The following is a 45,095-nucleotide window of genomic DNA, read 5'->3' as shown; positions in this document are numbered from 1 at the left end:
ACCGCACTCGACGGACACCCGCCCATCACCCGAGTCAACAACCCTGCGAGTCAATACACCTAGGGGGTGTCTTGTCGATCATGCCGGGCTCGCGGTGTCCGGCACGGCACCTCGCCGCGTTGCCGAAACGCCTGAATAGCTCCGCTATCAAGTCGCTCCGGCGCCTTGCGATGCACCGCACCGGACGCCGCTCCCTGATCCGGCCTGATCGACAAGACACCCCCAGGGCCCGGAACGCGCTGGTGCGTGCGGCCGCCGAGACGGGGTAGGCGCCCTCCGGAACGACGCGGAAGCGTACGTGCGCGGAAGGAGGCGCCATGTCCCTCGGGCGGGCGGTGCCGCGGCGGGCAGGAGCCGCGCTCACGAGGGGGGTGCGGAACGATGACCGGTGACGGCTCGTTCGAGCGCGACCGCGCGTACATCACGACCCGGATCACGGCCGACGGACGGGACGGTTACCCGGTGGAGCCCGGGCGATACCGCCTGGTCATCGCCCGCGCCTGCCCCTGGGCGAACCGGAGCGCGATCGTCCGGCGTCTGATGGGACTGGAGGACGTGCTCCCGATGGGAATCGCCGGCCCTCTGCACGACGAGCGGAGCTGGTGCTTCCACCTCGACCCCGGAGGCCGGGATCCGGTCCTCGGGATCGAGTGGCTGAGAGAGGCGTACGAGGCGCGTGAACCCGGCTACCCGAAGGGCATCACCGTGCCCGCGATCGTCGACGTCCCCACCGGCCGGGTGGTGACCAACGACTTCGAGCGGATCACGCTCGACCTGGGCGGCGAGTGGACGGCCCATCAGCGGGACGGGGCACCGGAGCTGTACCCGGAGAGACGGCGCGACGAGATCGACGACGTGGCCGACAAGGTGTACCGGGACGTCAACAACGGCGTCTACCAGTGCGGCTTCGCCGGTGACCAGGCGGCGTACGACCGGGCGTACCGAAGTCTGTGGGAACGGCTGGACTGGCTGGAGGAGCGGCTCAGGCACCGGCGCTATCTGGTCGGCGACACCCTCACCGAGGCCGATGTCCGCCTGTTCCCGACCCTTGTGCGCTTCGACGCCGTCTACCACGGCCACTTCAAGTGCAACCGGCACAAGCTGACCGAACTGCCGGCCCTCTGGGCCTACGCGCGGGACCTGTTCCAGACGCCCGGCTTCGGGGACACGATCGACTTCGCGCAGATCAAGGCGCATTACTACGTCGTCCACCACGACATCAATCCGACCGGGATCGTCCCCCGGGGCCCGGACGTCCGCGGCTGGCTCGCGCCGCACCACCGGGAGGAACTCGGCGGCCGGCCCTTCGGCGACGGCACCCCGCCCGGGCCACCGCCCCCGGCCGAGCGCGTGCCGCCGCCCGGCCCGGAATCCGCCACGGGCCGAGGTCCGTGGTGAGCTCTTGGCCCTCGCCCCCCTCTTCGCCCTCGCCCCCCGTGCCTCGGCCTCACCCCCGCTCTCGTATCCGCTCGCTTCCGCATGCCGTCCCGGACCGCCCCGGATGCCCGGTTTGCCTTACTGGATGAGGGGCACGCGGAACTCCATGAGTCCCGGGCCCCCGAGGGCCGGGACGGAGGAGCACGACTCGGAGAGAGAACGCGAAGGGGTGAGAGCCGATGTCGATCGGAATCGTCCTGGTCGTCGTCGCGGCCGTCGTCGTGGTCGGGCTCACCGCCGGTGCGGCGGTGGACCGCCGGCGGCGATCGCGACTGCGCGACCGCTTCGGGCCCGAGTACGAACGGGCCGTCGAGGCGACCGGCAGCAGACGCGCCGCGGAGCAGGAACTGGACGCCCGCGAGCGCCGTTTGGCCGACCTGGAGATCAAGCCGGTGCCCGGTGAGGCACGGGAGCAGTACGCGCGGCGGTGGATGCGGATCCAGGAGGAGTTCGTGGACCGGCCCGAGGCCGCCGTCCAGGAAGCCGGCGAACTGGTGGCGGCCCTGATGCGCGACCGGGGTTACCCCGACGAGGGCTACGAGCAGCGGCTGCGTGACCTGTCGGTGCGGCACGGTCGCGCCCTCGAGTACTACCGCGAGGCCCTGGAGGTCCACGCGATGAGCACCCACAACGCCGCCACCACCGAACAGCTGAGGGGCGCGATGATGCACTACCGCACCCTCTTCGACGACCTGCTCGCCGACGGCGAGCCGACCGGCACCCGCCGGTCCTGACGCGGAGGCAGGAGAGATGCGACACCACGAGACGTCCGAGCGCACGACCCGGGCGCCGGGTCGACGACACCACAAGAACCCGACGGGCGAGTATCCCGGGCGGCCGGAGGGCCGCCCCGAGTCGGCGGATCCGCCCGAGTCGGCAGATCGCCCCGAGTCGGCAGATCGCCCCCAGGCGGCTGACGGCCCCGAGTCGCGGACGGGACAGGGGCGGTCCGGCCCCGGTCGTCCCGGGCCCGCGACGACCGGAGGCGACACGGTGCGCCCGCCGGAGCACAGCCCGACGGTCCCACTGACCCAGCCGCGGCAGCCCGGCGTGGAGGAGGCGGACGGGCGTGGCGGGCCGCAGCATGATCAGCCGCAGGTCGGCCGGCCCGGGCATGATCGGCCCGGGCCCGGCGGCCCGCCGTCCCCGCCCGCGGCGTCCCCGCAGGTACCGGCTCAGCGGACGCCCTCCGCGTACCCGCCGGCCCTGCCCCAGACCCCGCCCCCGCCCTCCGCATTCCCGGGCCCGGCACCCCAGGCCCACGGCGGTCACGCCCGGCACGCCGCCCCTGCCCCGCAGGAGAGGTCGCAGGGCCCGGACGACGGACGCGCCGCGCGACCCGGCGCCGCCGGAGCGGACGCGGAGGGGATTCCCGATCTCCTCGGCCCGGCCGAGGAAGGGGAGTTCCTCCGCCGCTGGCACGAGGTCCAGGGCCGGTTCGTCGACGACCCCCGCCAGGCGGTCCACGCGGCCGACGTCCTGGTCGGGGACGTGATGAGGACCCTGGCGGACACCTTCGCCCGGCACCGGCACACCCTGGAGGGCCAGTGGAGCCAGGGGCTTGAGGCCGACACCGAGAGCCTGCGCCTCGCGCTCTGCCAGTACCGCGCCCTGTTCCAGCGTCTGTTGTCCACCTGACGCCCGGGGGGCCACCCGTTCCCGTGCCCGGCGGTGCGATCGGCCTCGCGGCCCGCACCGCCGGGCCGGCGGCATGTCCGGCATGGCTTCCCCGCAGGCGCTCCTCCTCTTCGGCGATCAGGCGATCCGGTGATCAAGCGATCCTGGTCGTACGGCGGGGATCAGGCGATCCTGGCCTTACAGCGGCTTCGCGGGCGCGTTCTGCGTGCACGTGCCGCGCACACGCAGAACGCACCCGCCGCACGCACACCGACGCCCCGCGCGGTACCTCGCGCGGGGCGTCGGCGGTCCGGCCGTCAGGGCCGGGCGAGCAGGCGTCAGCGGTGGCGCAGCCTGCCGAGCAGACGGCGTGCCTGGGCGCGCCTGCGCGGGTCGTTCGCGGCGCGGCGAAGGGACGCCGCCGCGCCACGGCCCTGGGGGCTGCGGGCGAATCGCTTGATGCGGGCCAGCAGTGCGGTCATGGGACTCTCCTCCGATGTCGAACGCGCGGGACGGTTTCCGAGAGGGCGTGCCTACCCGAAGGTCGCGGGGAGGAGGCGGCGAACCGCCTCCGGTCCCGACCTCCGACAACGCCCCCGCCTTCCTTCCGTGTCCTGACGTTCCGTGTTGCCCCAAGTGGCCGTCTCACACCCGAAAAGACCTGAAGGACAGTCAGGTGAGGCGTCGCAGGAGGTCGTTCGGGTGGGGGACTGGCGACGCCGGTGCGCTCGTCCGGGTCGCGTCCGCCGCCCCGTCCCGGGGCGGCGGCGCCGCCTCGCCGGCGGGCGCGCTGCCCAGTGAGCCGGTCAGCGTGAGGCCGAGCGTGACGAGGGTCGCCGCCATGGCCCGCCCGGCGGCGGGCCGCCCCTGCCGGGCGGCAAAGGACCGGCGTGGCCGGGGCGAACGGTGTGATCGGGGCGAACGGTGTATCCCTGCCCCCCGGGAGCCTGCGGGGGCGGAGGGCGTCGGGGTGCGTCCCGCGGTCCGGGGATCGGCGAGGATGCGGGCGCAGGCGGCGGCGTCCGGGCGGGCCTCGGGGGAGCGGTCGGTCATCGCCGTGAGCAGGCGGGCGAGTTCCGCCGGGAGGCCGGGCGGCAGCACCGGAGGGCGGTGCAGGTGCGCCAGCGCCGCCTCCAGCGGTGCTCCGCCGTACTCCGCCTCGCCCTTGAGGGTTTCGAGCAGCACCAGGCCGAGGCTGTACACGTCGGCCGCGGGCCCCGTTCTCCGGCCCAGGGCCTGCTCGGGCGCCATGTAGGAGGCGGTGCCGACGAGGGTCCCCGCGCCCTCGGGGGCGTCGTCCGCGGCCTCGACGCGGCGGGAGATGCCGAAGTCCGTGAGGTGCGGTGCGCCCGACCGGTCCAGCAGGATGTTCGACGGCTTGACATCGCGGTGGACGATGCCGTGGGCGTGCACATGGGCGAGGGCCGAGGCCAGGGCGGCCCCCGTCCGGCAGGTCTCGGCGGGCGTGAGGACCCCGCGGGCGATCCGCCGTCGCAGGGTCGTCCCCCGGACGAGCTGTATCACCAGGAACGGCCGGCTCTCGTCGCGGCCCGTGTCGTAGAGGGTCACCAGGCCGGGATGGTGCATCCGGGCAAGCAACCGGGCCTCCTCGCCGCACTGGGCGTCGGTCCGGCGGGCGCCGGCGGGCCGGAACACCTTCACCGCCACGGGGCGCCGCAGCCGCAGGTCCAGTGCCTCGTACACGTCCGCCGCGCCGCCCCGGCCCAGGAGACGGTCGAGCCGGTAGCGCCCGGCGACGGTGCGGGCCGTCCATGTGGCGTCCGGATGTACGGGCCTCGCTCGGACCTGCATCGGGGGCTCCCTGGGGTGTGGCCGGCCCTCTGCGCGCGGGCCGGGACTCGGGTGCGTCGCCCACCGGTGCGTGCGCGGGCCCGCGGCTGAACGCGTGCCCCGTCCGTCCATGAACATCCCCTGGAAATCGGCGGATCGACGGTTCCGGCGCTTATGCGGCCCGCTCGAACATCACCCGAAGGACGGCGGAATGATCTCCGGAGACCCGGGTACGCGGACGCTGTCCGACCCGCAGGGGAGGAGCAGCCGGCCGCGGCCGGTGGCGCCCACGGTCGCCGACGACGACCCTCGTGACCTGCTCCGAGGCGGCCCCGCACGTCCGGTGCCGCGCCCTGCACGAACACAGCGACAGAGGAGTGACAGCGATGACCGACCATCTGTGGTCCTTCAGCACCGAGTCCGGCCACCTGGCGGGTACCGACCTCACCGGGTGGCGCGTCGAGGCCTCCGACGGGCACATCGGCAAGGTGGACAAGCACTCCGACGAGGTGCACGACTCCTACCTGGTCGTCGACACGGGCGTCTGGATCTTCGGCAAGGAGGTGCTCGTCCCGGCGCGGGCGGTGACCCGCGTCGACCTGGAGGAGCAGACCGTCCACCTCGCCCTGTCGAAGGAACAGGTGAAGGACTCGCCCGAGTTCGTCTCCGACAAGCACCTCGCGGACCGCCAGTACCGCGAGGAGATCGGCCAGTACTACAGCACGTCCTGGCCCTTCCCGGGAAGCATGGGCGGCCTCTGACGGCCCGCCGGTCCGCCCCGCTCCGAGGTGGAGGAGCCGGCCGAGGCCGAGCTCCGGTGCACGCCCCCAGGAACTGAGGGTCGGGCACCGGTGCGCCCTTGGCAGGGGTGACAGGAGTCGAACCTGCGACATCCGGTTTTGGAGACCGGCGCTCTGGCCATCTGAGCTACACCCCTTCGGTGTGCGAGAAGCGTGCCACGCCGTCCGGAGGCGGCGCCAACGAATATCGCGGCGGGGAACGGACGACACCGCATGCCAGGTACCTGCGGGCTGACCCGGCAGGTACCTGCCGGGCTGACCCGCCCACCCCCCCGCCCCGCGTCACGCGCCGACGGTCTCGCGACCGCCCCGCTCGGGCCCCCTCCCGATGCGGGGCGGTCGCATGTCCGGGGCCGTCCTTCGGCGGGCCGGTTCGACTCGACGACCGTCGAAACCGAAACGGGTGGCATGGATCCCGGTCGGCGGGGCATGCGGGTGTCGAGCGATGGGACACGCTCACGCCGGACGATCCACGGTTCCCCCCCCTTGCCGTGGGTCGGCGGCACCCGCGAGCGGCCCGCACCCCGTGGAGGTGTGCGGGCCGCTCGCATGCCACCCCGAGCCCGAGCCCGAGCCCGAGCCCACGCCCGAGCCCACGCCCACGCCCGAGCCCACGCCCGAGCCCGGCCGCCTCGAACCCGACCCCGAGCCCACGCCCGAGCCCGGCCGCCTCGAACCCGACCCCGGGCCCGCGCCCCGGGACGACGTACCCCAGCGGGCCGGACCGCCGAGCGGTCTCGCCGCATCCTCGGGGTTTGGCCCCGGGAAGAACGGCAAGGCGAACTGGTAGGCAGCGGAATCAAGGTGACGGACAGTCGGCCCACGGAGCCCGCCCAGGAGGTGCTCATGTCGAACACGACCCGAGCCCTCGTCCGCGTGGCGCCGTGCGCTGCGCCGGTCCGCCCGCCCCGTTGCTCGCCCCGCCCTCCGGTGACGCCGCCGTCGCGGCCGCCGGACGCCGCAGTCCCGTCCGAGGACCCCAGTGCCTCGGGCCGGAGTGGGGAGAACTGTACGTTCGCTCCCGCCGTGACCCCCGACGCACCGTGCGGACGGGATGGGCAGGAGGGGCTGAACGGGCGGGCCGACGGTCCCGCCGCCGGTGACCGTGGACGGCCGCCCGGCGACGGCGGGAACGCCCGTCGCGGACCGTGGCGGCACCACGCGCCCCCGCGAACGGCCGGCACACCGCGGGCCTGACTCCGCACCGTGCCGCGCCGGACGGAAGCCCCCACGCTCGACGGGGGCTTCCGCCGTGCCGTCCCCGCTCCAGTGCGCCGCACGTCCGCGCCGTGCCCCCGAGACCCGGCGCGCGCTTCCGAGGAGGATCTTCATGAACGAACGAAACGGCGGGATGCCGGAGGACGAGCCGAGGAAGGCGCGGCACGGTGGGAGGACGCAAGAGCCGGACACCGGCACCGGCACCGGCACCGGCACCGGCAGGGAGGACGGGCGCGGCGAGACGGAGGAGGAGCGCGCGGACCGGCGCTGGCAGGAGCTCCTCCAGGAGATCCGGGTCGCCCAGACCGGCGTCCAGATCCTCCTCGGCTTCCTCCTGACCGTGGTGTTCACTCCGCTCTTCCACGACCTGGAGCAGACCGACAAGACGATCTACCTGGTCACGGTCGTCCTCGGGTCGCTGGCGACGGGCGCGCTGATCGGCCCCGTCTCCTTCCACCGGATAGTGTCGGGGCGGCGGGTCAAGCCCCATGCCGTCGTCTGGGCCTCCCGGCTCACCTTCACCGGCATCCTGCTGCTGCTCGCGACGCTGACGTCCGCCCTGTTCCTCATCCTGCGAGTGGCGACGCACGACCCGTACGTGCCCTGGCTGGTCTCCGGCGTCCTCGCCTGGTACCTGATCTGCTGGTTCGCCCTGCCCCTGTGGGTCCGCACCCACTACGCCGACAGAAGCTGACCGGAGCACGACCCGGAACGCCCCCGGCCACGACGGAAGGGGCGGCCCGCCGTCGAGCGGGCCGCCCCTCTCCGTCGTGGCCGGGGGCGTCACCGCTCAGCGCGCACCGGAGGGGAGGTTCTCCTTGATCTTGGCGATGGCGAAGCCCCACCCCTGCGACACCGTCGGTTTCCCCGGCACGGCCACCTCGTCCGGGTTGGTCAGCACGTCGAGGAGGACCGGGCCGGGGACGGCGAGCGCCTTGCGCACGGCCTCGTCCAGCTCGCCCGGCGCGGTGACGCGGATGCCGGTCAGCCCGAGCGCCTCGGCCACCGCGGCGAAGTCGGGGTTGTCCAGTACCGTCCCGAACTCGGGAAGTCCCGCCTGCTCCTGCTCCAGCTTGACCATGCCGAGGCGGCGGTTGTCGAAGACGACGAGCTTCACCGGCAGCCGTTCGGAGCGGATGGTCATCAGGTCGCCGAGCAGCATGCCGAGGCCGCCGTCGCCGCAGAAGGCCACGACCTGCCGGCCCGGTGCCCACAACTGCGCCCCGATGGCCTGGGGCATGGCGTTGGCCATGGAGCCGAGGTTGTAGGAGCCGATCAGCCGGCGGGTGCCGCGCATCCGCACGAGCCGCGAGAGCCACACGGTGGCCATGCCGGTGTCCGAGGTGAAGATCGCGTCGTCGGCGGCGTGGCGGTCGACGGCCGCCGCGAGGGCCTCGGGACGGACGTCCGAATCACGGTTGTCGAACATGGCCCGCACCCGGCCAAGGAGACGCCTGTCGTGGGCGGGGTCGGCGAGGTCGGCCTGGCCCTTCTGCCAGTCCGCGTACCGCTCGCGGGCCTTGTCGAGGTGGGAGCGCGACGGGACGGGCGTCAGCAGCGGCAGCAGGGCCCGCAGCGTCGCGCCCACGTCCCCGGCGAGCCCGACGTCGACCGGAACGCGGCGCCCGAGGTGCTCCTCACGGGTGTCGATCTGCACGACCCGGCAGTCCTCGGGATACCAGTCCCGGTAGGGGAAGTCCGTCCCGAGCATGATCAGCGTGTCGCAGGAGTCCATGGCGTGCGCCGCGGCCGGATTGCCGATGAGGCCGGTCTGGCCGACCTCGTACGGGTTGCCGTCCTCGAAGCCCTCCTTGCCCTTCAGGGTCAGCACCATCGGCGCCGCGAGCAGCTCGGCGGCGCGCAGCACCTCCTCGCGCGCCTCCCGGGCGCCGCGCCCGACCAGAAGGGTGACCCGCGAGCCCCGGGCGATCGCCTCGGCCGCCTCGGCGAGCGCCGGGTCGTCGGGACGCGTGACGGCCGGGCGCGGCAGCGCGAACCGCGTCGGCCGGTCCTCCTCGACCTCCCGGTCGCCGAGGTCGCCGGGGACGGTCAGCACCGCCACGCCCCGCCCGGTCACGGCCGCCCGCACCGCGGACTCCAGCAGCCGCGGCATCTGGGAGGGAGAGGTCACGGTGGCCCGGTAGACGGCCACGTCGCGGAAGAGGAGGTCGTTGTCGACCTCCTGGAAGTAGTCCCCGCCCACCTCCGACAGCGGCACCTGGCCGCAGATCGCCAGGACCGGCGCCCCGCTCTTGGCCGCGTCGTACAGTCCGTTCAGCAGGTGCACCGAACCCGGTCCCACCGTGCCCATGCAGACGGCCAGTTCTCCGGAGAGCTGGGCGCGCGCTCCGGCGGCGAAGGCCGCCGCCTCCTCGTGGCGGAAGCCGGTCCAGTCGATGCCCTCGGTGGTCCTGATGGCGTCGGTGAGCGGGTTGAGCGCGTCGCCGACCACGCCGAAGACACGGCCGACACCGAGGTCCGCGAGCCCGTCGACGATCACCTGCGCGACAGTACGGGTCATGGGGTCTCCCTTCACTGTGGACGTCGACCGGTTCACCGGAGGGTGAACCGGTCCGGATGAGCTGCCTTCCAGTCGCCTGCCCACGTGTGCGGAACCGATGCGGGCGACAGGAGCGCACCGGCTTCGAGCGGTTCGTACAGCTCGGCGTGGGACCGCACGGCGTCCGGCCCGACCCGGCGCAGCAGCATGCCGGGCCACAGGTCCCGGGGGCCGTCGGAGCCCATGGCGGCCATGAGGGCGAGGGCGCTCCGGACGGTCGCCTCCTGGAAGCGCCGGACCCGCTCCGCCTTGTCCTGGACGTCGAGGGCGCGAGCGCGCCGGCGGTCCTGGGTGGCGACCCCGACGGGACAGGTGTTGGTGTGGCAGCGCTGGGCCTGGACGCACCCGAGGGCGAACATCATGGCCCGGGCGGAGTTGGTGTAGTCGGCGCCCTGGACCAGCCGTTTGACGATGTCGCTCCCGGTGGCGATCTTGCCGGAGGCGCCGATCCGGATGCGGTCGCGCAGACCCGTGCCGACGAGGGCCCGGTGCACGGTGGTCAGGCCCTCGGTGAGGGGTAGCCCGACGGTGTCGGCGAATTCCAGCGGGGCGGCGCCCGTGCCGCCCTCCGCTCCGTCGACGACGATGAAGTCGGGTGTGAGGTCCTCCTCCAGCATCGCCTTGCAGACGGCGAGGAAGTCGCGGCGCGCGCCCACGCACAGTTTGAAGCCGACCGGCTTGCCGCCGGAGAGCTCCCGCATCCGGCCGAGGAAGCGCACCAGCTCCCGGGGGGTCCGGTAGGCACGGTGGTACGGCGGGGAGATCACCGTGCGGCCCTCGGGGACGCCGCGGACGGCGGCGATCTCCCGGCCGACCTTCGAGCCGGGCAGTACGCCCCCGATGCCGGGCTTCGCGCCCTGGCTGACCTTCAGCAGGACGCAGGCGACCTGGTCGAGCGCGGCCTTCTCGGCGAACCGCCGCGGGTCGAAGCCGCCGTCCTCGGCACGGCAGCCGAAGTAGCCGGTCCCGATCTCCCAGACGAGGTCACCGCCGGGGGCGAGGTGGTGCTCCGATATCCCGCCCTCACCGGTGTCGTGGGCGAAGCCACCGCGCCGCGCGCCCTCGTTCAGGGCGCGGATCGCCCGGTCCGACAGGGAGCCGAAGCTCATCGCCGACACGTTGAGCAGGGCCATCTCGTAGGGCCGGGCGCAGTCGGGGCCGCCGATCCGGACCCGGGGCGGCTCGTCCGGCACCGGGCGCGGCGCCATGGAGGGGACCAGGTACTCGGTGCCGGTCCGGTCCAGCTCCAGCTCGGTGCCGAAGGGGTCCTCGGCGTCCGTCCCCTTCGCCCGCTCGTACACGATGGACCGGGTGTCCCGGTCGAAGGGCACGCCGTCGACGTTCCCCTCGACGAAGTACTGCTGCACCTCGGGCCGGATCGCCTCCATCGCGAACCGCAGGTGCCCGAGGAGCGGGTAGTTGCGCAGGATCGAGTGGCGCCGCTGGACGACGTCGTACGACGCGACCGCGGCGAGCAGCAGGGCGGGTCCGGCCGCGCACCACCACCACGGGGACACCAGGACGGCCGCGAGGCCGGTGGCGAGCGCGGTGAGGACGGGGCAGACCACGAGCAGTGACGTCACCATGGACGGTCGTCTGTCCCGGACACGCGCGGTCAAGCGCGCGCGAGGGGAACGCGCGGGGTGCGACCGGCGCGGGCAGGCGCGCGCGAGGGCGACGGGGGCGTGGCCCACGGGCCCGGGTCCACCAGGTTTAGCGTGCGGGACTCCGGCGAGACGATGCCCATGAGTGCTTCGGAGAACAGCGAACGGAACGAGATCCCCTGGACCGGCCCCTACGCCGTCCCCGACTACCCCGAGCTGACGCTGGTGGACGACCCCGACGTGGACGAGGGGCTGGAGCCGGACGCTCTCGGAGAGCTGCACGTTCTGCCCGCGCCGTTCGCCGAGAAGGCCCGCGCGGCCGCGCACGTGGTCCGCGGCGCCGGGAGCGGTCTGTGGTCCGCCGCGCGTGCGCACCCGACCGTGGCGGCCGGTGCCGCCGCCGGCACGGCGGCCGCGCTCGCCCTCGCGTACGGGTGGGGGCGCAGGGCCGGGCGCAGGGCCGCGCGGCGCGAGCTCGGCCCGGTGGCGCTGTTCCTCGAACGCCGCGGCTGAGCGGGCGGCGCTTCCCGCCCCTGGAGGAGGCCGGTGCGCGTGTGTACGCCGCCCGGCCGCCCCCTTCCCCTTCCCCTTCCCCTTCCGTCCCCGTCCTCACGGAGGTCGATCCTCATGGTCCCCCTGCTTCTCGTACTGCTGCTCGTCCTGCTCCTCTTCGGTGCCGGCTTCGCCGTCAAGGCGCTCTGGTGGATAGCCGTCATCGTGCTCGTCCTGTGGCTGCTGGGCTTCGTGGCCCGGCCGAAGGGCGGCACGGGCCGCTGGTACCGCTGGTAGGCGACCCCGCGGCACACGCCCGTGGTGTGACCGAGCCCGGCACCTCCGTCGGAGTGTGCCGGGCTCGGTCGTGTGCTCAGGCGCTCAGCACCGAGTCGTCCTCGGGGCGCGCGCCCGGCAGGCGATGGCGGGCCGCGATCAGCGCCGCGTCCACGTCACGCGTACCGGTGGAGACACACAGCGTGTACGCGACGTCGTCCATGCGCCGCCGTACTTCTGCGCCGCCGTTCTCGGCCTGGAGCACCTTGAGCGTCTCGTACTGCTCGATGAGATCGCGCAGGACCGCGGGGTGGGCCATCAGCACGTACTGCTCCCCTCTTCGTCGGGACGGGGGGACCGCCCGGATCGACCCGCGTGTACCCCGGTCGTGGCGTCGTATGCGCCCCGCCGGAGGCTGGAGAGGGCGGGTTCCGGCCGGATGACCCGGCACCGCCCTCCTCTTGTCGATCACGGAGGGGTAGTGTCGTCATGATTGCCGTACGGCAACGATCGCGGCAGCCGGATCCGTCCCGGGGGAGCGGACGTCCGGCGCGCGGCGTGGGCCGGACGGTCCGTGTGCGCAAGCTTGGTGGGGAACGAGGATGGGGCGGCATGTCTGAGACGACGACCAGGGGCTCCTCCGGCCGGGAGCACCACGGACCGGCCGTGGACGAGCCTGAACTCCGTCAGCTGCTGGCCGGGCTCACGGCCGTGCGGGACGGCGACTTCGGCACCCGTCTGCCGGACGAGGCGGACGGGCTGATGGGCGAGATCTCCCGGGTGTTCAACGGGATGGTCGACCAGCTGTCCCTGTTCACCTCCGAGGTGACGCGGGTGGCGCGCGAGGTCGGCACGGAAGGGACGCTCGGCGGGCAGGCCGCCGTGCCCGGTGTCTCCGGCACCTGGGCCGACCTGACCGACTCGGTGAACGCGATGGCCGGCAACCTCACCACCCAGGTCCGTGACATCGCCCATGTGGCGACGGCCGTCGCCAAGGGCGACCTCTCCCAGAAGATCGACGTGGACGCGCGCGGCGAGATCCTGGAGCTGAAGAACACCATCAACACGATGGTCGACCAGCTCTCGGCCTTCGCCGACGAGGTCACGCGCATGGCCCGTGACGTGGGCACCGAGGGAATCCTCGGGGGACAGGCCGACGTGAAGGGCGTCTCCGGCACCTGGCGTGACCTGACCGACTCCGTCAACTCGATGGCGGGGAACCTCACCGCGCAGGTGCGGGCTATCGCCCACGTCGCCACCGCCGTCGCGGGCGGCGACCTGTCGAAGAAGGTCGACGTGGACGCCCGGGGCGAGATCCTGGAGCTGAAGACGACCATCAACACGATGGTCGACCAGCTCTCGGCCTTCGCCGACGAGGTGACCCGCGTGGCCCGCGAGGTCGGTACCGAGGGCAACCTCGGCGGCCAGGCCACCGTCCGGGGCGCCTCGGGCACCTGGAAGGACCTGACCGACAACGTCAACGTGATGGCCTCCAACCTCACCGGGCAGGTGCGCTCGATCGCCCAGGTCGCCACCGCCGTGGCCCGCGGTGACCTCTCCCGCCGGATCACCGTGGAGGCCAAGGGCGAGGTCGCCGCCCTCGCCGACACCATCAACACCATGGTGGACACCCTGTCCGCCTTCGCCGACGAGGTGACCCGCGTGGCCCGCGAGGTCGGTACCGAGGGCCGGCTCGGCGGCCAGGCCAGGGTGCCGAACGTGGCCGGCACCTGGAAGGACCTCACCGACAACGTCAACTCCATGGCGAACAACCTGACCGGACAGGTCCGGAACATCGCCCAGGTCACGACAGCCGTCGCCAACGGCGACCTGTCGAAGAAGATCGACGTGGATGCCCGGGGCGAGATCCTGGAGCTGAAGACGACCATCAACACGATGGTCGACCAGCTGTCCTCGTTCGCGGCCGAGGTGACCCGCGTGGCCCGCGAGGTCGGCAGCGAGGGCCGGCTCGGCGGCCAGGCCGAGGTCGAGGGGGTTTCCGGTACCTGGAAGCGGCTGACCGAGAACGTCAACGAGCTGGCGGGCAACCTCACCCGCCAGGTTCGCGCCATCGCCGAGGTCGCGAGCGCCGTCGCCGAGGGCGACCTCACCCGCTCGATCACCGTCGAGGCGTCGGGCGAGGTCGCCGAGCTCAAGGACAACATCAACGCCATGGTCGGCTCGCTGCGCGAGACGACGCGGGCCAACCAGGAGCAGGACTGGCTCAAGTCCAGTCTCGCCCGGATGTCCGCGCTGATGCAGGGCCACCGCGACCTGGCCGTAGTCGCCGAACTCGTCATGGACGAGCTGACCCCGCTCGTGGCCGCCCAGTACGGCGCGTTCTACCTCGCCGAGGAAGGCTCCGACGGCGTCGAGCTGGGCCTCGTCGGCTCCTACGGACGCCCCGCCGGCGACCGGGACCGGGTCCGCTTCCGGCTGGGCGAGTCGCTCGTCGGCCAGGCCGCCCGCAGCCGCCGCACCATCGCCGCCGAGAACGTCCCCGCGGACTACGTCACGATCTCCTCGGGTCTCGGCAGCACGTCCCGGGGCAGCCTCGTGGTGCTGCCGGTCGTCATGGAGGAGCAGGTGCTCGGCGTCATCGAGCTGATGTCCTTCAGCCCCTTCACCTCCGTGCACCGGGACTTCCTGGAACAGCTCCTGGAGACCGTCGGCGTCAACCTGAGCACCATCGTCGCCAACGCCCGCACCGACGAACTCCTGGACGAGTCCCAGCGCCTGGCCGGCGAACTCCGCTCGCGCACCGAGGAACTCCAGGTGCGGCAGGAGGAACTCCAGCGCTCCAACGCCGAGCTGGAGGAGAAGGCGGCCCTGCTCGCCACGCAGAACCGCGACATCGAGGCCAAGAACCTCCAGATCGAGCAGGCCCGGCAGGAGCTGGAGGACCGCGCCCAGCAGCTCGCCCTGGCCTCCACGTACAAGTCGGAGTTCCTGGCCAACATGAGCCACGAACTGCGCACCCCGCTCAACAGCCTGCTGATCCTGGCCCAACTGCTGGCCCAGAACCCCACCCGCAACCTCACGGCCAAGCAGGTCGAGTACGCCGGCATCATCCACTCGGCCGGATCCGACCTGCTCCAGCTGATCAACGACATCCTCGACCTCTCCAAGGTGGAGGCCGGGAAGATGGACCTCAACCCGGAGCGCGTGCCCCTGCGCAGGCTCCTCGACTACGTCGAGGCCACCTTCCGCCCCCTCACCTCGCAGAAGAGCCTCGCCTTCGCGGTCGCCACGGCCGCCGGCGTCCCCGTCGACCTCGTCACCGACGACACGCGGCTCCGGCAGGTGCTGCGCAACCTGCTGTCGAACGCCGTCAAGTTCACCGAGCACGGCAGCGTCGAGCTGCGCATCGAACCGGCCTCGGACGGCGAGCTGCCCGTGTCCGTGCACCGCGGCGGCCCCGTCGTCGCCTTCCGTGTCGCCGACACCGGCATCGGCATCGCCCCCGAGAACCTGGAGGCCATCTTCGGCGCCTTCCAGCAGGCCGACGGGACGACCAACCGCAAGTACGGCGGCACCGGCCTCGGCCTCTCCATCAGCCGCGAGATCGCGCATCTCCTCGGCGGCGCCCTCACCGTCACGAGCGTGGCCGGCGAGGGCAGCACCTTCACCCTCTACCTCCCCGTCACCCGCACCGACTTCACCGAGCAGCCCGACCCCGCCGTCCCGCCGGCGGACGCCTCGGCGGTACTCGCCGTCCCGGCCCGGGGCGGCGCGCTCGCGCTGCCCGGCGCCCCGGCCGCCCGGGCGCCCCGGCGCCTCCTCGTGATCGAGGAGCGTCCGCGCGGGCTCCTCGCCGTCGTCGCAGAGAACGCGGTCACCCAACTCGCCGCCGACGGCGGGCACACGGGCCGGGCGGACATCGAGCTGATCGCGGTCGTCGGCCCCCAGGAGGCCGCCTCCGCGCTCGCCACCCAGCCGTTCCACTGCGTCGTGCTCGACGTCGACATGGCGGACGGCGACGCCCTGCGCTTCCTGAGCGCCATGGACGGCGACGAGGCGCTGCGCACCGTGCCCGTCCTCGCTCACAACAACCGCCGGCTCCCCGCCGACGAGGAGGGCGCCCTCCAGGACCTCGCCCGCCGCCGCCCGCTGGAACTCCTCTCCAGCCTCGACGAGCTGCGCGAGCGGATCGCCCTCCACCTGTCCGCGGAGCAGCCCGGCGACGTCGTGCCCCTGGTGCGCGGCGACCACTGGGCGCCGGCCCCCCAGGCCATCGACACCACCCTGCGCGGCCGGACCGTCCTCGCCGTCGACGACGACGCCCGCAACCTGTACGCCCTCAGCGGCATCCTGGAGCTGCACGGCATCACCGTGCTGCACGCCGAGAACGGGCTGAAGGGCATCGAGACGCTTCTGGCGAACCCGGCCGTCACCCTCGTCCTGATGGACGTGATGATGCCGGAGATGGACGGTTACACGGCGACCGCGCGGATCAGGGAGCTGCCGCAGTACGCGGACCTGCCCGTGATCGCCGTCACCGCGAAGGCCATGCCCGGCGACCGGGAGAAGAGCCTCGCGTCCGGGGCCAGCGACTACGTCACCAAGCCCGTGGACGCAGACGAACTCATCGCCTGCGTCAGCCGTTGGCTCGACGGCGGGGCGGCCTCGTGACCGTCCCCGCGGGACCGACCCGCGCTTCCCGCCCGGCCCCGGAGCACCGGACCGGCACACCCCGGCCCCGTCCGCACGGCGGCCCCGGGGCCGCCCCGACCGAGGAGTCGCCGACGTGAGTGGCCCCCGCTACCCGGGCGGAGACCCGTCCGCCGGCCTCCCCGAGGCAGGCACCGCCGCGCCCCAGGCCCCCGACACCGCCGCGCCCCCGGCCCCTGGCACCGCCGTCCCGTACCCCGCCGACGGCGAGCCGGCCGCCGCGCCCGCCGACGGCCGGCTGGCCGCCACGGTGGAACGGCTGCGCGGCGAGGTGCGCGCCGCGCACGCGGCAGCCGAGGGCCGCGCCCTGATCGAACTCGCCAAGGGGGTCATCGTCGAGCGCCTGGGCTGCGGCCCCGCCCAGGCGGCCCGCCAGCTCGCGGAGCTCGCCGACCGGGCCGGACTGTCCCGGCTGGAGCTGGCCGCGGACATCATCAACCAGGCGGCCAGGGACCGGATGGCCGCTGCGGCGGACGAGTTCGTGAGGACGGCCGTCGGCGAGCCCGCCGACACCGCCCCCGCCGCCTCGGTCGCCGTACGGCTGCGCACGGCGGAGAGCGCGGCGCTCAGCGCCGGCGACACCCAGGCCGTCGCCGAGTCGCTGCTCCGGCACGCCCTCGAACCCCTGGGCGCCGTCGCCGTGGCGATCTGGACCACCGGCCCGGACACCTCGCTGAGCCTGCGCGGCCACGCCGGCTTCGGCCCCGACGAGGCGGCCCGCTGGCACTACGTGCCGCCGGGGGTGACCACCGCGGCCCGCCAGGCGCTCATAGGACGCCGCACCGTCCGGTACGCCTCCCTGGCGGCCGCGGGCATCCCCTCGATCGGCCGCGCGCGTCATCCCGACGGCGGCCGGGTCGTCGTCCCCGCCGGCACCGGCGGCCGCATCCACGGCGTCCTGGAGATCTGCTGGGCCCGGCCTCTGGCCCCCCTGCCGCAGGCCGTGGAGCGCCAGGTCGAGGCCCTCGCCGAGCTCTGTGCCCACACCCTGGAGGCGCTGCCCGAGGCGTCCCCCGGGGGGTTCCCGGTCCCCGGAGGCTTCCCGGTCCCCGGCGGGGACGGGACGCCCGCGCTGGCCGAACTCTCGGACGGGCTGTACGACCCCGCACTCGTCCTCACCCCCCACCTGGACGAGGCGGGGAAGGTCGTCGACTTCCGCATCCGGCACGCCAACGCCCACTTCCGGGATCCGGCCGGACGGCCCCGCGGATCCGTCGACGGGGCCATGCTCCTGGAGGCGTACCCGGCGACGGCGGGCGGCAGCGAACTCTTCGAACGGATCGAGCGGGTCTACGCCACGGGGGAGCCGTTCCGCGCCCGCCGGGCCCGGCTCACGGCCCTGGTGGACCAGGTGCCGCTCGCGTCGCTCGCCGACATCAGCATCAGCCGGTACGGCGCGAGCGTCCTGCTCATCTGGCGTGTCGAGGACGAGTCGGCACGCCTCGCCAGCCTCCTCCAGCACGCCCAGCGCCTCGGCCGGGTCGGCGCCTTCGAGGAGGATCTGGTCGCCGGGGACATCACCTGGCACGGCCAGCTGTACGAGCTCTTCGGCCGCAGGCCGACGGAGCCGCCGGTCGCCCTGCGCGACCTCGCCGCCCACGCCCACCCCGACGACGCCGCCACCATCCGCCGCTTCCTCCAGAAGGTTCTGTACCAGCGGCGGGTGGGCTCCACCGCCTTCCGCATGCTCCGCCACGACGGCGTCACGCGGCACATCCGGGTGACCGCCGAGCCCGCCCTGGGCACCGACGGCGGTCTCCAGGCCGTCCGGGGCGCCTACCAGGACATCTCGGCGCAGCACTGGACCGAGGTCGCCCTCACCGCCACCCGCGACCGGCTGGTGGCGACGGAGGAGGCGGCCGAGGAACGCAACCGGCTCACCCTCCAGCTCCAGCACGCCATCATGCCGCCGGCCAAGCCGCCGCTCGACGCGCCGGGACTCGACGTCGCCGTGCGCTACCGTCCCGCCGAGTCCGAGTCCCTGGTCGGCGGCGACTGGTACGACGCGGTCGTGCTGCCGTCCAAGAAGGTGCTCCTGTGCGTCGGGGACGTCGCCGGCCACGGCGTGGAGGCCGCCACCGGCATGGTGGTGCTGCGCAACGCCCTCCGCGGCCTCGCCGTCACCGGCGCGGGCCCGGGGCAGCTGCTGTCCTGGCTCAACAGCGTCGCCTACCACCTCACCGCCCAGGTGACGGCCACCGCCGTCTGCGGCATCTACGACCCCGGGAGCCGCACCTTGCGCTGGGCCCGCGCGGGACACCTCCCGCCGGTTCTGATCCGGGGGGACGAGGCGCTCGACCTGCCGCTCCTGCGCGGGCTGTTGCTGGGGGCCCTCGCGGAGGCCGAGTACGAGGAGACGGAGCTGCGGCTCGAACCCGGCGACACGGTGCTGATGTACACCGACGGGCTCGTCGAGCGACGGGACACCGCCGTCCACGATTCCGTCGCCCAGCTGCTCACCGTCGCCCGGCAGCCGTCCGACAGCCTCGCCCGTCTGCTGGACGAGCTGCTGGCGCGCAGCAAGTCGGACACGGACGACGACACGTGCGTCGTCGGTGTCCAGGTGTCCTGACCCCGTCCGTCCGCTCCAAGACCGGCCCCGACCCCCCATGGAAAGCAGGGAACATGTCCGAGCGAGAACCGAACCTGGACGTCGACGTCGAGATCCGCGACGACCTCACGGCGGTGCTGGCCGTGGAGGGTGAGCTGGACATGGAGACGGCCGGCCGGCTGGAGAGCCTCCTGACGGAACAGTTCGGCCAGGGGCGGCGCCGTCTCGTGCTCGACCTGTCCGCCCTCGGCTTCATGGACTCCTCGGGGCTGAACGTCCTGATCAGGGCGGTCAACAGGGCCCGGGAGACCGGCGGCGACCTGTATCTCGCCGCGCCGACCCCGGCCGTGCGCCGCATCCTGGAGATCACCGGGGTGACGACGATGACCCCGCCGCACGCCGGCGTGACGGACGCGCTGGCCGCTGCCGGGGCCGCGAGATAGCGACGGATGGCCCGGTCCCCGTGCACGGGGACCGGGCTCAGGGAAGAGGAGGAAGAGGAGGACCGTGCACGAGATCGCCGAGATCGAGCAGGCGCTCCGCCGGGCGGCTCCGCACCGGCTCGTGGGGGTCGTCGAGGATGCCCTGAGGGAGCACGGCGGGGTGCTGCGGGTGGAACTGCGCCTGGCCGACTACGGTTTGCGGACGCTCCAGCTCGTCGGGCACGTCCCCGGTGCCGATCTGTCGGTGCCGATCCACGACAGTCCCCAGGGACGCGCCTTCGGTGCCCAGGAGCCGCACGTGGTCCGGGAGGCGGGGGCGCTCCGGCTCCACCTGCCCGTCACCGTCCGCGGGGACCGGCTGGGGGTGCTGACGGTCGAGCTGCCCCTGGAGGCCGACCTCAGGCCGCTGCTGCCGGGGCTCGCCCAGGTCTGCGAGGCGCTCGGCCACGAGATCCTGGTGGCGGAGCGCGACACGGACCTGTACGTCCTGGCGCGGCGCGCGACGCGGCTCACGCTCGCGGCGGAGATGCAGTGGCAGCTGCTCCCCGGCCGTTCCTGTGCTCGTCCCGAGTTCGCCCTCGCCGCCCATCTGGAGCCCGCCTACGCCATCTTCGGCGACAACTACGACTGGTCGGTCTCGGACGGTCGGCTGACCCTGACGGTCACCAACGGCATGGGGGAGGGCATCGAGGCCGCGCTGCTGACGAACCTCGCGATCAACGCGCTCCGCAACGCCCGCCGGGCCGGTCTCCCGCTGGCGGACCAGGCCGCGCTGGCGGACCAGGCCGTGTACGCCCAGTACCGCGGCGAGGCCTTCGTGTCGGTGCTGCTGCTCTGCTTCGACCTGGCCACGGGCGAGGTGGAGGCCGTGGACGCCGGATCGCCCCGTCTGTGGCGACAGAGGGGGCAGGCGGTGGAGCCCCTCGGCTTCGAGGCGCAGCTGCCCCTCGGCATGTTCGAGGACACCGTGTACGTGCCCGAGCGGTTCGCGGTGCGGCCGGGCGACCGGCTGCTGTTCGGCAGCGACGGCGTGTACGCGGCCGTCTCGCCCGCGGGGGAGAGCTACGGGGACCGGGCGCTGGCCCGCGCGCTGCGGGGGACGCGGCTGCTGCCGCCCACGCACGTGCCGCAGGCGGTGCTGCGGGAGCTCGCCGTCCACCACGGCGGCAGCCCGCTGGAGGACGACGCCCTGGTCGTCTGCCTCGACTGGCACGGCACCGTGGCGACAGTTGCCGTATGACAACTGTATCCTTGGGGCAACACTCGGCAAGTGCCCGGAAGAACGCCGTCAAGGACGACCAGAGGTGGCCATGAGGACATGGGGTGCGCGCCCGGCCGGAGCCGGCGTCGCGCGGGGATCAGGCCGAACTGACGTCCTTCAGCGGCGTGCGGGCCGGTGACGAGGCGGCCGCTCCGCCCCCTTCCACGGCCTCGTGGAACCCGGTGAGCCCCCGCAGCAGCGCCTTGCGGCTCGTCGGCGACATGTCCGCGATGACCGCGAGCAGGGCCTCCTCGCGCTGGGCCCGGAGGTCCCGCAGGTACGCCTTGCCGTGCACGGTCAGGTGCAGCTCCAGCTGCCGACGGCTCACGGGGCTGGGCAGCCGCTGCACGAAGCCCAGCGCCTCCAGCCGGTCGCACATGCGGCTCACCGAGGGCGGTGCGGAGCCGAGCAGCTCGCCCAGGGTGCGCAGGCTGATGCCCTCCGCGCGGTCCAGGCTGTACAGCACGCGCAGCTGACTCGCCGAGACGGGTGTCGACGACACCATGTCCCGGCCGCGCTCCCACAGCACTTCCAGCAGCTCGATGAGCTCCCGGGCGGACTCGGCCGTCCGCTGCGGTTCCCGCGGCGGCGGAGCGGGGTTGCCGTTCATGCCTGCCGACCCTCCTCGGACGTCCCTGGCCGGGGACAGCGGCCTTGCGACGGACCGGTCATCTCCACATCTCTCCAGAAGGCGGTACGGATCCGGTGGATCGACACGTGACAGTGGAAGGCGCACTGCGCGGGGCGGCACCACACCTCCTCCTGGACTCCCTCCGTACCAGTCTCGCGCACCTGTACGCCGCGACCTCCGCCGACCTGCTGCTCGTCGACTACGGATTCACGACCCTGTGCCCCGTGGAGCCCGTCCAGGCACCTGCCGGGATGCCGCACGCGCCCGTGCACGCGGGCCCCGCCGGCCGCGTCTTCCGCACCCAGCAACCATATCTTTTCCGTGATGTCGGGCCCACGGCGACCGTTTACCTGCCCGTCACGGTCCGCGGCGACCGGTTCGGCGTCCTGGTCGTCGCCCTGCCCGCGGACCGGTCCACCCCGGAGACCACCGCGAGCCTCGCCCGGGTCGCCGAGACCCTCGGACACGCCCTGCGCGTCGCCGACCGCCACACCGATCTGTACCGCCGCACCCGCAGGAAGCGCGCCCTCAGCGTCGCGGGGGAGATGCAGTGGGACACACTGCCGGGCCGGGCCTGCGCCGGACCGGCCTTCGACCTCCACGCCCACTGGGAGCCCGCCTACACCTCCGGCGGACACCTCCTGGACTGGAGCGCCACCGAGCGGGACCTGGCGATCGTCGTCGCCGACGGCGCCGGCCCCGGCACCCCGGCCGCCCTGGCGAGCACCCTCGCCCTGACGGCCACCCGCAACGCCCGGCGGGCCGGGCTCGACCTGGTGACCCAGGCCAGCCTCACCGACCAGGCGCTCTACGGGCAGTACCGCGGCGAGCACCCGCTCTCCGCCCTGCTGCTGCGGCTCGACCTGACCACCGGCGAGGCCGAGGTGGTGGACGCCGGGTCGCCGACGCTCTGGCGCGTCCGCCCCACCGGGGCCGAGCGCATCGAACTGGACCGCCAACTGCCCCTGGGCATGTTCGAGGACACCGTCTACGCCCCCCAGCGCCTGCGCCTCCTGCGCGGCGACCGGCTGGTCTTCGTCGCCCACGGAACCGGAGAGCCGGCGGCCGGCGACGGGCACGAGGCGCCGGACGGTCCCGTCGCCCGCGCCCTCACCGACGCCCGCCGCCGGAAGGGCGCGGACGTCCCCAGGGCCGTCGTACGGGCGCTGCGCGGGACGCCCCGTGGCGCGCCGGACGCCGTCCTCGTACTCTGTCTCGACTGGCGCGGCCACGAGGCCGGGAGCCCGGGTGAGGGACGGCGCGGGGGGCCACGCCGACCGCGCCGGAATCCCCTTGACGGGCTGTCGGCGGGGGTGTGATCCGCGTTGCGAGCGGTGTGGGAACCATGAAGAGGGGAAAGGCGGGTACGAGGAGCCCAGCCGCCGACCCAGAACGAGGGGAGTGCCAGCGCCATGACGGACGCGATCACCGCGGAGCGCGCGGTCCCTGAGCCCCTGCTCTCCGCAGGTGCCGTGTACGGCGACGCCTCCCGCGGCGGGGCGATCGCCGCCGCCCGCGCCTTCACGGCCGAGTTCCTCGCGGCCGCCCCGACCGTGCTGCCCGGACCGGTCGGTGAGGAGCGCGTCGAGCTCGCGCAGCTGGTGGTCAGCGAACTCGTCACCAACGCGATCCGGCACACGGCCGGCCCCTGCCGGCTCCTCCTCGAACTGGGCCGCGACGTCCTGGAGATCTCGGTCTTCGACCAGGAGTCCACCGCCCCCGTGCCCCGCGGACACGACCCCCGCCGCATCGGTCAGCACGGTGTCGAGATCGTCATCGCCGTCTGCGAGAGCCTGACCGTGGAGCCGGCCCCGGACGGGAAGCGGGTCCGCGCCCGCCTCTCCCTCCTGCCGGAGTACGCCGCCACGGCGCGCCCACGGGACAGGCGACCGCGCTGACGCCACGCCCCACGCACCGGCACCTGACCGGCCTCCCGGGCACAAGGCCGCCCCCGGAACGCCGGAGGCCGCCGGATCACCGCCCCCTGTGGACGCCGGCGGCCATGATCCGACGACCGGTCACCGACGGTCGTCCGCCCGGCGGCGGGCCCGGCGTCGCGATGCATGCCGCTCGGCCTCGGTCAGGCCGCCCCACACGCCCGACGGCGGGTGCGGCTGCGCCAGGGCCGAGCGCAGGCACAGCTCGCGTACCGGGCAGCGCCGGCAGACTCTCTTGGCCTCCTCCGCCTGAGCGAGGGCGGGGGCGCCGGCCCCCACGGGGAAGAACAGATCGGGGTCGACCTCCTGGCAGGCCGCAGCCGCACGCCAGCCGTCCATGTGAGTCTCCTGGCACATGAGTAGGGATTCGTTTCCCTTTTCGCCTGACCGCTCGTCCGCCCGTGAAACCCGTGCGGGACCGCTCCGGGCATCACCGGGGCCCTCGTCGGGGAGCGAGGGGGACCGGCGCGACGCTCCACCACGCCATCGCCACACCGACGCCGAACACCAGGATCAGGACCAGGAACAGGATGACCGGCACGACGGAATCCTTCCGGGAGCGGAGCGCGTTCGAGGACCGACTGACCGCGAACACCCCGCCGAAACGCCCTCCTCGGCCATGAATCCGGTCGACGTCGAGGAGCGCCTCGCCGGGACCCCGCTCCGCCCCTCGGACCAGCAGGTCGTCGGCGTCCTCCCTGCCACCTGAGTCCGGTGAACGACCTGGGCCGGAGCCGTGGGGATGCTGGACGCGGCCTACCGGAGGAGAGGGGTTCACTTGATGTGCGGCGCCCACTGCGCAAGGGTGGACGGACGAGCTGTCGTCGAGCGGGGAAGGTGGCGGGCCACTTCGCGCGGGCCACGCTTATGACTGTTTTCGAAGACGAGTCCGGCCGCTCCCGGAAGACCGGGGGAGCGGAGAGCACCACCTGGCGCGGGTCGCCGCATCCGGCGGTGGTGGCCGACCGCGATGGCGGCGTCGTGGAGTTCAACGCCGCCGCGGCCGACCTCTTCCCGCGGATAAGGATCGGGAAGTGGCTGGACGAGGTCGTCCCGCGATGGCTCGCCGACGCCCACCGGCAGGTGGCCCACTCCGCACGCACCCCCACCGCCGCGGCTCCGGCACGGGCGGTACCCGCCCCGCTGCGCGGCAGCCACGACGGCCGGCTCCTGAGGGCCCACCCCACCGAGTCCGGCCACGGCGACGTGGCCTGGTGGCTGATCGACGACTCCGACCTGACGGCCGCACAGGACGCCCTGCGCACCGAACGGGAGCGCACCGCGCTCCTCGCCGAGGCGTCCACCCAGCTGCTGGCCTCGCTCAACCCCGACCGCTGCCTGGAGAAGACGGCCCTGCTCGCCGCCGACCACCTCGGCGACGCGGCCCTCGTGATCTCCCCGCCCGTGCGGAACCGCTACACCGTGGTCACCGCCATGGGCGGAGGGTTCGAGCAGACCCAACTCACCCTGGACCCGGCCCTCGTGCCCGGCCTCGCCGAGGCACTGCAGGGCTTCCCGCCGGTGCCCGCCCGCTGGATCGACCCGGCCGAACTGCCGCCCTGGGCCGTGCCCGAGGGCTTCGGAGGACCCCCCGGCTCCGTCGCCATCACCCCGCTGCCCGGCCACGGCGTGCCCGCGGGCGCCCTGATCCTGCTGCGGCGCGGCGGACAGCGGGCCTTCGACGCCGCGGAGGAGCTCTTCGCCCGGCTGTTCGCCGCCCGCGCCGGCGCCGCCTTGTCGGCCGCCCGCCTCTACGCGGAACAGGCCCGCATCACACGCGCCCTGATCGCCGAACTCCTCCCGCCCCAGCTCCACCACGTCCGAGGGGTCGACTTCGCCGGCGGCTACCGCACCTCCCAGGACACCGAGCGGATCGGCGGCGACTTCTACGACGTGCACCCGGGCACCGACGACGGCCAGGACACGCTCGCCGTCCTCGGCGACGTGTGCGGCAAGGGGCTGGACGCCGCCGTGCTCACGGGCCGGATCCGTAGCACCGTGCAGGCGTTGCTGCCCCTCGCCGGCGACCACCAGGACGTCCTGCGGCTGCTCAACGGCGCCCTGCTGACCGCCCGGCACACCCGTTTCGCCACCCTGGTACTCGCCTCGGTGCGGCGCACGGGCGGCCGGGTGCGGCTCCGGCTCACCAGCGCCGGCCACCCCCGCCCGCTCGTCCTGCGCGCCACGGGAGAGGTGGAGGAGGCGGACACCGGCGGGACCCTGGTAGGGGCCCTCCCCGTCGTCACCAGCCGGTCGGCGACCGTGGACCTGTCGCCCGGCGAGACCTGCCTGCTCTACACGGACGGGATCACGGAGGCCCGCGGCGGGCCGCTCGGCTCCGCCATGTTCGGCGAGGTCCGGCTGCGCTCCGTGCTCGCCGAGTGCGTGGGACTCCCGGCCGAGGCCGTCGTCGAGCGCGTGCAGATGGTCGCCGGGGACTGGGTGGGCCGCGGTGCTCACGACGACATGGCCGTCGTCGCCATCACCGCGCCGCACACCACTCATCTCTCCGCGGTGAACGGCCACACCCGGGGCAGGTACACCGCATGAGCACGCAGACCACCACCTCGACCGCCGAACTCGCCGCCGCCCGCCGACAGCTGTGGGCGGCCCTGGAGGCGAGGGACGAACCGGCGGCCACCGCCGCCGTCCTCGGTGCCCACGACGCCGGGGTCCCGGCCGAGGACCTCCTCCTCGGCGTGATCGGCCACACCCGGACCGAGACCGCCGAGCCCGACGGCGACACCCCGAGCGGCGCGGCGGAGGGCCCTCGTCCCGGCGCTCCCTGACGGGCCTTCCCATCTTCACGCAATCGTCACACCATCAGCACATCCGCCACGGCGTCGCGAGGTGTAGCAGGGACGGGACGGGTCAAGCGGACACCGCACCCGCTCGCTGACAGCCCCTCAGCCGGAGGACCCCATGCCCCAGCACCCCGTCGCGCCGCTCCCCGCACCGCGCGTCCTCACCCGGCCCATCGCCATGGAACTGCTCACCGCGGACACGGCGGTCCGGATCGACGCCACCGTCGGCTACGACTCCCGCGACCCCCACGCCCTGAGCATCGCCTTCCACCTCCTCGGCGAGGACCCGGTGGTGTGGCGCGTCGACCGCCAGATGATCCTCACCGGATCGCTCCAGCCGACCGGTGACGGCGATGTCCGGCTCCGTCCCGCCTCCGACGGAGGACTCATCCTGCGGCTCGGGCCAGTGGGACAGCACGCCGCCGTCAGGTGCGATCAGGGGGCGATCGGCCGCTTCGTGCGCGACACCTTCGCCCTCGTGCCGCAGGGCACGGAGGAACGCCACCTCGACTGGGGGCCGCTGCTCGCGTCCCTGAGGCGCTGAAGTGCCGTGCGCCGGACCGCCGTACGGGGACGACTCCCGCCCGCGTACGGCGGTCCGTGGTCCGGTTCCCTCAGCCGGGACGGCCCGGGGCGTCCGGGCGGAAGCACGCCGTGACGTCCTTGCCCCGCGGACAGCGGCGGGTCCGCACGTCGTCGGCGAGCGCGTCGACGAGGAGCAGTCCGCGCCCGCCCAGCGCGCCGTCGTCCGGGCTGCGTTGCTCGGGAACCAACGGCGAGGCGTCGTGCACGGTGACGTGCAGGCACTCCTCGTCCCAGGTGAGGATCAGCTGCGCGTCGCTGTGGGCGTGCACATGGGCGTTGGTGACGAGTTCGGAGACCGTCAGCACGACGGAGTCCGCCACGCCGGGGGCGGTACGGTCCCAGCCGAGCGCCGCGAGATGCTCGCGCGTCCAGTCCCGGGCCGTCTTCACGCTGCTGCCTATCGGCAGGGACCGTGCCCAGCCGACGGCCCTCATCGAGGGATCCCGTGTCATGACTCTCCTTCGGACGACCGGTTTGACGTTCCGTCTGCCCATCGGCAGGGAGAAGGGAACCGACCGAAAACACGTGAGGAGTCGGTGGGTGTGGATGTGCGAAGTCCGGGTATGCGAGCAGCCTCAGGGCCATGCATCCCGATGAGGAACACACGTGAAAGGGGAAAGGTGTGACGGTCACGACGATGTCGACCGCAGGAGTCGAGTACGGAGCGGGGACGCTGCCGCAGATCCCGGACACGTCGGCGGTCGCGCCCAAGGACGCGAGGGCCCTGTCGAAGGTCTTCTTCCGGGAGCTCGCGACGCTGGAGGAGGGGACGCACGAGTACCAGTACGCGCGCAACACCCTCATCGAGATGAACATGAGCCTGGTCCGCTACGCCGCCGGGCGGTTCCGCCACCGCGCCGACGAGATGGAGGACATCGTCCAGGTCGGCATGATCGGCCTGATCAAGGCGATCGACCGCTTCGAGCTGTCGCGGGAGGTCGAGTTCACCACCTTCGCCGTCCCCTACATCGTCGGCGAGATCAAGCGGTTCTTCCGGGACACCTCCTGGGCGGTGCACGTACCCCGCCGGCTCCAGGAGGCACGGGTGGAGCTGGCCAAGGCGACCGAGGAACTCGGCACCCGCCTGGGCCGGGCGCCGACGGTCAAGGAGCTGGCCGACCTGATGAGCCTCACCGAGGAGGAGGTCACCGAGGCGCGGCTGGCCTCCAACGGCTACAACTCCTCGTCGCTGGACGCCGCCCTGAGCGGCGAGGACGAGGACGGCGACGCCTCCCTGGCCGACTTCATCGGCAGCGAGGACCCCGCCATGGCGCTGGTGGAGGACTTCCACTCGCTGGCCCCGCTCATCGCGGACCTCGACGAGCGCGACCGCATGATCATCCACCTGAGGTTCGTCGAGGAACTGACCCAGGCCCAGATCGGTGAGCAGCTGGGCTGCTCGCAGATGCACGTCTCGCGGCTGCTGGCGCGCACCGTCAAGCGCCTGCGTGAGGGCCTGCTGGGCACCGGCGCCGGCTGATCCGGCCGGCCCGCAAGGCTCCGGGGTTCCCGCACCCGACGCCCGCACGGCTCCGGGGTTCCCGCACCCGACACTCGTCGGCTGCGGGAACCCCGGGGCCGTTCTCATGCGGGCGGGTGCTGGCCCCGGCCCACCGGAGGGCCGGCCAGCGGCGTGGGGGAGAGTGCCGACGGCTCCTCTCCCGGTTCCAGGAGGGTGTCGGCGGCGCCCACGATCAGGGGGTCGGGCCGGCCCACGGCCTCGGCGTCCTTGCTGGCGTAGTCGATCCGCCACAGCAGATAGCGCATCGCCTCCAGCCGTGCCCGGCGCTTGTCGTTGCTCTTGACGACCGTCCACGGCGCGTCGGCGGTGTCGGTCGCGCGGAACATCTCGATCTTCGCGGCGGTGTACGCGTCCCACAGGTCCAGCGAGGCCAGATCCGTCGGCGACAGCTTCCACTGGCGGACGGGGTCGACCTGCCGGATCGCGAACCGGGTGCGCTGCTCCGCGCGGGAGACCGAGAACCAGAACTTGACCAGGATGATGCCGTCATCGACCAGCATCGACTCGAAGGCCGGGCACTGCCGGAGGAAGAGCGCGTGCTGCTCCTGCGTGCAGAAGCCCATGACCTTCTCGACACCCGCGCGGTTGTGCCAGGACCGGTCGAAGAACACGATCTCGCCGCGTGCCGGCAGGTGCGGGACGTACCGCTGGAAGTACCACTGTCCCGCCTCCCGCTCGGTCGGCTTGTCCAGGGCGACGATCCGCGCCCCGCGGGGGTTGAGCCGCTCCGTGAAGCGCTGGATCGTGCCGCCCTTGCCCGCGGCGTCCCGCCCCTCGCAGATCACGACCAGCCGGGCCCCCGTCTCCTTGACCCCAGCGCTGCAGCTTCAGCAGCTCGATCTGCAGGACCCGCTTGGTCCGTTCGTACTCTCGACGGCGGACCTTCCGGTCGTAGGGGTAGTTCTCGCGCCAGGTCCGGATGGGTCCCCCCTGCGCGTCCAGCAGGACGGGCTGTTCCGGCTGGCTGGTGTCCACCCTCAGCCCGGCCAGCAGGTCGTCGGCGGGGCCGTCGGCGTCGCTCATGCGTCGGCTCCGTCGGCGGGGGCGTGGTCGGGGTGACCGGGAGTGCGGCGCTCCCTCTGGAGCCGGGCCTCGAAGCGGTGCTCGTGGCCGCCGGCCAGGGCCGAGACCGCGCTGCGCTCCAGATCCCGGAACGGCTCGTAGTAGGTGGCGTTGTAGGCGTCGACGATCTGGTACGTCCAGTGGCCCGGCATGACGTTGCGCCCCAGGATCTCGGTCTCCACCCGGTCCGCCCAGGCGTGGTGCCCCGCCTTCCGCAGGAGTCCGACCGCCCGGTCGAGCTCGAAGTCCGCGGTGCCGGTCAGCTGGTGGAACCCGTACAGATGGCCCCGGGCGCGCTCCGCCGTCTCCAGGGCCTTGGACAGAGAGCCGAGGGCCTCGACCGTGATGGCGTCCGGGGCGGCGGGTCCGGGGCCGTACCGGTCGTCGTCGTGAGTGCTCATAGGGGCCCCTTGCCCCGTCGGCGGACCGGCACGAGCGCGACGGCCGACAGATCACCCGGACGGCGCCGTCGGGTCGGAGGGCGCCCCCGCCCCGCGGAACGCCCTCCGGCCCTGCGGATCCCCTCAGCCGAACGTCACGGTCACCCGCTCGAAGCCCAGGCCCCGCAGCAGTTCCCGCAGCATCGCGGCCGTGTTCCGCTCCGCGCGGGACGTCAGGTCGGACTCGCGGGCCGCGTCGCCGATGCGCCGGGCGGCGAGGACATGGACGGCCTGCTCGCTCGCGGGGTTGTCCGAGAAGAGGTCGCCGATCCGGTCGAGCAGACCGCGCTGCTTCGACACGGCGTACGACCGCTCCGGATCGAGCGCCGGTTCGGCCAGCCGGGCGTGCGGCAGCCGGAGGGTGGCCTCGGTCCGGTCGGCGTCGACGGTCACGGCGCCGTCCCCGAGGCCGCCGAACTCGACGTAGGAGGCGACGCTGCCGCTCGCCACGTACAGGGTGCGGGTGCCGCGGATCGTGTCCGGCAGGAACCGCGCGTCGTGCTCCAGGTCGACCACCACCTGGTAGGTCCCCGCCGCGCCCTCGTACCGGCTCAGGTCCTGAACGGACTTCAGGACGGCGGGTCCGGAACGGTCCTTCACGTCCGTCCCGAGGACGTCCAGGCCGGGGATCCGCAGGACCTGGCCGATCAGCATGAGGGCGACGGCGAGCACGAGCAGCACGGCGGCGGCGAGGCGCCACCTCCCTCCGGGGCGCTTCCATGAACGGCGGGCCGGCGCGGGGCTGTTCTCGGTCTCTTCTCCCATGCGGGCCGGATGCCCGAGTCCGCCGCTCCCACACCCAACTCCACCCGAAACGCGCTCTGTTGGGGCGGGAGGGGAGGGTGTTTCGGAGGTGAGTGCCCCGGGGGCCGCAGGGCATGCGGTTCCCCGGCGGGGGTACGCGGGACCCGTTCGCACGAGGACACCAAGGGGAGGAGACGGCTCGTGTTCGGTCGGAGAACGTCGAAGGGGCGGGGCGGTGCGGCCGCCGGAGGGGACGGGGCCGACGCGGGGGGTGCGGGCGGCGCGGCGCCGGCCGGCGGGAGCCCGGAGCGGAAGGAGCCGGACACCGCGGTGCCCCGGGCCGCGGTCCCGGTCCGGCGCCGCCCGGGCCGGTTCGTGCGGGCGCTCGTCGCCCTCACGGCCCTCGCGGGCATGGTGGCGTTCGCCGTGGTCCTGGCCCGGCTGACACTGGAGGCCTCGCCGGCCTCTGTGCCCCTCACCCACAGCAACCTGACGCCCGGGCGCTCGATCGAGGCCTACCTCGGCCGGCCCGCGTTCGTGGACACCGTCAAGCAGCTCGGGGGCAACATCCTCCTCGGAGTCCCCTTCGGGATCCTGCTGCCGCTGCTGTCCCGCAAGGCCCGCGGCTTCCTCCGCGTCGCGCTCCTCACCGCGGCCACCATGCTGCTCGTGGAGCTGGTGCAGGGGGCGCTCGTCACGGGCCGCGCCTTCGACATCGACGACGTCCTCCTCAACACGACGGGAGCGCTGCTCGGCTACGTGACCGTCGGCCGGCGGCTGGGCCGGGCCGTGCACCCCCGCACCCGCCCCCGCTGGTGGCAGCGCCGGCGCCCGGCCCGTCCCTCGGTATGACAGCCGGGACGGCGGGCTCCGGCGTGGGACCGGCCGAGGGGGCGGCCGCGAGGGGGGCGGCCCTTCAGACCGCGCCCGCCCGTAGGTCGTCCAGAACCGCGCGGGCCGCCCGCGCGCCCGAGGCCAGCGCGCCCTGGACCGAACCGGTCGCCCGGTGGTCCCCGCACACGTACCGGCCGGGTGCCATCCGCACGGACCGCGAGAGCGGCATCGGGCCCGGCATCGCCGGCAGCGCGTCCGGGACCGTGACGCGGTGGACGAGCTCCCAGCCGCCCGTCTCCGCGCCGTACACCTCGCCCAGGGCCGCGAGCACCGCCGCCGTGTCCGACGGTCCGGGAGAGCCGAGCACCGACGTGGACACCAGCGCCCGGCCGTCGGCGGCGAACCCCGGCTGGACCGCGGTGAGGACGCAGGTGTTCAGGAACCGGCGCGCGGAGTCGACGACCAGCACGGGCTCGTCCATGGGAGGCCGGTCGGCCGCGTGGTACAGCGTGGTCACGGTCCGGCCGTCCGGTGCGGGAAGTCCCGGCAGCAGCTCCGCCGCGACCCGCTGCCCGGTGGCGACGACGACCGCGCGGGACCGCACCTCAGGCCCGTCCGCGAGCACCACGCCGTCCGGCCCCAGCGCGGACACCAGCGTTCCGGTGCGCGCCACGCCGGCCGGCAGCCGCGCGGCGAGCTGGGCGGGCACGGCGCCGATCCCCTCGGCCGGGAGGCACAGGGTTCCGCGCAGCATGCTCCGCCACACCAGATGGAAGAAGCGCGCCGAGGTCTCCAGCCGGTCCTCCAGGAACACGCCGGAGAGGAACGGCCGGAAGAACGTCTCCACGAGCCGCGGCGACACGCCCGCCGCGGCCAGCGCCTCACGCGTCGTCCCGTCGGCGCCGCGCCGCAGCACGGACGCCGGCGCCAGCGCGTCCCGCGCCGACAGGACGGAGAGCGCGAGCAGGTCGCGGCCCGACGCGAGCCGCCCCGGCAGCAGGTCCCGGGCCTCGCCCGGGCGGCGGCTCGGATCCGTGAACCGGCGCGGCCCGCGCTCGGTGTGCACGAGCACCCCCGGCGTGAACGGCCGCAGCCTCAGGGGCCTCAGCTGCACCCGCCGCTTCACCTGCGGATACGAGGTGTTGAAGACCTGGAAGCCGCGGTCCACGGTGAAGCCCGCGACCCGGTCGGTGCGCATCCGGCCGCCCACCGCGTCGCCCGCCTCCAGGAGCAGCACCCGCAGGCCCGCCGCGCACAGGTCGGCGGCGCAGGCGAGGCCGGCGGCCCCCGCTCCGACGACCACCGCGTCGTACCGTGTGCCGTCCGTCGTCCTCTTCATGCCGTCCCCTTTCCATGTCCGCACTCCACGTCCGCATTCAAGTCCGCACTCCGTGTCCGCTCTCCGTGTCCGCTCTCCGTGTCCGCGAGGTCGCCCCGCCTCGTGTTGTGGCCCGGCCGGGCACCCCTGGCGGGGCCGGGTGCGCGGCACGGGATCGTCAGGGCGGCTCGGCGCCCCGCTTCCGCTCCTGTTCCAGGAGGGCGGGCAGGTCCCGCAGCCGGTCCAGCCCCGCCACCGGCCGGGAGGTACGGGAATTCCGGCCGAGCCGGTCGCGGTGCCGGTGGAGGAAGGCCCAGTATCCGGCCGTGAACGGGCAGGCGTCCTCGCCGACCCGCCGGTCGGGACGGTAGGGGCACGGCCCGCACAGGTCGCTCATGCGGTCGATGTAGGCGCCGCCGGACGTGTATGGCTTGCTCGTCATCCGGCCGCCGTCGGCGTACTGGGACATTCCGACGACGTTCGGCAGCATCACCCAGTCGTAGCCGTCGGCGAAGCTGCGGTGGAACCAGTCGGTCACGGCGGCCGGGTCCCAGCCGCGCTGGAGCGCGTAGCTGCCGAGGACCATCAGGCGCGGGATGTGATGGGTCCAGCCCGTGTCCCTGACCTCGCGCAGGGCCGTCGCCACGCATCGGGCCGACACGGCGTCCGCGTCCAGCTCCTCCCACCAGCCGGGGACGGCCCCGGTGTGCCCGAGGACGTTGCTCGTCCGGTACTCCTCGCCGAAGTGCCAGTACAGGTGCCGGACGTACTCGCGCCAGCCGGCGATCTGCCGGACGAAGCCCTCCACGGACCGGAGCGGCACTCCGCCCGCCCGCCAGACGGCCTCCGCCCCCTCCACGCACTCCACCGGGTCGAGGAGTCCCAGGTTCAGGGACGTCGACAGCAGACTGTGGCTCATCACGCCGTCGCCGGCCAGCATCGCGTCCTCGTACGCGCCGAACCCGGCGAGCCGGTGGTCCAGGAAGCGCCGCAGCGCGGCGAGCGCCTGCCGTCGGTCCGCCGGGAACGTCCGGGGACCGTCCCGGCCGACGAAGGAGACGTCCCCGTCCCGTTCCCAGCGGTCCAGGTCGTGCCGGACCTCCTCGTCGATGCCGTCCTCCCGGGGCCGGTACGGCGCCGGGGCGCCCAGCGAGCCGGCTCCCCGAGGTGGGGGCTCGCGGTTCTCGCGGTCGAGGTTCCACCCGCCTCCGGCCGGGCCGTCCCCCTCCATCAGGAGGTCGTGGTCGCGGCGGACCCGCCGGTAGAAGTCCTCCATGCGGAGCGTGCGCCGCTCCTTCGCCCACGCCGCGAACTCGTCCGGACCGACGAGGAACCCGCGTGGCGGCAGCACCGTGACGTCGTCGAGCGAGCGGACCAGGCGCAGCGCCGCCCGGGACGTGGGGTGGTGCACCGTCACCCGGCCGCGGCCCACGGCACGCCGCAGGCCCTCCCGGTAGGTGTCCGCCCGCACGTACGTCACCCGGCCGCCGAGCTCGGCGGCGCGGTGCCGCATGGCCGACAGGACGAGGTGGGCCTTCGCCCTGTGGAAGCGACGGCGGCGGAAGACGGAGCGGGCTTCGATGATCACCACGGGGGCGTCACGGGCGGGCCCCTCCGCACCCGGCGACAGGAAGGCAGGCCCCAGCTGGTCCCCGAAGAGCCAGTGCGTGTCCGTCATGCCTCCTCTTCGCCCCGGGCGGGCCCGCCGGATGCACAGGTGCCCGGTTCGGACCGCCCCGCCGCATCCGCCGCCCGCCCGGCGACGGAAGGGGTCACGAGCAGTCCCTCGATCCGCCGAAGAACCGGAGGCCCCCATGGCCCGCTCCTGGGAACTCGAAGGACGTACCGCCGTCGTCACGGGCGCGGCCCGCGGGCTGGGCGCCGGACTGGCCCGCCGGCTCGCCGGGCGCGGGATGCGCGTGGCGCTGCTCGGGCGGGAGCACGACACGCTCGCCGCCGTGGCCGAGACGCTCGGCACGGAGAGCCACGCCGTCGAGGTCGACGTGACCGACGACGAGGCGATGGAACGGGCCGCCGGGGAGGTGACCCGGGTCCTCGGCGCCCCGTCCGTCGTCGTCGCCAACGCGGGCGTCGCCGAGGGCGGGCCGTTCGAGACCTCCGACCCCGGGACGTGGCGCCGCGTCGTGGAGGTCAACCTCGTGGGCAGCGCGATCACCGCGCGCGCCTTCCTGCCCGGACTGCGCGCCGGCGGCGGCTACTTCCTCCAGGTCGCCTCCACCGCCGCCTTCGGCGCGGCCCCGATGATGAGCGCGTACTGCGCCTCCAAGGCGGGCGCCGAGGCATTCGCCCGCTCCCTGCGGGCCGAAGTGGCCCACCAGGGCGTCGGCGTGGGCGTGGCGTACCTGCACTGGACCGACACCGACATGGTCCGCGACGTCGACCGACACCCGGTGCTGCGCGAACTGCGCGGGCACATGCCCGGACCCGCCCGCCGCGTGTATCCGGTGGACCGGGTGGCGTCCTGGCTCGCCCGGGGAGTGGACCGGCGCGCCGCCTCCGTGTACGCCCCGCCCTGGCTGAGGCTCGCCCAGGCGGGCCGGCCGTTCTTCCCCCTCGCGGTGGACCTGCTCTCCCGACGCGAACTGCCCCGTCTCATGGGGGCGCACCCGTTCGAGCAGACCGGTCTGCTCGGCGCGGGCGGCGACATCGAGGAGAGACTGATCGACCGGACGCCGGCCGGCCCACCGAGGCGACGGTGATCAGCGAGGCCCAGGGGCGGGCCTCGCGGTCCGCTGCCGGAGTGGACCTTCTGGTTGATGCACAGGACCCGGTGGTCGACCTGGTACTTGGCGGCCGCCGACAACGTCGAGAAGGACGGCGACGACACCCCGGTCGTCTCCGGCCGCTTCACAACTCCACTGGACGAGCGCCGGCTGGGCGGAAGCGCAGGACGGCTTCGGTCAGGGGATGGTGACGTTATTGAGGGCGTCGTGGGTGGGCAGGGCGTCGGCGGCCATGTCCTGCTGGTCGCCGTTTCCGAAAGTCTGGGACAGGAGTCCGAGCCCGGGGAGATTGTTGCCGACGCTGTCGGCCGTCGCCGCCCCGGCCGAGGCGAGGACGGCGGTGGCGGCGACAGCGGCAGCGGCGAGGACGCGGCGGTTGAAGATCGTCATGCCGGTCTCAACGAGGCGGGCCGCCACAGGGCACGGGGCCTACGCCGCCCGCCACCACCGGCAGCAACGCCGGGAACCGGTCGGACGCCGACCAGCGAGACGATCTGGGCAGAACCGTCCTTGAATCCGCGCGAGCGCGCGCCGTCGGCGCTCCGGGTGTGCCCGGCTGGTCGACGCCCTGACCTTCCTGAGCCAGTGAGGACGAGCACAGCACCGGCATCCGCCAGACGGGGCACTTCGTCAGCGTCTTGATCGCCGCCGCGGTTCGGCCCTTCCGGGACAGGTTCCCGGCGACAGAGGTGGCGGAGGTGGCGGCTCCGGGAAGGGCAGCCGAGCATCTCATCGACGCCGCGGCGGACGCGCCCCTGCTGGTCGTCGGACGACGCAGGGCGGCCCGGGGCTCCCACATCGGCTCCACCACCCATGCCGTCATCCACCACGCCCCCTGTCCTGTGGCCGTCGTGCCGCACACCTGACGGCCTGGGACCCCGGGCGTCCAGGGGGCGGGACAACGTCCACGTTTCGCTCGCCCTCGGACGGCGGCGCCGGAACTAGGCTCGCGACGTGGAACCGCCCCAGCACCGTGCCGAAGGCGCGGGACCGTTCACCACCCGGCTCACCTACCACCGCCCCGAAGGGGGGACGGTGGTCTGGGAGTCGAGACTCGCGCGCAAGCGGGGCGCCCTGTCCGTCCGCGACCCCGGGGGCACGGTCGCCACGTCCCCGACCGCCGACACGCAGGCCCTGGAACGACTTCGCAGGCTCAATTCCGTCGCATCGGTAGCGTTCTTCCTCGGCGGGATCCTCTTCGCCCTCGGCGCCGCGGTCGCCCAGTTCGGTTCCGGCGATCCGGCCGAGAGCGCCTCGATCTACTTCGTGGGCGGGCTGTTCTTCAACACCGGCGGCTACACCTCGCTCTTGCAGGTCCTGAACGCGCCCCGGCACGTCCCGGGCAGCGGCGCACTGGCCACGGCCGACTGGCGGTGGTGGGGATACGAGCCGATGCGCCTGGACTGGCTCAGCACGTTCGTGCTCTTCGCCGGGACGCTCGTGTTCGGAGTCAACCTGCTCGACTCCTTCCTGCAGGGGCTCTCCGTCCAGCAGACCAACCGCCTGATCTGGGCTCCCGACGTGATCGGATGCGTGCTCTTCCTGATCTCGGGCCATCTCGCGTTCGTCGAGATCTGCCATCGCTCCCGGCTCTGCCTCCGCTCGCGCAGCCTCGGCTGGTGGGTGGTCGCGGTGAACCAGATCGGGTCGGTCCTCTTCATGGTCTCCGCCCTGGCCGCCTTCACCCGACCCGCCACCCAGAGCCTGGTCAACGCCGACATCGCCAACTGGGGAACGCTGTGCGGTGCTCTGTGCTTCTCGCTCGGTGCTGCCCTGCAGGCCTTCGAACGCCCATAGGGCCTGCTGTCACTCTGTTCAGCTCGGGGATCGTGCCAGGTGAGCGGTCAGGACGGGGTGATACTGCTGTCGGTCGCCATGCGCTGACGCTGGTAGTGGCGCGCTGCTCGGGCACGGTTTCCGCATGACGGCTTGCACCATTCCTGCCGCCCATGGCTTTTGACGAAGTAGCGCACGCAGCGAGGTGCGGTGCAGGCGCGCAGCTGCTCGCGCTGTGGGCCGCTCAGGAAGTCGATGGCGGCGCGCGCCAGGGCCGCCAGGAGGCGTACGTTCGGATCGTTCTCCGCCGACAGCAGACGGGCCGCGGGGGCACTTTCCGGCAGCCAGCGCATCTGTGGGACGACCGGTTCACGGGCGGCTACCGCGTTGAGGTGGGCCAACGCCTGATCGGCCGGCATCAGTCGTTGAGCGTCCGCGGAGCTGGGGGGAGCGGGACTGACCGCGCGGGCGAACAGTGCCCGGACCGAGCGCCGCAGCTCGGTGATCTCCGACCTGAGGCGCTCGTCTGCCGTGAGCTCGCCGGCCGGAAGATGGTCGGCCAGAAGATCGGCCTGCGCCTGGATCCAACGTGTTGTTCCGTGTGCCGTGGCGAGGTCGTCGGTGACGCCGCCTTCTCCGTCGTGGCGGATCGTGCTTGCCAGTTCCAGTGCCGGCCAGTGCTCCATAAGCGCCTCCTTCCCTTGCCCCTGCCTGGTCGTCGACCACTTGATCACATTCCCGCGCACACCCTAGAGTCTCTAACGGCAAAACGAGAACTTCCGTTAGATGTCGAGGTGGGGTGACGCGCCACGCCTCGCGGTGAACCGGCGGCCAGAGCCGCCGCCATGGGAGGGGACGGACAATGACGCTGCTGCTTGCCCAGATCAGCGACCTGCACCTGGACGGCAGTGAGAGGGCCACCGCGCGCGCAAACCGCGTCATGGACTACCTGCGGGCCCTGCCTCACCCGGTCGATGCGGTCCTGGTCACCGGAGACATCGCCGATCACGGCGAGGAAGCCGAATACGAGGAAGCGGCACGCATCCTGGCGGCCCCTTTCCCGGTACTCACCTGCCCTGGTAACCACGATGCGCGTCCGGCCTACCGCAAGACCCTGCTCGGCGAGACACCCGATCACCGGCCCGTCAACCGGATCCACCACATCGGCGAGACCGCCATCCTGATGTGCGACTCCACCATCCCCGGCCGCGACGAGGGACGCCTCGACGCCGAGACGCTGGACTGGATCGACACCCAACTCACCGCACTGCCGCGGGACATCCCGGCACTGATCGCCTTCCACCAGCCACCGGTCGCACTCCATCACCCACTGCCCGACTCCGGCATGCTTGAACAGCCCGAACAACTGGCCGCGCTGCTGGACGCGCACCCCCAGGTCGTTGCCGTCCTCACCGGACACGCCCACACCGCGGCCGCCTCGACCTTCGCCGCCCGCCCGCTGATCGTCGGGCCGGCGGTCACCTGGACCCTGCGCATGCCCTGGGAAGGCGAGCGCCCTGCAGACCGCGACCAGCCGCCCGGTCTCGCCTTCCACATCCTGGGCGACGACCGCCGCCTGACCACCCACTACCGCGTCGTGCTCTGATCCCGCTTGCCCGACCCGGAGAGAACATGCTCCACCCGTACGCCGCTCTCGGGTTCCGGCGGCACTCCTGCCCCTCGCCGCCACCCCGGAGCCGGCCTGACCCTTCTGATGCGGCCTGTCGTCGACAAGGGCCGCCGCCAGGCTCCTCCTGCCTGGTGACCCTCGGCGCCGACCTGCGCGAGCGCGGGATCGGCCTGCACGTCATCGAGCAGCCTGGCGAGTGCTTTCATAGGGGAGTACTGCGCCTCCCACCCCACCCGTCCGCCGGCGCCCGAAACCAGGACGTCGGTGACGATCCGGCCGTCCGGTGACCGAGCCTCGACCTGGACGTCGAGTCCGTGACGTAAGGCGGAGCGGGCTATGCGCTCCTTCATGGCCTTGTGCCTGTCGCATTCCTCGGGCGTCGCGGAATGCGTCAGCGGAAGGTGTGCGGCCACCCACACGACACGGCCGGCGCGGCGCTGCCGACGTACGAACATCCACGGCGTCTTGTCGGCGAGTGCGCACCGGCAATCGCCGCCCCGGTAGTCGGTCAGGCACTGCAGAAGATCACGGTCCCGCTCCCCGACGGGCTGGGTGATTTCTTCCAGCAGTCCAGGGCGGTCGGGGTGGCCACAATGATCGGCCGGAACTTTCACTCCCGCAGACCACACCACACCCTAGACTGCGACCGCTCCAAGACCTGGAGATCATCGGGAGGGCGTGCAAGATGAGACGAGCACTGATCAGCGCATTCGCGGCCGTGGCGTTAGTCGTGTCCGGGGGGAGTGTCGCCACCGCTTCCGACAGCGCTCCGCCACGCACCACGCACGGCCCTTGCCAGTACGCGCAGACCCCGGACGAGCCGCCGGCGCGCCCCGTTCCGCTGCCGCCCGACCCGCGGCGCACCCCCAGTCGTGGCACGGTGGACATGGCAGTTCCGACCAGCCAGGGCTCGGTCCCGCTGCAGTTGGACCGGGCCAAGGCGCCTTGCACGGTGCAGAGTTTCCTGCACCTGGCACGGCACGGGTTCTACGACCGTACGGTGTGCCACCGCCTGACGGCGTATCCGACGCTGAAGGTCCTGCAGTGCGGCGACCCGACCGGTACCGGCGAGGGCGGCCCCGGGTACAAGTACAAGGACGAGCTGCCGGTGGACCTGCCGCCCGCACCCACCGATCCCACCGGCACGCGCCGCCTCTACGAGCGCGGCCTGCTGGCGATGGCCAACGCCGGTCCGAACACGAACGGCTCACAGTTCTTCGTCGTCTACGGCGACTCCGCACTGCGACCGAACTACACGGTGTTCGGCACGGTCGGCCCCGACGGCCTCACGACACTCGACAAGATCGCCGCCGCAGGCATCGAGCCGACCGCGGAGAACCCGGCACCGGTCGACGGCACACCCGTCCTGCGGACCGAGCTGCTCCGCGTCCGGCCGTCCTGCCGGCATTGACGCACGGCGACGTGGCCACGTCCTCGGCCGCTCCCGCGGGGCGGCCGGGCCCTGGTCAGATCGTGACCGGGCCGTGGGCGGTGGCGAACTCGACCGAGACCAGGCCCGGTTCCTCGTCCTCGACCCAGGTGACGTCAATCTGGTCGAGGGGGTGGTCGGCCGGTTCGCCGAGGAATTCGGCGATGGAGGCGGCGTCGCCGGCGATGGAGACTCCGTGGATGGTGGTGGAGGTGCGCGGGTCGGCGCTCGGGCACTCCTCGCCGGGGACCAACCACTGAAGGAAATACGGTAGTTGCGGGTCCTCCAGTAGCTCCAGCAGGCCGATCTGCTTCCACCTCAGGTCGAACCCGTCGGGTCGGACACGGTGGCCCTCGGTCGAGGTGCGGCCGAGGCGGGCCTCGACTGGGGCGATGTCGTCGACGGAGACCACCCAACCGAGCCAGCCGCCGCCCTCGGCGGCGCGGCGCGCGACCGCCTGGCCGAAGGGTGCGCGGTCGGCGGCGGGGTGGTCGAGTGTGGTGACGACCTCGACGTAGGTGCCGCCGCTCAGCGGGAGAATGAAATTACGGGTGCCGAATCGCGGGTGCACGCCCCCGTCGACGAACCCGGCGCCGAGGGCCGATCCCATCCGCTGGACGGTCGAGACGAAGCTGTCGCGGGCCACCGCATAGGACACGTGATCAAGTCGCACTTCGGCATCATCACCCGACAACCCGCCCAAATCCCGACGCCACGCCCGCCGCCCCGGCCGCGTCCGCCGTGGAATCAGCCGTGGAGCGGATCGATCATCGTCATCCTGCCGGGGAGGCCCGGTTGAAGCCGGGCAGCAGCACCGCAGCATCGACGAGGCCCACGACCCGCTCGGTCAGCCGCTGCCACACGATCTCGAGCCGGCATGCAGCACCGTGCGCACGGTAATTCCAAGAGGCGGGCTCTACGCCCTGGCGGATTGCCATCCGGAGGGCGAGGCCTTGTGTGGAGCTACCGTGACGGCCGACTGAAGAACGTGACCGGTCGTTCCCGCCGTACTCCGTCGACGACGACATCGACGGACTCGTCGTAGAAGGCCACCCGGTCTTTGATGATCCCTACGGAGGGCAGGGGGTCGGGATAGCTCCACGCGATGTCGGGCCGTACGTCGGCGTCGCCGGCCCAGGACCAGTACTCGCTCGCCACACCCTTGTACGGACAGCGGGTACGCCCGTCGGTACGGTTGAAGAGGTCGAGGCGGACGTCCTCCCGCGGGAAGTAGAAGCGCACTGGCAGGCCCGTCTCGAAGAGCAGAACCGGCGTGTGCGTGTCCGCGACGACCGTGCCCTCGATCTCGACCTGGACGTGTCGACTGCTGGGCAGGGCGTCCACCCGCTTGTGCGGGTCGCGCGGGTGCACGAAGATCTCTTCGTCCTCCTCGTACCAGTGGTCGAGAACCTCGCGCCCGAACCATTCGAAGCTGATGTGGTCGGCCAGCTCCTCTCCGGGGTAGGTCCAGGCCGCCGCCCCGACGGTCCGGTCGGGGAGCACGAGGTCGTAGAAGACCGTCGCTCCCGCGTGACGCCGTCGGCCGGCGGGCCGCTCCGTCCGCCGCAGCAGGTCCGTGCGGACGTCCCCGGTCGGGAAGGCGTAGAGGGGGACGGGGCGACCGGGCTCCCACACGAGAACCGGTCTACGGCTGTCCACGATCGTGAGCTCCCCTGCCGTCGCACGCACCCAGCGTTCTGCCGGCTCCCAGAAGACGCTGTCGGACTCGTCCCGGCGGCGTACGACGGGCACGGCTTCCGGGCTGGACTTCGGTGCGGTCATCGGTCTCTCCTCTCGCTCCGGTTCCTGCCTCCGGTTGTCCGGACCCGCGTCGCGGGACGAGTGGCAGCCGGTGTGGTCCACGCTGCTCCGGATCCTGGCTGATGGCAAACGGCCCGCCGTCGCTCCTGCCGGCACTTCGAAAGCATCCCTCGGATCGGTGCGGGGCCATCGCGGTGCGTGCTGCGAGCACACGGCGAAGTCGAGGCCGGAGTGGACGTACGGCGAAGGTGACATCCGGCGCGTCGACCGTGCTGGGGTGCCGGCTCGTCGTGGTTCCCGCCCTTCACACGGCACACACCCGGACGGCGCTGCGCTCCGGTCTCCCGCTACCCCCGTCCCGGCTCCGGCCGCAGCTCATCGCCCGACCCCTTGACCTGCAGAAAGCAGGCAGGGAGCCGTCTCAGAGGAGTCCCAAGTGCTGCGTACTCTGTTCAAGTCCAAGATCTGACTATTTGGCGTCGCCGCAGGTCAGGGGCATCATGTGCCCCACTCAGGTCAGCAAACGGTCAGCATGCGTCCGCATGGTGTCCGCGCTTGCTGACCATCGACCTACAGTGCGGCGCCTGAGCATGATTCTTGGGCTGGATCGGATGGTTCGCGACATGGCCCGACAGCTCGCCCGCGGCATGGGTTCCTTCTACAAGGACTGCGGCTGCACCAAGCCCACCCGCTGCCCCCACCCGTACTCGATCCGTTTCCGGGACGCGCTCGGCAGGCAGCGCGAGGAGTCCGGCTAAGCCACGCAGGACGACGCGATCGAGCGCCTCACGCAGCTGTCTGGACCAGCCCTTCGAGCTCGTCATCACGTACGGGGTGATCGGCGCGCTCTTCATGCCGCTCCTGGCCGTGACGCTGCTGTGGCTGCTCAACTGCATGCGCACTCCGGCCGGCTGGCGTAACGGGGTGCTGAGCAATCTGATGCTGGGGGCGGCCGGGCTGCTGTTCGTGGTGCTGTGCGTGCAGCAGCTGCGTCAGCTGCCCTGGTAACCGGCCCGGCCGCGGCACGGACAAGGGGGAAGGCCCCGACCGCGCTCGCGGTCGGGGCCTTCCTGTTGTGCGCTTCCTCCGGGGCCGATCAGCCCCAGAGGCCGAGCTCGAGCTTGCCCAGGGTCTTGGGATTCGACTTACCCGTCACATCGAACTCCTGGGCCAGACCCGCATCGTGCAGGTCGCCGAACTGCCCGAGGTCGAGCCCCATGACACTCTCTCCCTCGTCGAAGTTCCAGTTCTTGTAGACCTCGACCTTGTACGTGATCTTGCCGTCCTCCACGGCGCCCGTCGCCCGGTACTGGAAGCTGCGGATACCGAGGAACCAGTCAGGACTGCGCTTCCCGGCGGTCGCGTTGCGCCATCCGGAGTCGAACTGCACGGCTTCGTCCGCCCCCGACTTGTCGACGGAGGTCAAGACCCCGATGAGGTAGTTGTCTAGATTCTCCGAGGCGCCGTCGGACGCCAGGAGGCTTTCCACATCCTCGGGTGCGAGAACGTACTCTTCGCCGGAACCGTCCAGGTAGTGCTTGTTCAACTGGGTGAACTTCACCATGGCGAGCATGGCGCTGCTTGCCATGATGCCCTGGAGTTTGACCCTCGCGCGGTACTGCGCCCGCGTCGGGATCACGCTGTTCCACACACGTTCCTTCCCGTACTTCTGCTTCTTCCGCGACACGTCCTCGCCGGTCACCGTGCTGTAGTCCGGGTTGCCGTACTCGTCGTAGCAGGTGTCCACGGTGCAGCCCGGTCCGTGGTTCGCATCCCACGCCGAGTTGTCATTGTTCGCGCTGCACCCGTCGCAGAACAGACCGCTCTCGTCGGTCGCGTTCACCGGGTTGCTGCCGCTGTACGCGTAGCCGTTCCACTGCTGCGGATCGTCCGCGTCGATGACCGGGTCCGCGTTCAGGAAGCGTCCGGCGGCCGGGTCGTACTGGCGGGCGCCGAGGTAGGTCAGGCCCGTCGTGTCGTCCTTCGTACCGCCGACGAAGCCCTTCTGGCCGCCCCAGGCACCAGCCGCCGGCTGGGTACCGCGCGCGTTGCCGAAGGGATCCATCGCACGCCGCGTGACGGCGAGCGTGCCCGCGTCGATGGTCAGGATGCCCGAGCCGTGGTGGTCGGCCTGCTGGATCGTCAGGCCGCCGGTGCCCACCCGGACCATGGTCATGCCGCCCGGGATCGGGTAGTAGCGCGTTCCGGTCAGGGTCCTGGTGACCGTGTCGAACGTCAGCTCGTCCTCGCCGAGGGTGACCGTGGTCTTCCCCGGGCTGCGCCGGACGATGGGCTCACCGTCCGCGTCGTACACGAACGAGGTGGTGCGGTCCGTGGCGGTCCACTTCTGGCCCGCCGGGACCGTGGCGCCGCAGTCCGCGAGGAGCACGTCGACGCTGTTGGTGGCGACGTCACCCGGAACCGCCATGCAGCGCGTGGAAGCCGGGTTGTAGAGGGTGCCGTCGGCCCGGTTGGTCCAGGTCTGCGCGGGGGTGCCGTCGCAGGGCTGGAGCTGGATGACCGAACCCGCCGCGGTGCCCATGGCGGTCACGCACTTGTTGTAGACCTTGAGCACGTCGCCAGTGAGGGCGAACTTCTGGGCGCCGTTCGTGTTACAGGTGTAGATCTGCGCCGGGGTCCCGTTCGCCGAGCTGGCGCTCTGCATGTCCAGGCACTTGCCGCCGATGCCGACGACGGCGATGGCCGGCGTGAGCGTCTCCATCCGGTTGTCCGGGGTCCACGTCATACCAGTGGTGCCGGTCTTGTTCACGTACTGGTCGACCGGGTTGCCGGAACCGTCGTAGCGGGTGCTCCCCGACTTGTTGGTCGTGCTGCCGGTCTTGGTGAGGGTGGTGGCCAGCGCGTGCGGACCACCGCCGCCCGTACCGTTGTTGACGGTGCCGGGAGCCGGGAAGCCCTGGGTCGTGGTGACGTCCTTGGTGGTGTCACCGGTCAGGTCGCGGCTGACGAACGACTTGCGGTTGCCCGTCACGTCGTACGAGAACTCGTGCCAGTACGGGTTGCCACCGCCGACCGTGGCCGCTGACGGGTTGGTGTTGGCGCAGGCGCCCTGGTCCGAGGTCTGGCCTGCACCGGGAGCCGTGAGCCCGCCCTTGTCGGTCCACGCCGTGGTCATCCGGCCGAGGTAGTCCAGAGT

At 72.8% G+C, this 45,095-nt stretch carries 42 protein-coding genes, 1 tRNA gene and 2 pseudogenes (1 of these 45 cut by a window edge); 26 read left to right on the top strand and 19 right to left on the bottom strand.

Features of this window, described 5'->3' with window-relative positions; translation table 11 throughout:
* The first annotated feature begins 381 nt into the window (after positions 1 to 381).
* The 3 genes from IE124_RS28020 to IE124_RS28010 all read left to right on the top strand — a co-directional run bounded on the left by IE124_RS28020 (position 382) and on the right by IE124_RS28010 (position 3,075).
* Positions 382 to 1,398 carry a glutathione S-transferase family protein gene (locus IE124_RS28020; RefSeq protein ID WP_189511680.1) on the top strand — a complete coding sequence of 339 codons (1,017 nt, stop codon included), beginning with the start codon at positions 382 to 384 and terminating at the stop codon, positions 1,396 to 1,398.
* Between the two features lie 218 nt (positions 1,399 to 1,616).
* Positions 1,617 to 2,171, top strand: coding sequence for a hypothetical protein (locus IE124_RS28015; protein WP_189511678.1), 555 nt, complete (start codon positions 1,617 to 1,619; stop codon positions 2,169 to 2,171).
* Between the two features lie 259 nt (positions 2,172 to 2,430).
* Complete coding sequence (locus tag IE124_RS28010) at positions 2,431 to 3,075, top strand: hypothetical protein (protein WP_189511676.1); 645 nt, start codon at positions 2,431 to 2,433, stop codon at positions 3,073 to 3,075.
* A 317-nt stretch (positions 3,076 to 3,392) separates the two neighbouring features.
* Here IE124_RS28010 and IE124_RS28005 read toward each other — a convergent pair whose 3' ends face one another.
* On the bottom strand, positions 3,393 to 3,536 hold the full coding sequence (locus IE124_RS28005) for a hypothetical protein (RefSeq protein WP_189511673.1): 144 nt from the start codon (positions 3,534 to 3,536) through the stop codon (positions 3,393 to 3,395).
* 190 nt (positions 3,537 to 3,726) lie between these two features.
* Complete coding sequence (locus IE124_RS28000) at positions 3,727 to 4,866, bottom strand: serine/threonine-protein kinase (protein ID WP_189511671.1); 1,140 nt, start codon at positions 4,864 to 4,866, stop codon at positions 3,727 to 3,729.
* Between the two features lie 365 nt (positions 4,867 to 5,231).
* On the opposite strand from IE124_RS28000, the gene IE124_RS27995 reads away from it, so the two are divergent.
* Complete coding sequence (locus IE124_RS27995) at positions 5,232 to 5,606, top strand: ribosome maturation factor RimM (RefSeq protein ID WP_189511669.1); 375 nt, start codon at positions 5,232 to 5,234, stop codon at positions 5,604 to 5,606.
* A 99-nt stretch (positions 5,607 to 5,705) separates the two neighbouring features.
* On the opposite strand, the gene IE124_RS27990 is transcribed toward IE124_RS27995, so the two are convergent.
* Positions 5,706 to 5,782, bottom strand: a tRNA-Trp gene (locus IE124_RS27990).
* Between the two features lie 395 nt (positions 5,783 to 6,177).
* On the opposite strand from IE124_RS27990, the gene IE124_RS27985 reads away from it, so the two are divergent.
* Together IE124_RS27985 and IE124_RS27980 are read left to right on the top strand one after the other, a co-directional pair.
* A complete protein-coding gene (locus tag IE124_RS27985; RefSeq protein ID WP_189511667.1) occupies positions 6,178 to 6,435 on the top strand; it encodes a hypothetical protein in 258 nt (85 codons plus the stop codon).
* A gap of 540 nt (positions 6,436 to 6,975) precedes the next feature.
* Complete coding sequence (locus IE124_RS27980) at positions 6,976 to 7,557, top strand: DUF6328 family protein (protein ID WP_229832937.1); 582 nt, start codon at positions 6,976 to 6,978, stop codon at positions 7,555 to 7,557.
* A 96-nt stretch (positions 7,558 to 7,653) separates the two neighbouring features.
* On the opposite strand, the gene IE124_RS27975 is transcribed toward IE124_RS27980, so the two are convergent.
* The gene (locus tag IE124_RS27975) at positions 7,654 to 9,384 is read right to left on the bottom strand and encodes a thiamine pyrophosphate-dependent enzyme (protein WP_189511665.1); all 1,731 of its coding nucleotides are present in this window, start codon (positions 9,382 to 9,384) and stop codon (positions 7,654 to 7,656) included.
* A 32-nt stretch (positions 9,385 to 9,416) separates the two neighbouring features.
* Positions 9,417 to 11,009 carry an FMN-binding glutamate synthase family protein gene (locus IE124_RS27970; RefSeq protein ID WP_189511663.1) on the bottom strand — a complete coding sequence of 531 codons (1,593 nt, stop codon included), beginning with the start codon at positions 11,007 to 11,009 and terminating at the stop codon, positions 9,417 to 9,419.
* 159 nt (positions 11,010 to 11,168) lie between these two features.
* On the opposite strand from IE124_RS27970, the gene IE124_RS27965 reads away from it, so the two are divergent.
* Both IE124_RS27965 and IE124_RS27960 read left to right on the top strand, forming a co-directional pair.
* A complete protein-coding gene (locus IE124_RS27965; RefSeq protein WP_189511661.1) occupies positions 11,169 to 11,540 on the top strand; it encodes a hypothetical protein in 372 nt (123 codons plus the stop codon).
* A gap of 114 nt (positions 11,541 to 11,654) precedes the next feature.
* On the top strand, positions 11,655 to 11,816 hold the full coding sequence (locus tag IE124_RS27960; protein ID WP_033211473.1) for a DUF5670 family protein: 162 nt from the start codon (positions 11,655 to 11,657) through the stop codon (positions 11,814 to 11,816).
* Between the two features lie 76 nt (positions 11,817 to 11,892).
* Here the strand turns inward: IE124_RS27960 and IE124_RS27955 are convergent, their stop codons facing one another.
* Positions 11,893 to 12,120: a DUF5133 domain-containing protein gene (locus tag IE124_RS27955; RefSeq protein WP_189511659.1), complete on the bottom strand. Its 228-nt coding sequence runs from the start codon at positions 12,118 to 12,120 to the stop codon at positions 11,893 to 11,895.
* A 287-nt stretch (positions 12,121 to 12,407) separates the two neighbouring features.
* On the opposite strand from IE124_RS27955, the gene IE124_RS27950 reads away from it, so the two are divergent.
* The 4 genes from IE124_RS27950 to IE124_RS27935 all read left to right on the top strand — a co-directional run bounded on the left by IE124_RS27950 (position 12,408) and on the right by IE124_RS27935 (position 20,700).
* Complete coding sequence (locus IE124_RS27950) at positions 12,408 to 16,427, top strand: HAMP domain-containing hybrid sensor histidine kinase/response regulator (RefSeq protein WP_189511657.1); 4,020 nt, start codon at positions 12,408 to 12,410, stop codon at positions 16,425 to 16,427.
* Between the two features lie 115 nt (positions 16,428 to 16,542).
* Positions 16,543 to 19,038: a SpoIIE family protein phosphatase gene (locus tag IE124_RS27945; RefSeq protein ID WP_189511655.1), complete on the top strand. Its 2,496-nt coding sequence runs from the start codon at positions 16,543 to 16,545 to the stop codon at positions 19,036 to 19,038.
* Between the two features lie 53 nt (positions 19,039 to 19,091).
* On the top strand, positions 19,092 to 19,460 hold the full coding sequence (locus tag IE124_RS27940; protein ID WP_189511653.1) for an STAS domain-containing protein: 369 nt from the start codon (positions 19,092 to 19,094) through the stop codon (positions 19,458 to 19,460).
* A 64-nt stretch (positions 19,461 to 19,524) separates the two neighbouring features.
* On the top strand, positions 19,525 to 20,700 hold the full coding sequence (locus IE124_RS27935; protein WP_189511652.1) for a PP2C family protein-serine/threonine phosphatase: 1,176 nt from the start codon (positions 19,525 to 19,527) through the stop codon (positions 20,698 to 20,700).
* Positions 20,701 to 20,818: 118 nt separating this feature from the next.
* On the opposite strand, the gene IE124_RS27930 is transcribed toward IE124_RS27935, so the two are convergent.
* Positions 20,819 to 21,331: a MarR family winged helix-turn-helix transcriptional regulator gene (locus tag IE124_RS27930; protein WP_189511651.1), complete on the bottom strand. Its 513-nt coding sequence runs from the start codon at positions 21,329 to 21,331 to the stop codon at positions 20,819 to 20,821.
* A 107-nt stretch (positions 21,332 to 21,438) separates the two neighbouring features.
* Here IE124_RS27930 and IE124_RS27925 point away from each other — a divergent pair, with 107 nt between their 5' ends.
* Positions 21,439 to 22,671, top strand: a complete 1,233-nt coding sequence (locus tag IE124_RS27925) for a PP2C family protein-serine/threonine phosphatase (RefSeq protein WP_229832935.1) — start codon at positions 21,439 to 21,441, stop codon at positions 22,669 to 22,671.
* Between the two features lie 93 nt (positions 22,672 to 22,764).
* Positions 22,765 to 23,250, top strand: coding sequence for an ATP-binding protein (locus IE124_RS27920; RefSeq protein WP_189511649.1), 486 nt, complete (start codon positions 22,765 to 22,767; stop codon positions 23,248 to 23,250).
* A gap of 120 nt (positions 23,251 to 23,370) precedes the next feature.
* Here the strand turns inward: IE124_RS27920 and IE124_RS27915 are convergent, their stop codons facing one another.
* A complete protein-coding gene (locus tag IE124_RS27915) occupies positions 23,371 to 23,628 on the bottom strand; it encodes a WhiB family transcriptional regulator (protein ID WP_189511647.1) in 258 nt (85 codons plus the stop codon).
* 528 nt (positions 23,629 to 24,156) lie between these two features.
* Between IE124_RS27915 and IE124_RS27910 the strand changes: the two genes are divergently transcribed.
* From IE124_RS27910 to IE124_RS27900, 3 genes are all read left to right on the top strand, one after another.
* Positions 24,157 to 25,839: a PP2C family protein-serine/threonine phosphatase gene (locus tag IE124_RS27910; RefSeq protein WP_189511645.1), complete on the top strand. Its 1,683-nt coding sequence runs from the start codon at positions 24,157 to 24,159 to the stop codon at positions 25,837 to 25,839.
* Complete coding sequence (locus IE124_RS27905; RefSeq protein ID WP_189511643.1) at positions 25,836 to 26,078, top strand: hypothetical protein; 243 nt, start codon at positions 25,836 to 25,838, stop codon at positions 26,076 to 26,078. Before IE124_RS27910 ends, IE124_RS27905 begins: the two co-directional genes overlap by 4 nt.
* Before the next feature lie 133 nt (positions 26,079 to 26,211).
* A complete protein-coding gene (locus IE124_RS27900; protein ID WP_189511641.1) occupies positions 26,212 to 26,637 on the top strand; it encodes an SsgA family sporulation/cell division regulator in 426 nt (141 codons plus the stop codon).
* Positions 26,638 to 26,707: 70 nt separating this feature from the next.
* On the opposite strand, the gene IE124_RS27895 is transcribed toward IE124_RS27900, so the two are convergent.
* Entirely contained in the window at positions 26,708 to 27,130 is a 423-nt protein-coding gene (locus IE124_RS27895) for an ATP-binding protein (RefSeq protein WP_189511639.1), read from the bottom strand.
* Positions 27,131 to 27,315: 185 nt separating this feature from the next.
* Here IE124_RS27895 and IE124_RS27890 point away from each other — a divergent pair, with 185 nt between their 5' ends.
* Positions 27,316 to 28,158 carry an RNA polymerase sigma factor SigF gene (locus IE124_RS27890; protein WP_189511637.1) on the top strand — a complete coding sequence of 281 codons (843 nt, stop codon included), beginning with the start codon at positions 27,316 to 27,318 and terminating at the stop codon, positions 28,156 to 28,158.
* Between the two features lie 104 nt (positions 28,159 to 28,262).
* Here the strand turns inward: IE124_RS27890 and ppk2 are convergent.
* The 3 genes and pseudogenes from ppk2 to IE124_RS27875 form a co-directional block, all read right to left on the bottom strand.
* Positions 28,263 to 29,223 (bottom strand): annotated as a pseudogene (gene ppk2 / locus IE124_RS27885) (polyphosphate kinase 2).
* Entirely contained in the window at positions 29,220 to 29,663 is a 444-nt protein-coding gene (locus IE124_RS27880; protein WP_189511634.1) for a hypothetical protein, read from the bottom strand. Before IE124_RS27880 ends, ppk2 begins: the two are co-directional and overlap by 4 nt.
* Before the next feature lie 123 nt (positions 29,664 to 29,786).
* On the bottom strand, positions 29,787 to 30,467 hold the full coding sequence (locus IE124_RS27875; RefSeq protein ID WP_189511632.1) for a DUF4230 domain-containing protein: 681 nt from the start codon (positions 30,465 to 30,467) through the stop codon (positions 29,787 to 29,789).
* A 180-nt stretch (positions 30,468 to 30,647) separates the two neighbouring features.
* On the opposite strand from IE124_RS27875, the gene IE124_RS27870 reads away from it, so the two are divergent.
* Entirely contained in the window at positions 30,648 to 31,298 is a 651-nt protein-coding gene (locus tag IE124_RS27870) for a VanZ family protein (RefSeq protein WP_370468831.1), read from the top strand.
* A 64-nt stretch (positions 31,299 to 31,362) separates the two neighbouring features.
* On the opposite strand, the gene IE124_RS27865 is transcribed toward IE124_RS27870, so the two are convergent.
* Complete coding sequence (locus IE124_RS27865; protein WP_189511630.1) at positions 31,363 to 32,619, bottom strand: NAD(P)/FAD-dependent oxidoreductase; 1,257 nt, start codon at positions 32,617 to 32,619, stop codon at positions 31,363 to 31,365.
* A 157-nt stretch (positions 32,620 to 32,776) separates the two neighbouring features.
* Complete coding sequence (locus IE124_RS27860) at positions 32,777 to 34,276, bottom strand: cryptochrome/photolyase family protein (RefSeq protein ID WP_189511628.1); 1,500 nt, start codon at positions 34,274 to 34,276, stop codon at positions 32,777 to 32,779.
* 136 nt (positions 34,277 to 34,412) lie between these two features.
* Between IE124_RS27860 and IE124_RS27855 the strand changes: the two genes are divergently transcribed.
* The gene (locus tag IE124_RS27855; RefSeq protein ID WP_189511627.1) at positions 34,413 to 35,318 is read left to right on the top strand and encodes an SDR family oxidoreductase; all 906 of its coding nucleotides are present in this window, start codon (positions 34,413 to 34,415) and stop codon (positions 35,316 to 35,318) included.
* 201 nt (positions 35,319 to 35,519) lie between these two features.
* On the opposite strand, the gene IE124_RS27850 is transcribed toward IE124_RS27855, so the two are convergent.
* The gene (locus IE124_RS27850; protein WP_189511625.1) at positions 35,520 to 35,732 is read right to left on the bottom strand and encodes a hypothetical protein; all 213 of its coding nucleotides are present in this window, start codon (positions 35,730 to 35,732) and stop codon (positions 35,520 to 35,522) included.
* A gap of 248 nt (positions 35,733 to 35,980) precedes the next feature.
* Here IE124_RS27850 and IE124_RS27845 point away from each other — a divergent pair, with 248 nt between their 5' ends.
* Positions 35,981 to 36,208 (top strand): universal stress protein, encoded by a 228-nt coding sequence (locus tag IE124_RS27845; protein WP_268246756.1) that lies wholly within the window; start codon positions 35,981 to 35,983, stop codon positions 36,206 to 36,208.
* 88 nt (positions 36,209 to 36,296) lie between these two features.
* A complete protein-coding gene (locus IE124_RS27840) occupies positions 36,297 to 37,139 on the top strand; it encodes a hypothetical protein (protein ID WP_189511623.1) in 843 nt (280 codons plus the stop codon).
* Positions 37,140 to 37,186: 47 nt separating this feature from the next.
* Here the strand turns inward: IE124_RS27840 and IE124_RS27835 are convergent, their stop codons facing one another.
* Positions 37,187 to 37,804 carry a CGNR zinc finger domain-containing protein gene (locus IE124_RS27835; protein WP_189511621.1) on the bottom strand — a complete coding sequence of 206 codons (618 nt, stop codon included), beginning with the start codon at positions 37,802 to 37,804 and terminating at the stop codon, positions 37,187 to 37,189.
* 176 nt (positions 37,805 to 37,980) lie between these two features.
* Here IE124_RS27835 and IE124_RS27830 point away from each other — a divergent pair, with 176 nt between their 5' ends.
* Together IE124_RS27830 and IE124_RS27825 are read left to right on the top strand one after the other, a co-directional pair.
* Positions 37,981 to 38,724: a metallophosphoesterase gene (locus IE124_RS27830; RefSeq protein WP_189511619.1), complete on the top strand. Its 744-nt coding sequence runs from the start codon at positions 37,981 to 37,983 to the stop codon at positions 38,722 to 38,724.
* Positions 38,725 to 39,634: 910 nt separating this feature from the next.
* A complete protein-coding gene (locus IE124_RS27825; protein ID WP_229832932.1) occupies positions 39,635 to 40,159 on the top strand; it encodes a peptidylprolyl isomerase in 525 nt (174 codons plus the stop codon).
* Between the two features lie 55 nt (positions 40,160 to 40,214).
* On the opposite strand, the gene IE124_RS27820 is transcribed toward IE124_RS27825, so the two are convergent.
* On the bottom strand, positions 40,215 to 40,850 hold the full coding sequence (locus IE124_RS27820; RefSeq protein ID WP_189511615.1) for a VOC family protein: 636 nt from the start codon (positions 40,848 to 40,850) through the stop codon (positions 40,215 to 40,217).
* Between the two features lie 290 nt (positions 40,851 to 41,140).
* Positions 41,141 to 41,959 (bottom strand): DUF427 domain-containing protein, encoded by an 819-nt coding sequence (locus IE124_RS27815; protein ID WP_189511613.1) that lies wholly within the window; start codon positions 41,957 to 41,959, stop codon positions 41,141 to 41,143.
* Between the two features lie 602 nt (positions 41,960 to 42,561).
* Between IE124_RS27815 and IE124_RS35435 the strand changes: the two genes are divergently transcribed.
* Positions 42,562 to 42,696 carry a hypothetical protein gene (locus tag IE124_RS35435; protein WP_268246758.1) on the top strand — a complete coding sequence of 45 codons (135 nt, stop codon included), beginning with the start codon at positions 42,562 to 42,564 and terminating at the stop codon, positions 42,694 to 42,696.
* 40 nt (positions 42,697 to 42,736) lie between these two features.
* Positions 42,737 to 42,946 (top strand): annotated as a pseudogene (locus IE124_RS27805) (Nramp family divalent metal transporter); the annotation flags it as partial.
* 88 nt (positions 42,947 to 43,034) lie between these two features.
* On the opposite strand, the gene IE124_RS27800 reads toward IE124_RS27805, so the two are convergent.
* A protein-coding gene (locus tag IE124_RS27800) for a ricin-type beta-trefoil lectin domain protein (RefSeq protein WP_189511611.1) crosses the window boundary here: on the bottom strand, positions 43,035 to 45,095 show its final stretch. Its footprint extends 4,740 nt past the window's final position; only the last 2,061 of its 6,801 coding nucleotides appear in the window; the start codon falls outside the window, past its right edge — the gene reads right to left on this strand; its stop codon occupies positions 43,035 to 43,037.

The sequence above is a fragment of the Streptomyces narbonensis genome, assembly GCF_014649015.1.
Classification (GTDB): domain Bacteria; phylum Actinomycetota; class Actinomycetes; order Streptomycetales; family Streptomycetaceae; genus Streptomyces; species Streptomyces narbonensis.
The sequence above is the reverse complement of the archived record's forward strand: the minus strand, read 5'-3'. Positions and strand labels throughout refer to the sequence as shown.

Excerpts from the sequence above, each read along its gene's own strand:
- IE124_RS28020 (WP_189511680.1), top strand. The coding sequence starts at position 382 with ATGACCGGTGACGGCTCGTTCGAGCGCGACCGCGCGTACATCACGACC.
- IE124_RS28015 (WP_189511678.1), top strand. The coding sequence starts at position 1,617 with ATGTCGATCGGAATCGTCCTGGTCGTCGTCGCGGCCGTCGTCGTGGTC.
- IE124_RS28005 (WP_189511673.1), bottom strand. The coding sequence starts at position 3,536 with ATGACCGCACTGCTGGCCCGCATCAAGCGATTCGCCCGCAGCCCCCAG.
- IE124_RS28000 (WP_189511671.1), bottom strand. The coding sequence starts at position 4,866 with ATGCAGGTCCGAGCGAGGCCCGTACATCCGGACGCCACATGGACGGCC.
- IE124_RS27995 (WP_189511669.1), top strand. The coding sequence starts at position 5,232 with ATGACCGACCATCTGTGGTCCTTCAGCACCGAGTCCGGCCACCTGGCG.
- IE124_RS27980 (WP_229832937.1), top strand. The coding sequence starts at position 6,976 with ATGAACGAACGAAACGGCGGGATGCCGGAGGACGAGCCGAGGAAGGCG.
- IE124_RS27975 (WP_189511665.1), bottom strand. The coding sequence starts at position 9,384 with ATGACCCGTACTGTCGCGCAGGTGATCGTCGACGGGCTCGCGGACCTC.
- IE124_RS27970 (WP_189511663.1), bottom strand. The coding sequence starts at position 11,009 with ATGGTGACGTCACTGCTCGTGGTCTGCCCCGTCCTCACCGCGCTCGCC.
- IE124_RS27965 (WP_189511661.1), top strand. The coding sequence starts at position 11,169 with ATGAGTGCTTCGGAGAACAGCGAACGGAACGAGATCCCCTGGACCGGC.
- IE124_RS27960 (WP_033211473.1), top strand. The coding sequence starts at position 11,655 with ATGGTCCCCCTGCTTCTCGTACTGCTGCTCGTCCTGCTCCTCTTCGGT.
- IE124_RS27950 (WP_189511657.1), top strand. The coding sequence starts at position 12,408 with ATGTCTGAGACGACGACCAGGGGCTCCTCCGGCCGGGAGCACCACGGA.
- IE124_RS27940 (WP_189511653.1), top strand. The coding sequence starts at position 19,092 with ATGTCCGAGCGAGAACCGAACCTGGACGTCGACGTCGAGATCCGCGAC.
- IE124_RS27930 (WP_189511651.1), bottom strand. The coding sequence starts at position 21,331 with ATGAACGGCAACCCCGCTCCGCCGCCGCGGGAACCGCAGCGGACGGCC.
- IE124_RS27920 (WP_189511649.1), top strand. The coding sequence starts at position 22,765 with ATGACGGACGCGATCACCGCGGAGCGCGCGGTCCCTGAGCCCCTGCTC.
- IE124_RS27915 (WP_189511647.1), bottom strand. The coding sequence starts at position 23,628 with ATGGACGGCTGGCGTGCGGCTGCGGCCTGCCAGGAGGTCGACCCCGAT.
- IE124_RS27910 (WP_189511645.1), top strand. The coding sequence starts at position 24,157 with ATGACTGTTTTCGAAGACGAGTCCGGCCGCTCCCGGAAGACCGGGGGA.
- IE124_RS27905 (WP_189511643.1), top strand. The coding sequence starts at position 25,836 with ATGAGCACGCAGACCACCACCTCGACCGCCGAACTCGCCGCCGCCCGC.
- IE124_RS27900 (WP_189511641.1), top strand. The coding sequence starts at position 26,212 with ATGCCCCAGCACCCCGTCGCGCCGCTCCCCGCACCGCGCGTCCTCACC.
- IE124_RS27895 (WP_189511639.1), bottom strand. The coding sequence starts at position 27,130 with ATGACACGGGATCCCTCGATGAGGGCCGTCGGCTGGGCACGGTCCCTG.
- IE124_RS27890 (WP_189511637.1), top strand. The coding sequence starts at position 27,316 with ATGTCGACCGCAGGAGTCGAGTACGGAGCGGGGACGCTGCCGCAGATC.
- IE124_RS27880 (WP_189511634.1), bottom strand. The coding sequence starts at position 29,663 with ATGAGCACTCACGACGACGACCGGTACGGCCCCGGACCCGCCGCCCCG.
- IE124_RS27875 (WP_189511632.1), bottom strand. The coding sequence starts at position 30,467 with ATGGGAGAAGAGACCGAGAACAGCCCCGCGCCGGCCCGCCGTTCATGG.
- IE124_RS27865 (WP_189511630.1), bottom strand. The coding sequence starts at position 32,619 with ATGAAGAGGACGACGGACGGCACACGGTACGACGCGGTGGTCGTCGGA.
- IE124_RS27860 (WP_189511628.1), bottom strand. The coding sequence starts at position 34,276 with ATGACGGACACGCACTGGCTCTTCGGGGACCAGCTGGGGCCTGCCTTC.
- IE124_RS27855 (WP_189511627.1), top strand. The coding sequence starts at position 34,413 with ATGGCCCGCTCCTGGGAACTCGAAGGACGTACCGCCGTCGTCACGGGC.
- IE124_RS27850 (WP_189511625.1), bottom strand. The coding sequence starts at position 35,732 with ATGACGATCTTCAACCGCCGCGTCCTCGCCGCTGCCGCTGTCGCCGCC.
- IE124_RS27835 (WP_189511621.1), bottom strand. The coding sequence starts at position 37,804 with ATGGAGCACTGGCCGGCACTGGAACTGGCAAGCACGATCCGCCACGAC.
- IE124_RS27830 (WP_189511619.1), top strand. The coding sequence starts at position 37,981 with ATGACGCTGCTGCTTGCCCAGATCAGCGACCTGCACCTGGACGGCAGT.
- IE124_RS27825 (WP_229832932.1), top strand. The coding sequence starts at position 39,635 with ATGGCAGTTCCGACCAGCCAGGGCTCGGTCCCGCTGCAGTTGGACCGG.
- IE124_RS27815 (WP_189511613.1), bottom strand. The coding sequence starts at position 41,959 with ATGACCGCACCGAAGTCCAGCCCGGAAGCCGTGCCCGTCGTACGCCGC.
- IE124_RS35435 (WP_268246758.1), top strand. The coding sequence starts at position 42,562 with ATGGCCCGACAGCTCGCCCGCGGCATGGGTTCCTTCTACAAGGACTGC.